The organism is Xanthomarina sp., assembly GCF_035306705.1.
Classification (GTDB): Bacteria; Bacteroidota; Bacteroidia; order Flavobacteriales; family Flavobacteriaceae; genus Xanthomarina.
Genome location: NZ_DATGNO010000074.1, coordinates 1 through 57,671 on the forward strand (window position 1 = coordinate 1; position 57,671 = coordinate 57,671).

A 57,671-nucleotide genomic window follows, 5' to 3' on the forward strand; every position below is an offset into this window, starting at 1 on the left:
TTTTTTTCATATTTTTCACTTTTAATTAGTCATAAGGTTCTGTTAAATTAATTATAATTTTCAAGAATAATTATCAGCCTGACTTATATTCGATTAACCGTTGATAATCACCGATGTAATATGAATTATTCAAAATATATAAATTATTTACTCCTTATAATTGGCTCTATGGTAGCTGTTTATGCGCAAGCTGGAGAAGAACAGGATGTGGTTGTTTTAATTCTGGGAATTGTTATTTTAATGTTCGGTTTGTTTCGGATATCCAGTAGCATTCCAAGTAAAAGCGATAAAAATCGGGAGTCACAAATAAACCAAGAAGACGATGTTTAAGATAGGAGATAAAGTGTCGGTTTTAGATGAAAACCTCACAGGATTCGTTATTAAAATTGATGGAGATACCATTACCATGGAAGATGAAAATGGTTTTGACATGGAGTTCCATAAAAAAGAACTGGTCCAAATTAAAAATGAAGCTGTTTTAAAATCGAAATCCTTTATGGATGTGTCCTTAGACGAGATTTTAAGTGAAAAAGAAACGAGTAAAAGAAAGCCCACGATAAAAAAGAAGGTCAAAGAACGTTTCCAGCCAACTATGGAAGTGGATCTTCACATTCACCAACTAACCAATAAAACCAACATGAGCAATCACGACATGCTCACCTTGCAATTGGATACGGCTAGAAGGCAATTGGACTTTGCCATAAGACAACGCATCCAAAAGGTGGTGTTTATCCATGGTGTAGGCCAAGGGGTTTTAAAAACCGAATTGGAATATATGTTTGGGAGATATGACAATGTAAAATGCTATGACGCCAATTTCCAGAAATACGGTTTGGGCGCCACAGAAGTCTATATTTATCAAAATGTTGCGGCCGACTAAAACTCTGGCGTAACTGTTCTGGTGCTTGTTGTTTTAGGGTTTTGCAAGAACCCGAAATCGAATCGGTCTTGATTAAGCGTTGGAAACGCAATATTTTCAACAACAATTTTAACTTTAAAGGTCTGTTTAATCGTATGGATTCTATACGCTGTGGCAGGAACCGTTGTTGCAACAGCTGGATTTAAGTAATCTGGAATGTTTTGATCTGTATAGTCGTTCGCCGGATTTTGGTCCTGACTTATGTTTTCTTCATTGATGGTTAAAACCCCGTCATTATCATCGTCTGGATCTAGGTAATTTGGTATGCCATCGCCATCCGTGTCTTTTGGGTTGGTTAAAGGATCGCCATCGTCATCGGTATTGTCGTAATCAAGAAGTTCTGTTTTGGTCAATACATTGTCTCCATCGTCGTCTTCATCCAAAAAATTAGGAATCCCATCACCATCGGTATCATCATCAAATAAATTTCCATTGCCATTAATATCTTCCATTTCAGCAGGAATTCCATCATCATCATCTTCAAAATAAATGGTCGTAATGGTGTAAGTTCCGTCATAACTTGATAAATCTTGTATTATTTGCAAATTGGAAGGAGGCACATCGTTACAAAATAAATTACTTGTTAAGGTGCCATAACTTCTATAGTTAAATAGATTGGTGGTACCGTTAACAGTTCCAGTAAGTATGGGGTTGACAAGTTCTACCAAATAAGAACCAGGTGCCGTAGGAACTACTTTTAAAATGTCGTTCAGGGTTAGGGGAGGCGAGCTTATTTGCAACGAAATGGATTCGGCCGGACTTTCCTTCACATTAAAAAACACCAATTCGCCACAAGCTTCAAACGTGTCGTCGAAATCTAATTCTACCAAGATGACATCGCCATCGTCGCAAGCGGATAAAACCAATAAGAAGGATAAAAGTACCAGTAAGTTTTTCATAATATATATATTATCGTACAAAAATAAAAGAATTGTTAAATATACAACGTGCCTTCTTGGAAATAATTATAAATGCCGTATTTTTGCACCTTGCAATTTTGAAGCGAAATCATGTCGGAATTTCACGATGAAACCTCCAAGATCACTCTTTATTCCATTGGAAAACGGGTTGTTTTGGACGCAACATGTGACCATCTAATAATAAATTTAAGCAAATGACCCCTGTATATTTTGATAGCGCTGCTACCACCCAAGTTAGAAAAGAAGTAATTACTGTTATGCAAGATGTTTTAGAACATCACTATGGAAACCCATCTTCCATTCATGCTTTTGGAAGAGCTTCCAAGTCGATTATTGAAACCGCACGAAAAACCATTGCTAAAGAGCTGAATGCTTTTCCGCAGGAAATTATATTTACTTCTGGAGGTACCGAAGCCGATAATATGATTTTACGCTGTGCCGTTAGAGATGCCGATATTACTACCATTATTACATCGCCTATCGAGCACCATGCCGTGTTACATACGGTTGAAGAGCTACGAAACGAATATGATGTAACCGTAGAATATGTGAAACTTCAGGCTTGTGGCACACCAGATTATGAAGATTTAGAACGTTTGTTAACTGCCAACGACGAAAGAAAATTGGTGAGCTTAATGCATGTTAATAATGAAGTGGGGAACCTATTGGATGTTTATAAAGTTTCTGCCCTTTGCAAAGAAAACAATGCCTTGTTTCATAGTGATACCGTACAGTCTATCGGACATTATACATGGGATGTAAAAGATATTCCTATCGATTTTATGACGGCAGCTGCCCATAAATTCCATGGCCCAAAAGGGATTGGTTTTGCTTATATAAGAAAGAACAATACCTTAAAACCTTTTATTTTTGGAGGTGCGCAAGAACGCGGGTTTAGAGCTGGAACAGAACCTGTTCACAACATAAAAGGTTTGGAAACTGCTTTTGTGATGGCTTACGAAAATTTAGACGAAGAACGCGCTCATGTAGAAGGCTTAAAAAATTATTTTAAAGCTGAAATTAAAAAAGCCATTCCAACTGTCGCTTTTAATGGCAATTGCTCCGATAATTCCAAAAGCACCTATACCTTATTGAATGTGCGCTTGCCTATGTCGTCAGAAAAAGCCTTGACCCTACAATTTCAATTGGATTTAAAAGGCATTGCTTGCTCAAAAGGAAGTGCTTGCCAAAGTGGAAGTGGAAAGGGATCTCATGTTCTAGAGCATATTTTATGCGAAGAAGACCAACAAAAACCATCTGTTAGATTTTCGTTTTGTAAATACAATACCAAGAAAGAGATTGATTATGTGATTGGGGTTTTGAAGGATTTGGTTTAATTGATTGACGATTGTTGATTTATGATTTAAAAATTTACTTATAAAAAAACCTTCAGGCTTTTAAATTCCTGAAGGCTTTTTATTGCAACACAATTAACACTTATGCTGCTTCTGCTTTTGTAATAAGTCTGCTTTTAATTTTTGCTTCCCATTTTTCAAGTAACGCCATTTCGTTGCTCATTTGAAAATTAACATCTATGTTATAAAACTCTAAAATGTCTTTTGCTTTTGATTTATAAGTAATTAACAAGTCAATTTTATCTGTTTCAGTTTTAAACGTGGTTTTGTTTTTAACCGATCTGTGGGTTTTGGCTATTTCGCAGGATGCCACCTGACTTAAATCGACAATGGTTATTTGGTGTTCTGCATCAATTATTTTAGAATAAATAAGTTTATTTGCAGCTTCGTCGATAGCAATGGAATAGTAGGTTCCCCAGAATTCGGCTTCCGTAATTTTTAAATGGTGTTTTAAGGCTTCCTCTTTAAAACCTTTCATGGCTTTCTTCTTCTGTTTTTTTTGTGAGGTTTGTATTAAAATAAGAGGTAGTAAAATAATGACAATAATGGCAATGCCAATGTAGATGCTATATGCTTCCATGAGTTTATTTTTTATTTGTTATAAGTGAAAATGATCTTGAATTTTTTCAAGATGAAATGAAACAGCTACTAATCGCTTGGATTATTAGTTGTATGACTTAATAAAAAATAAACTATTATGAAAAGGTATGAAAGGGGTAGAGTAGTGCATCCAAATCCAAACCTGGCTGAATGTTTTTACTTTCGTAAATATATTGATTGTCTTTTGTTACAATAAAGGGCTCTACATATCTAAAAAGCTTAAACTGCGCTTTTAAATCGGTTGTTTGAAAATTAAGAACAAGTTGGTTTGATGTGTTTCCAAGAGGTTCTAAGTCGGGAAAGATAGATAATTCCGGAGCTTTAAATTCGGATATATAACTTGAAACATGATGGTTTTTATCTGTTTTTGAAACAGCATCAATTAAATAATTCTGTACAGAAATACTTAAGCTTAAGGTATAAGCAAACAAAAGGCTAAACGCCATGATATTTCTAATCCATGTTTTCACTGGTACAAATGTATAACTGTTTGAGATTTGAAAACAAAAAAATATGTTAAATTGTTTCTTGTTGGATTATAAAAGCAGGTAGGTGTGGTTTTGTTTGTGGTAATTTCAGGATATGTGTTCTATATATCGTCTCCTTAACTAAAAACACGCATAGCTTCGTACACCTTATTTTATAAAATTATATTTATTTGGAATTCTATATATGCCCAATTAACGAATTGTTTTTTAGAAACGAACAGATCGTTTTATTCAATAGAACATGGATTATTTGTTCTTGTTTATGCTTGTAAATTTTACGAGAATTTTTATGGGTCTATAAAACCAAATTCTAATTGAAAACGGACAATTACTAACCCAATACCCTCAGATACTAATTGACTGCAGTTAAGTATGTTGAAAACTCTTACATTTGCCTGATTTATGAAAAATCAGTTTAAAATAAATTATTATGAAAAAACATTTAAAAGTAACTAGACTTTTTGCCTCAACGGTGTTGTTGGCTTTTATATTTTTAATGTCTTGCTCCAAAGACGATAGCCCAGATCCTATTGCTGAAATGGATACTTTGCTAATAACGGCGTCCAGCACGTCTATTGAAGAAGGAGAAGCCGTACAATTTGCTGTAACAGTTAACAATGTTACGGTTAGTGATGCTGTTATTTATGTGGAAGGCGCAACCATTGCCAACTACGAGCATGCCTTTGTCCAAGCAGGTACCTATAGAGTGATGGCTAAAAAAGAAGGCTATCAGGATAGTGCAGAGGTTACTATTACTGTCATCGAAGAACAGATAGACATTTATGTGGCAGGTTACGAAACTATCAATGGAAAACAAGTAGCCACTTATTGGAAAAATGGAGTGCCTCAACCTCTTAGTGATGGTACATCTAATTCAGAATCTACTGCTTTAGTGGTTCACAACTCTGATGTTTATGTTTTAGTAGAAGATGGTTACGCTCTTAAATACTGGAAAAATGATCAAGAAAATATCATTTATAATCAGCTAGGTACCTATGGCAATGCGAGAGATATGATGGTTACCGAAAATGGCGATGTCTATATAGCAGGAAGTCGTCCTGTTGGTGGGGCTGCTGTTGCAACCTATTGGAAAAATGGTGTCGCCACATCACTAATCCATGATAATTATTCGTATGCTACAGGAATTGCTATAAGCGGTAACGATGTGTATGTATCAGGATTTAGTACGGAAACAAACACAGGGAGCTCAAAACCTATTGCTTTGTATTGGAAAAACGGAGTGCCTGTTACATTGACTGATGGTAGTTTGTATGGTTATGCAACCAAGTTAGCTGTTGTGGGTAACGATGTGCACGTGGTTGGATATGAACATGATGAAGTTGGAAACTGGTCTGCAAGATATTGGAAAAATGGTGTTGTTATACCTTTGCCAAATGGCGTTGATGCGTCCGATATTTTTATGGTTGGAGATGATGCGTATGTTGTAGGGAGAGCAGGTCAAACAGTGAAATATTGGAAAAATGGCGTACATGTAGAAGTAGGACCAGGACATTTTGTATATGGTATTACTGTATTTAATAACAATGTGTATACTGCAGGTAGTTTTGGAACTGAAGATAGCAATAATCAACGTGCCGTTTATTGGAAAAACTCTACAATGACCATACTTTCTGATGACACAGCAAGTGCAAGTGCTCATGCTATTGTGGTTGTTGGGCGTTAAGAATAAGAAGTTTATATAAAAAAGTCTCAGTGGATTTAGTCCTAACAAATTAAAATCCATTAGTTACTTTCAATGATTAAAAAAAGCAGGAGCGCTACGTTGTAGTTTGCTCCTGCTTTATTTATGTGGATAGCGCCATTAAATATTAGGTTCTTTTTTAACCAGATTTCATTAGTTAAAACTTCATGGTAGTTCGCACATTGAACACTCGTGGCGTTAAGTAATTTGGAATGGCATATTGTCTTTTGCTATACACATCTCTTACCCAAGTATTTGTTATGGAGTTTTGAGAATCGAAAATATTGAAAATCTCCAATCCAATCGATAAATATTTAAAAGGTTTTCTCCAACCTTGGTTGGTTTCATTTAAATCTACAATCACATATTGTAAACCTATATCGGCACGTTTGTAATCTGGCAAACGGTTTTGGTACACATAAGGATCGGCATAACTAGGCGAGCCTCCTGGAAGACCTGTATTGTAAACCAGATTTAAATACATTTTCATTTTTGGCAAATTAGGTACATAGTCTTGAAAAAGCGCAGCAAATTTTAAACGTTGGTCCGTTGGTCTCGCAATATAGCCTCTGTCGTCTATGTTCTCTTGGGTTTTTAAATAACCAAAACTAAACCAAGATTCTGTTCCTGGCACAAATTCACCATTCAATCTTAAATCCAAACCGTAGGCATAAGCTGTGGCATTGTTGTTGGCTGCGTAGCGAATTCGCACATTTTCTAAGGTGTACGGATTCACATCAGTTAGATTTTTGTAGTAGGCTTCGGTGGTTAATTTAAAAGGTCTTTCCCACATTTTAAAGCTGTATTCGTTTCCTATAACCACCTGAAAGGATTTTTGTGCTTTCACATCTGGATTTACCGTTCCCGAAGAATCGCGTAATTCTCTATAAAAGGGAGGTTGGTAATAAATACCTCCTCCAATTCTAAATAGCATGTCTTTTTTCCAATCTGGTTTGATGGCAAATTGTGCTCTTGGACTAACAACTGTTTGGGTGGTTTTTTCAATGCCCTCGCCGCTTACCGTCCAGTTATGTACTCTAGCGCCTGCATTAAACCAAACTTCATGATCGCCAAGCGTGGTTCTTTTGCTCCATTGCAAGTAAGCTTGAAGTCTTTGGATGGTTGTATGGTTTTTGGCTCGAACATTTTGAAAGGCAACCAAAGGTCCTTCATAAGGCGTATACGGTTGGTTGTTAAAACCGCCTAAATACGGTGGGTTGATTGAAAACCCTGCCGAGTCGATTACTTCCCATTCCACCAAACGATCTCTAATATCTTCATTGGTATATTTTACAGACCATTCAAAGTCGTTGTCGTTTAAAGTATATTTTCCACTGTGCTCTATGTTTGTAATAAGCGCATCCAAATCGTTTCTTCCATGGTCCAATTGGCCTCCAATGCCTTCGCTATATTCCACTTCACCTAGATCTTCATCTCCAATATTGGTGTTTACTTCGCCCAATCTATATTGCGCTAAAATGTCGAAATACTCTTCTTCGGTGGTGTGGTAGGTTGAAGCTATTAAATTAAGCGTGACTTGATCGTTTAACAAATACGTTCCTTTTAAAGCCCCAAAAAGGGTTTGATATTGATCTTTTTCCTGGCCTTCATAAAAAACCAATAAGGCCAACGGATTTTCTATAGTTCCAAAATTGGTTTGTCTGGTTTTAGGCTGATAGCTGTATTTATTTAAAGAGGCATTTCCTAAGAAACTTAAACTAAACTTATCTGAAAAATTATAATTTATTTGCGACTGAATGTCTAAAAAGGTCGGATTGTAGTTGGTCTCGGTTTCTTGAGCATCTACAAGTAAACTGTTGTCTCTATAACGAATGCCTACAATTCCTGAAAGTTTAGAATCTTTACTTACGGCTTCTACGGCCAAGCTTCCACCGAGCAAACTTAAATCGGCACTTACGCCAAAACCAAGTGGTTTTCTGTAAGTAATATCTAAAACGGATGCTAGTTTATCGCCAAACTTCGCTTGAAAGCCCCCAGCTGAAAAATCCACATTTTGAACCATATCCGGATTTACAAAACTCAATCCTTCCTGTTGTCCAGAACGAATTAAAAAAGGTCTGTAAATTTCAATCCCATTTACATAGACTAGGTTTTCGTCGTAATTACCACCTCGAACAGAATATTGGGTACTCAATTCGTTGTTACTGCTTACACCCGGAAGGGTTTTTAATAGGTTTTCCACGCCAGCATTCGCTCCAGGGATTTGTCTGATAGCTTCTGGATCCAGCGTAATAATTCCTTCTACTGCTTTTCGTTGTTTACTTGAAATAACTACGGTTGAAATTTGTTCTATGGATTCCTTCATAACGGGATGGAACTCGTACTCCTCGCCATTTTTTAAATTAAAAGTCACCACAATATCTTTAAAAGCAAGATGCGAGAAAGACACGGTAACCTCTTGATCGGAAGGGATTTTTAAAATAAAAAAACCATTGTCGTTGGTAGTTGTTCCTTTATTTTCGGCCTTAATATTTACATTTGCAATCGGGTTATTGGCATCGTCCAAGACCACACCTTTAAGCGTTCCACTTTGCGAAAAACCTAAATAGGGCATCGAAAAAAGGACGAGAATGGAGAGATAAAATTTAATGTTCAAAGGGTTAAATATTTATTTTCTATAAAATGTAGTTTCAAATGTAGAATTATTTCCAACATTATCCGTAACAATTACTTTTAAATTATTTTTTGTGTCGTTAATAACATCATCGTTAAAATCGTGGGTCAAGGTTTTTGTTTTGTACTCGTACTCCATAAGAATCCACTTGCCATTAACAGTTGCTCGATAACTTGAAATACCCGATCCCACGTCGTCAATTTTCAATTTTAAAAAATGGTATTTGCTTAGCCACTGCCCATCTTTAAAGTTAATAGGTCGAATGGTTGGATTTGTAATATCTGTTACCAGCGCGTAAGTTCCTAAAGTGTTGGTTAGCGAATAAAGGAGCCCTTTTTCTCTAATCGTATTGGAATACACGGGATATTTTCTATAGCCTACCAATCTTGCAATATAAAGTTTTTCGGCATCGGCAGCATTAAAATTACTAATATCGTAGCTTATTTTAAAGTGTTTTTTCACAGGAACAGAATCGTCATGAAGTTTGATGGTATCATTCGAGATAGAGAAATCCATATAGAAATCTTCGTAAAAAGTATCTTGATAAAATTCTACCGAAACATTTTTATGCAATAGCTCATTGGCTTTATCGGCATAGATATAATAAGATGAAACAAAAGAATCTTTTTGCTTAAATTGCGCTTCTTTTTTGCCCGTAATGTTTATGGTAAGCCAAGCGGTATTGTTCATAAAGTCTTTTACAGCCACTTTATAAACAGAAGCGGTACTATCTTCCACATTTATAATTCCACGGTTATCAACGTTTTGATACAAGCTTAACGGGTTATTAGAGTCGATAAATAATTTTTGCAGTCGCTCTTTTTTCGAAATATAATGTGCGTAATCTATAAATCGGTTCAGATGTCTGCTTTCATCAAAAGAAAAACGCTTAAAATCGATATCTATTTTCTGATTGCCATTAAAAAAAGACTGAATGTTATAAACACCATTCGTGTTATAGGCTAAATCTTGTCTGTCGTTAGCTTCAATTGCAAAACCAATATTACCGTAAGCTTGCATGTTTTCAACGGTATAATCGCCATTTGGAAGTGGAATTAAACGTAACTTCTGTTTTTCGTTCGATTTATTTACATGGGAATTTGGATCCATCGGATATGCATAAACCTCCTTGATTACTGGCAAAGTGGTATCTTTGATATCAATACCAAAAAGTAGGGGATTGATAGGTCTTTCGGTGTTGTCCCTAATTTCAAAATGAAGGTGTGGGCCTCCAGAACCTCCGGTATTTCCACTATATGCAACCAATTCGCCTTTTTCGACAATTAAATCCTCGGTTTTAGGAAATAGTTCAATTTCGAAGCTTTCCTGTTCATATTGCAGTTTTTTAATGACAGTTTCAATTTCGGGTGAAAACTTGCTTAAATGTGCATACACCGTTGTATACCCATTTGGGTGGGTAATGTATAGCGCTTTTCCGTAGCCAAAATGAGAGATTTTTATTCTACTTACATAGCCACTAGCTGCAGCATAGACCTTTAAACCTTCACGTTGTTGGGTTTTTATGTCTAAACCGGAATGAAAGTGATTGGGACGCAATTCGGCAAAGGTACCGGACAGGACCAAGCTAACATCCAAAGGACTTCCAAAGTAATCTTTAGGATAATAATCTTGTGCAAAAACACTGGCGCCTATAAAAAGGAAAAAAGCAAAAGTAATTCTCATAAAATCTATAATTGGCGCTAAATTATCACTTTGATTTATATCTACAAAACATATATGACGCTCTTAATTTGTAATAATATCAAGCAATTACAATATTTTATAAATTTTATGTAAAAACAATTGTAATTTATACGAAGGTATCTTAACTTTGTCTGATAAGTATTGCATATTGTACATGAGTAAAATTGAAGAAATTGTTGATGCTCTTGAAGTTAAAGTAAGTAAAGTTTTACAGCAATTGGAAACTGTAAAACAAACGAACTTGAAACTGGAAAAAGAGTTGCAGATTTCTAGACAAGAGTTTCTTGACCAACAACAAGTTATCGTTTCTTGGGAAGAAAAATACGAGGCGCTCAAATTTGCAAATGCGATGCTTGGTAGTGACGAAAACAAAAGAGAAACAAAGCTTAAAATAAACACATTAATTAGAGAAATTGATCATTGTATTGCGCAACTATCCGATTGATGTAAAGAAAATTTTCCATGTCAGATCAACTTAAAATAAAGTTATCTATAGCAAATAGGGTATATCCGTTAACCATCTTGCCCAACCAAGAAGAAGGATTGCGTAAGGCTGCTAAAAACATTGAAGCAATGATTAATCAATTTGAGCAAAGTTATTCTGTGAGAGATAAACAAGATGTTTTGGCCATGTGTGCATTACAATTTGCATCTCAAGTAGAACAAAAATCGATAGATAAAGATAGTGTCAGTGAACACGTTGAAGACAAGCTTAACGCCTTAAACAATTTGTTACAAGTACATTTAAACTCTTAACGTTCTTTAAAATAAATAAGGTTACTGCCTACATTAGTTATTATTTGGAAAACTCAACATTAATTCTTTAAAAAGGGTGAGTTTAAACTGTAAAAGCGAGCTGCTAACGCCAATTTATTTTGGTTGTTAAAGCAGATTTTTGATCAGTTTGTTAGCCCTAAACTTGTTATAAGGAGTTTATTACAAAACAAACTAGTGTAGGCTTTTTTTTTATATAAATAAACTAACATGGAAATTTCAATTATATCAATAATAGGGGGCATACTGCTTGGAATTATAATCGGCTTTATTGTCGCCAAAGTTTTGGAGCGAAACAATGCTTCTAAGCTTATAAAAAATGCTAAAAAATCGGCGGGTGCTATTCTAAAGGAAGCTAATAGCGAAGGTGAAAGCATTAAAAAAGACAAAATCCTTCAAGCCAAAGAAAAATTTATCGAATTAAAATCGGAGCATGAGAAAGTTATCTTGTCTCGAGATAAAAAAATGGCAGATGCCGAAAAACGCATCAGGGATAAAGAGTCTCAGCTATCTAGCGAACTTTCTAAGAATACCAAACAAAATCAACAATTAGACGAAAAGATTAAAGATTATGATTTTAGAGTGGACGTTCTTGAAAAAAGACAAGATGAAATAGATAAACTTCGTAAAAGCCAAATCGAACAACTTGAGGTTATCTCTAGTTTATCGGCCGAAGAAGCTAAAGCACAACTGGTAGAATCTTTAAAAGGAGAGGCTAAAAGCGATGCTATGGCTTATATTCAGAGCACACTCGAGGAAGCAAAACTTACAGCACAACAAGATGCTAAAAAAATTATCATCAATACCATTCAACGTATAGGAACCGAGGAAGCAGTAGACAACTGTGTGTCTGTTTTTAATATTGAATCCGATGACGTGAAAGGGCGAATTATTGGACGTGAAGGAAGAAACATCCGTGCCATAGAAGCTGCTACAGGAGTAGAGATTATTGTGGATGACACCCCTGAAGCGATTATCTTATCTTGTTTCGACTCTGTAAGACGTGAGATTGCTAGGTTGTCTTTACACAAATTGGTAACAGATGGTAGAATACATCCTGCTAGAATTGAAGAAGTTGTTCAAAAAACAACCAAACAAATAGAACAGGAAATTATAGAAGTTGGTAAGCGAACCGTCATCGACTTAGGAATCCATAATTTACACCCAGAACTTGTTAAGGTAGTAGGAAGAATGAAATATCGTTCATCATACGGACAAAACCTGCTACAACACTCCAGAGAAGTTGCAAAACTTTGTGGAATTATGGCAGCGGAATTAGGTTTAAACCCAAAAATGGCAAAACGTGCCGGACTGTTACACGATATTGGAAAAGTGCCAGATGCTGAAGCAGATATGGAAACCCCACACGCTATTCTTGGAATGCAATGGGCTGAAAAGTATGGTGAAAAAGAAGATGTTTGCAATGCCATTGGCGCGCATCACGACGAAATAGAAATGACCTCGCTTTTAGCGCCTATAGTTCAGGTTTGTGATGCTATTTCTGGAGCTCGTCCTGGAGCTAGACGTCAGGTATTGGATAGTTATATTCAACGTTTAAAAGACCTGGAGGATATTGCTTTTGGTTTTGGCGGTGTTAAAAAAGCCTATGCCATTCAAGCAGGTAGAGAATTACGTGTTATTGTTGAAAGTGAAAAAGTTTCCGATCAAAACGCGGCGGATTTATCTTTTAATATTTCACAAAAAATACAAACGGATATGACTTATCCTGGGCAAGTTAAGGTAACTGTTATTAGAGAAACGAGAGCGGTTAATATTGCAAAGTAAATACTAGTTGCCTTACGGCACAAATTAATATATAGATTGGAAGGAAACGTCAGAAATGGCGTTTTTTTGTTTTTATGACTTGCTGAAAAACAGATAAGAGAAAAAAGATAATAGACTAGCTTATTTTGATAATTTCAAACAATTAACCCATGTTAAATATCACAAATACGCGTTTAGCAAAAGAAGAAATAGTCCGTCATTGCTACTTTGTTATGCCTTTTAAAAAAGTTTCTAATAGATTGCTGGGACGTTTTATTAGCTACGGCTACAATGCATTGGTATTGCTTTAATTCTTCTAAATAATTAAAGCCGAAGAGTTCTTGATTGTAAATATGTTTTCCTATTTTCTTTGGGTTGTTGCAAATCCAGATAAAATCCACTTGTCTTTCAATCAGTGATTTTGCAACGGATTTTCCTTTAAAACCAGCTCCCCAAACAACTAATGGTCGAGAAGGATCGCGATCCAATTCCAAAAAATATCTCAGTTTTATTTTCAAAAAATAGTTTTCTGCATAATGTTCGTGGGTTCTGGAAGTTCTGCTGCTATAATCTCGCCAGAGATGCAATACGTGATCACACGGTATCACTTTTAAGTGATGTTTGTAGAATCTGAAGGCTAAATCGTAGTCTTCGGGATAATCCTTCGGATTAAAAGCCTCACAAACCAATAAATCGTCTTTATGAACCATCCAACAAGGAGAAGGAATGACACATTCTTTATAAATTTCAGAATAATTACTACCTGTTTGTGTAAGCGTATTTAACCAAGCTTCGTAGCTTTTATACCCATCACCGATGCCTTCTTCACTAAAATAGGATACCAAACCGGTTGCTAGATGGTTTTTTCCGTGTTGTAATAAATTATTCAGAAGAATTTCTAATTTTTGTGAAGTCATCACATCATCACTATCCATTCTGGTTATATAGGTACCAGTACTTTTTTTTAAGGCAAATTGTAGTGCAGGAAGAATACCTTCCCCAGGATTTTTAAACAATTTGATGCGTTTGTCTTGTTCTGCAAAGTCGGTTACAAGTTGGTAGCTTTTATCGGTAGAACCATCGTCTATTATAAGTAATTCCCAATGGCTATAAGTCTGATTTTGAATAGACTCTAGGCATTCCGCTAAAAATTCAGTCGTATTTTTAAAAGGCGTTAGGATGCTTATTAATGGGTTTTGCATGACACGAAGATAGTTTTTTAACTTGAGACACTTAAAACTTTATACACTTCAAGTACTTATAACTTTTGGCACTTTAAGTACTTAAAACTTTAGACACTTCAAGTACCTATAACTTTAGGCACTGCCAATTCATGTTATTTTAACAAAAACTTAAGCCAAATAAGTGTAACAGATTGTATTTTTGAACGTCATATCTGACAATTATTAAAAAAACCATTCAAATGAAGAAATTATTAACCATTTTTAGCATCAGTTTTTTACTTGTTGCCTGTGGACCATCCACAAAAACGTCTGCAGATTTAGCTGTAAGTACGCCAATTGTAACGACTATTGATTTAACAAAAGTAATTAACGATCAAGTTCCTGTAACCATTAATCCTGGAAGATTTACCGAAGAAACCGTTATTTACAGATTGCCAAGAGTTGTTCAAGGCACCTATTCTGTAAGCGATTTCGGAAAGTATATTGAAGATATAAAAGCTATCGATTACAACGGAAATGAGCTTACAATAAATAAAATTGACACCAACTCTTGGACTATTAGCAATGCAAAGGCTTTGGACTATATTACCTATATGGTTAACGATACTTTCGACGTGGAAGAAACTGGTGGTATCGGTGGAGACACACCTTTTTCTCCTGCAGGAACCAATATTGAACCAGATAATTACTTATTGAATTTACATGGATTTATTGGGTATTTCGATTCCTTGAAAAATAACCAATATACTTTGGATGTTACGGCACCTGCAGATTTTGTTCGTGTTTCTTCCTTACAGGATGTTGCTGAAAAAACAAGTGAAGATGGTACTTCTGTGACCACAAGTTATTTTGCTCAAAGATATTTTGATATTACCGATAACCCGATGATGTATGGAAACTTGGATGTGGAAGAGTTTCAAGTGGGTGACATAAAAATAGTTTTAAGTGTATATTCTCCTAATCAGGTGCACACAGCTAAAGCTTTAAGTGAAACCATGAAAACTATGATGGAAGCACAAAAAACATATTTGGGAGACATCAATAGCACGCCTCGTTATGATATATATCTGTATTTATCTCGTGGAGATGACGAGTCGCCAAAAGGATTTGGAGCTTTAGAACATCATACTTCTACAACGGTTGTGATGCCAGAAGCCATTCCTTTTGAAGCTTTGGCAGAAAGTATGATCGATGTGGTTTCGCATGAGTTTTTTCATATAGTAACACCATTAAGTGTACATTCTGAAGATGTGCATTATTTCGATTATAACAAACCAACCTTCTCTAAGCATTTATGGATGTATGAAGGGGTGACCGAGTATTTTGCTACCTTATTCCAAGTGGATCAGAATTTAATTTCTGAAGAGCAGTTTTATGCCAAAATCATGGAGAAAATCCAAACGGCATCAGGAATGAATGATGCCATGAGTTTCACCATCATGAGTGAAAATGTTTTGGACGAACCTTATGCCAGTCAGTATTACAACGTCTATCAAAAAGGAGCCTTAATTGGTATGTGTATCGATATTTTAATGCGTGAAGAAAGTAACGGAAACCGTGGAATTCTTTCTTTAATGAAACAACTTTCTCAAAAATATGGTGAAAATAAACCTTTTAAAGACGATGAGCTTTTTGGTGAAATTACCGAAATGACCTATCCTTCTATAGATGCATTTTTACAAACACATGTGGCAGGCGATTTACCAATTAACTATAAAGAGTTTTTTGCGAAAGTGGGCCTTGAAATGGGAGAGAGTAGGGTAGAAACCAATCTGCTACAAAACAGTGGTGCTTTAATTTTTGGAGCCAATCAAGCCGATGGAAGTATTTATTTTAACAGCTTGGTAAGTGATAATAGTTTTTGGCATGACAATGGGGTAGAACCTAACGATGTGATTAGATCTATTAATGGGGAAGAAGTTAATTTAATGACTGCTAATTCTATTTTCCAACAAGTATTTATGTGGGAGCCAGGAAAAGAAATTGAATTAAAATTAGAGAGAGATGGTAAAGAAGTTGTTATTAACGCCACTGTTGCAAAATCTTATACTCTAGGAAAAACTTTAGTTGAAAACCCGAATGCTACTGAAGCTCAAAAAGCTTTGCGCAAAGCTTGGTTAAAAGGATAAAAATTTAAGAATTGATATAAAAAAAACCTGACGATTTGTTTCATCAGGTTTTTTTATGTTTAATACTTTGCGGCCTTTCCTTTAGACTCGGAGTCCTTAATAAATTGTCTGATATCCTCTGTAGCAGCTTTTAAATCGTCTTTTCTTAAATACATCATGTGGCCACTTCTATAGGCCTTAAAAGAAAAGCGATCTTTCATAATGCCACTCGGATCCAGTTGTCCAACCGTGTATTTTGCAGCAAAATAAGTGGTTGCCCCATCGTAATAACCAGATTGGACCAAAACTTTTAAGTACGGATTTTGAGCCATGGCCTGACGTAAACCATCTCTCGTGTTATCATTTTCTCTATCCCAAGGATGGACATCGCCAAACATGTTGTATTTGATGTCTGTTTTAAATTTCAGTTCTTCACGGATGTAGTAATTAATGGCTGGCGTAAACGAGTGTAACCAAGATGTTAATTCCGCACTGTAATCTGGAGTATTTCCAGCGGTCATTTTATCGATTCCTAAATAACGGGAATCCAATCTCCCAATCGTATAGCCTTTATCTCGCAACAACTCTTTCCAAAAGAAACTGGTTGGCACATTTAAATTATGATCCAAAATGGCTTTTTTGTCCAATCCTGAATACAAACTCATTTTTTCAGCTACCTGATTTTTTTCTTCAGCAGAAATAAAACCACCTTTTGCAATGGCAGGCATTAAATTATTAATGGCATAAGTTTCTACTTCAGGTAAAATATCCAATAAATCCTTTTGTTGTAAAGAGGCCGGTAAAGCTTTTTGATGCCAGGCGGCCGCTGTAAAATAAGGTAAATTTAATGCGGAGTAAATAGGTTGATTGGTTGAATAAATTTTATAATCGGCAGGAGACACCAAAATAACGCCATTTAAATACATCCATTGGCTGTTTTGCAATTCTCTAGATAAACCCATAACTCTTGGGCCTCCATAACTTTCACCAATTAAGTATTTTGGCGATTCCCAACGGTTATTTCTAGTTACAAACGTATTCATCCATTCGGCTAAATATGTGATATCTGCATTAATCCCGAAAAATATTTTTCTATCTGGCAATTTTCCTTCTTTATCTGCAACCATTCTGGAATACCCTGTGTTTACAGGATCGATAAAAACAATATCTGCCACATCCAAGATGGAGTGTGGATTGTCTTTAACACCATAAGGTTGTACGGGATACCCTTCGTCATCAATATTCAAAATTACAGGTCCCGTGTAAGCTATGTGCATCCAAGCAGAAGCCGAACCTGGTCCGCCATTAAAAGAAAAAATGATGGGACGTTTTTCTTTTTCACTATTGCTTTTTTTATAATAGGTATAAAATAAAGTAGCAATAGGTTCCCCTTTATTATTCCAAACAGGTTGGGTTCCAGCTGTTGCCTGATAAGATAAGTTTTGCCCATTAATTGTTATGGCATGATTGGTAACAACCATGGTGTCCACTGGAATTTTTAGGACTTGCGAAAACAGCAAGCTTGTAGAAATTGTGGCTAAAAGTAAAAAGAGATTTCTCATAAGTTATAAAATATTTTTATAAGGTATAATTTAAAAACCTTAAAGATAATTGGTTTTATTTAAAGCCATTTTTTAAAACTGTTAAAATCCTTCAAAAACACCTAGACCAAACAACGCAAAATCATATTTTACGGGATCTTTTGGGTCTAATTTTCGTAAGGCAGTATCTAATTCCAAAAGCGCTTTGGCATCGTTTTGTTTTCTGGTTAAGATACCAAGTTTTCGAGCTACATTTCCAGAATGCACATCTAATGGACAGGATAAATACGAAGGTGATATACTTTTCCAAATCCCAAAATCCACTCCAGTTTGGTCATTTCTAACCATCCACCTTAAATACATATTGATTCTTTTTGCCGCCGAATTTTTTAACGGATCGCTCACATGTTTTTGGGTTCTTGGTAGGTGTTCAATTTCGAAAAACACCCTTTTAAACTGATGAATGGCCCCTTGTAAAGAATTATGGTTGTTTATATTAGAGAAAACAGCTTCCAAACCCTGATGGTTTTTATAGATATGTTGTAATGCCTTAATAAAAGTGATGAAATCGGTACCATTAAAAGTTCTATGAACAAATGGGAGCAAAGCTTCCAAGTCTTGCTCTTGATGATTTAAAACAAAATCGTATGGAGCATGTTCTAATAAGTCCATCATTTTATTGGCATTGTTGATAATGCTTTTTCTATTTCCCCAAGCAATTGTTGCTGTAAGGAATCCAGCAATTTCTATGTCTTCTTTTTTACTGAAAAGATGTGGAATTTGAATGGGATCGCTTGTTATAAAATCTGGCCGATTGTATTGGATCACTTTAGCGTCTAAAAATTCCTTTAATTCTGTTTTGTTCAATGTTTTTGCTATTTGAATCCCTAAAAATATGGATCTATTTTTAAAAATAGGAGGTTTCCCATTCGAATTATTCATTTAAAAAAAACTAACTTCGTTTATCTTATTTTCAATTCAAAAAACAACTCATGTCTGCTGATTATTCACATATAAAAATTCGTCCAGAACAAGCTCAAGAAATTGCAAAAAGCCTTTATAATCTTGAGGGAGAAATAAAAATTTTACCCGGAGAACTGGATTTCAACTTTAGGATTAAAACGAAGTCGGAAAGCTATATTCTAAAAATAAGCAGACCCAATGAGGATTTAGAATATTTAGAATTTCAAAAGGACATTCTTCAATATCTATCTGAAAGCGATTTGATGGCTCCCAAAATTTTTCCGGATATTCATGGAAAATACATCAGCTCAATTAATGATGCTCAAGGAAATAAAAGGTTTGTTAGATTGCTATCATGGATAGACGGCAGACTGTGGGCTTCGGTAAATCCTATAAAAGACGATTTGCTTTATAGTTTAGGCACAGAAGCTGGAAAAATAACCAATGCTTTGGAAGGTTTTGAGCATAAAAAAATCCATAGAGAATTTGATTGGGATATAGCCCAAGCCGAATGGACGTTTAAACATTTGGAGTTGTTTTCTGCTGAAAACCAAATCTGTGTCTCTTATTTTCAAAAGCAGTTTGAAACGTTTCAAAACGCCTATGGAAACCTTAGAAAAACAGTCGTTCATAATGATGCCAACGATAACAACATTCTTGTTTCAACCCACTTAATAGATCCAGAAGTTACAGCCATTATCGATTATGGCGATGCTATTTATACGCAATCCATCAACGATTTGGCCGTTGCCATGGCGTATGCTATTATGGATAAACCAGATTTATTGGCGGCTGCTTTGCCAATTGTTTCTGGCTATCACAACCAATATTCCTTGCAGGAAGAGGAGCTTCAATTCTTGTATAATTTGGTTGCCATGCGCTTGGTTATTAGCGTCACTAAATCTGCTTTAAACAAACAAAAAGAACCAGATAACAGCTATTTACTGATTAGTGAGAAGCCGGCTTTAGATGTTTTGAAAAGATGGAAAGATCTTGATGAGAACTTGGTTCATTACAGTTTCAGGTCCGCTTGTGGTTTCAGCGCTCATCCCAATGAAAAGGATTTTTTAAGATGGACAAAAACGCAAGAAACATCTTTAAATACAATCTTTCCAACGCTTGATTTCAATAGCATTCACAGCATAGATATGAGTATTGCCAGTAAGTGGTTGGGGACTGAAAATGAATACAACGATTTAGAACTGACAAGTTTTAAAATAAATAGATTACAAGCCGAAAAACCTAAAGTTCTGCTGGCTGGTGGCTATTTGGAAGTGCGCCCATTTTACAGCACAAAGGCTTATCAAAAAGAAGGTAACTCAGGACCAGAATACCGAACCACACATTTAGGAGTTGATTTCTGGGTTAAAGCAAACACAGCCATTCACGCACCTTTTCAAGGGGAAGTTTTTAGTATGTATAACAATGGAAACAATAAGGATTATGGCCCTACTTTAATTTTAAAACATGAAACAGACTCTGGAATTCCGTTTTATACCTTGTATGGGCATTTATCTGAAAGTAGTTTCAAGCTTGTTAAAAAAGGACAGAAAATAAATAAGAACGATTTGATTGCTTATGTTGGAGATGTCAATGAAAATGGCGATTGGGCATCACATTTGCACTTTCAAATTATGTTGGATATGTTGAACTATACACATGACTTTCCAGGGGTTGCTTTCCCAAATAATTTATCTGTTTGGAGCAGTTTATGTCCAAACCCAAACCTGTTGTTTAAAGATGAAGGTTTAGATTCGCATCAAAAGAATTCTAAGAAGGATCTTCTAGATTTCAGAAAGGAACATCTTGGAAAAAGTTTAAGTTTATCCTATAAAAAACCACTTAAAATGGAACGTGGTTCAGGTGTGTATTTAATAGACGATACAGGTAGAAAATATCTGGATACCGTAAATAATGTGGCTCATGTGGGGCACGAACATCCTCGAGTAGTAAAAGCAGGTCAAGAGCAAATGGCTGTTTTAAATACCAACTCCCGTTATTTACATGAAAACATCAATGCCTTTGCCAAGGAGTTATTAGAAACTTTTCCTAAAGAGTTATCGGTTGTTCACTTTGTAAACTCAGGCAGTGAAGCCAACGAATTAGCCTTGCGGATGACGAAAGCTTCTACCCAAGCCAAAGACATGATTGCGGTTGAAATAGGCTATCATGGAAACACCAATGCCTGTATTGATATCAGCTCCTATAAATTTGATGGAAAGGGAGGCCAAGGAGCGCCAGAACACACCCATATTGTTCCGCTTCCTGATACCTTTAGAGGTTTGTATCAAGGGGAACATACGGCGGAAAAGTATGCTAAACATATAGAAGAACAAATTGAAAATATTCATGCAAAAGGTAGACAAGTAGCCGGTTTTATTTGTGAAAGCATCATTAGTTGCGGCGGACAAGTAGAACTTCCTGAAAACTATTTAAAACTGGCTTACCAAGCCGTTAGAAATGCTGGAGGCCTTTGCATTGCAGACGAAGTACAAACGGGTTGTGGACGGATTGGTCATGCCTTTTGGGGATTTCGGTTGCACGATGTTATTCCAGATATTGTTACCATTGGAAAACCTATTGGAAATGGGCATCCACTGGCCGCAGTAGTTTGTACGCAAGAAGTTGCCAATGCCTTTGCCAATGGGATGGAATATTTTAACACGTTTGGAGGTAATCCGGTTTCTTGTGCTATTGGAAAAGAGGTTTTACAAGTGATAAAAGATGAAAAACTTCAGGAAAACGCACTAAAAGTAGGAATGTATTTAAAAGACGAATTGATAAAACTACAAAAGGAATTTCCAATACTTAGGGATGTTCGCGGACAAGGTTTGTTTTTAGGTTTTGAACTGACAGATGAAAGCAAAGCACCTTTAGCTGAAAAAGCAGCTTATTTAGCGAATAGAATGAAGGATTTTGGAATTTTAATGAGTACCGATGGCAAAGATAACAATGCCTTAAAAATAAAGCCACCTATGGTTTTCTCTATAGAAAACGCCAATGAATTATTAGAGAGATTAAAACAAATATTTCAGGAAGATTTTATGAAGTTTTAAAGACATACTTTAAGTTTTTAATAGATAATCTTCCCGTCGACCATGGTGAGTTTTCTGTCAGCCATATCAGCTAATTCTTGGTTATGCGTAACAATCACAAAGGTTTGTCCGAATTCATTACGAAGTTTAAAAAATAATTGATGCAGGTTTTCAGCAGATTCACTGTCTAAATTTCCTGAAGGTTCATCGGCAAAAATAAGTTCTGGATTATTTATTAAAGCTCTCGCTACGGCTACACGTTGTTGCTCACCACCAGACAATTCGTTTGGTTTGTGGTGATATCTATCTGATAAACCTAAAAAATCCAGTAATTCTTTCGCACGTTTTTCAGCCTCCGATTTTTTAGTTCTTTTAATATATGCGGGAATACAAACATTTTCTAATGCAGTAAACTCCGGTAAAAGCTGATGAAATTGAAAAATAAATCCAATATGCTCATTTCTAAATTTAGCCAAAGCTTTATCGTTTAATGAACTAATACTAGTGCCATTAATAATAAATTCGCTTTTTTCTTTAGACGAAGGCTTATCCAAAGTACCAAGAATTTGGAGCAAGGTGGTTTTTCCGGCACCCGAAGCACCAACTACCGAAACTATTTCACCTTTTTTAATATCTAAATCCACACCTTTTAAAACGTGTAAATCGTTAAAGTACTTATGGATGTTTTTTGCTTGAATCATATAAAACCTATAGAAGTGGTGAATTTAATACAATAAGACCTGATGTACAATTATCAGCTGTGTTTCTTGGTAAATATATTTTTCATTTGGTTGTAATCGATGTAATAAACCAGTCTTATTGAGAAATTATGGTCTATAGGCTGTTTAAACAGATGGTTCACACTATTAAAATAACTATCTCTGGATGCATTGGAAAAATCGAACAAACTGTTTCTGTATAAAGCTGTTAACGTACTGCCAGGAGCAAATTGCCAAGAGTAACCAAAATCCAGATTCCACGTATTGAAATTAACATCTGGGTTGTTTATATCATCTAAAGTATAGCCATTTTCTGTACTTAGACGTCCATTAGCTTCCAAGGTGTATAATTGGTTGTTGTAGGTAACTACGCTCCAATAATTTCTAAAGGATAAGGACAGGGCATGAAACACGTTAAAATTGTAATTTCCTGTAATGGTATTTACAAGCGTATTTTGGTCTCGTTGCCCAAAAATAATATCACTTCCTAAGTTTTGAATAAATCCTCTGTCTCCTTTAGCTTGGATATAATCTGCTCGATAAATCAAGGTAAATCTGTCGTTAAATCTGATTCTAGGACTAATTCCTAATTCAACATTAAAAACATCACGATCTGTTTCAAATAAGGTTTCAAAACCAAGTTCCGCATCTAATGCAAAGGTTTTGTTGTAGTTTGATGAAATCCATCCGCTGGAACTTAAGAAGTTTTCGTAAATAAAATAACGACCTTCTGTTCTTGCTTCGTAATAATCGTATTGTTTGCCTATTTCATAATTTATTCTCCCACCATAACTAAGTAAATTTTTATTTTCTAAAGTGATTCTACTTCCAACGTTGTTTCCGGTATAGGTACTTGGATTATATAGCATGCTGTAGTTGTACCAAAATCCATAATAGAGGTTTATTAAGTTGCCAACAGGTTCAAATATTTGATAGGAAAAATCGGCGCTAAAATTGCTATAGTTGTTTTTAAAATTAATTCCGAAATCGTTTATATCATAATTTTTATCGGCGAGTTCATGACCAAAACTATATTGATAATTTCCACTTATTTTACCAATTTCAAATTGGGTGTTAAAACCACTTTCGTTATCATTTTCTAAATTTAGGAAACTGTGTTTTACGGCAGCGCCAACGCCAAGGGTGTTTTTTTTGTTTGCATAATCCAATAATAAAGCGGTTACGTTGGCATCTCTAAAATGCCCGTTTCTAGTTACGTTGGTATTAATTAAACTTACAGAGGAGTTGCCGTTAAACTGCTGATCTACAACAAAAATATTGTAGTTTGCTAAGGGTTCGACCAATTCTTTTCTGGAATTATTGGTTATTGTGTCTTTAATTGTGGCATAGGTTTTTTGTGTAATGGCATTAAACACTCCAATTCCTAAGCCGTCCTTTGTTCTTCCAGAAACTTTAAAGGCGTTTAGCATTTTCACTTTATCCGGATAGCTGTCGAGAATTTCATCTGGGCCCAAAGTAACATCTCCGGTTGGTGCATTTCCAACACGTCTGGAATAAAACAAATCACCTTTGGTGAATAAATCGACGCCTTCGGTAAAGAATTGGCGTTGTTCCGAAAATTGTTGTTCAAAAGGAGTTAAATTTAGTTGCACATCGTCAAAACCTACTTGGCTAAAGTCGGGAATTAAGGTGGCGTCTAAGGTGAAGTTTTCTGTAATTCCATATTTCAAATCCATTCCAACATGGTATTCGTCTGTAATATTGCCGTCTCCTTCCTTACTAATTACGGTTGAAGCATATGGATACAGCATAAGTCGGGTAGGAGGTTGGATGTCTTTTATTCCCAGAACTTGTCCATGATATAAACTAATGCTTCCTACTTCGGGATTTATAGGATTCCATGTGTATTGCGATTTATCTGATCGGAATTGTCTATGAAATTGCAAGCCCCAAATATGTTCTTTTTTGTTGGAAAAGCGCAAGGCGGAATAAGGGATTTTCATTTCGACAATCCATCCGTCATCAACAATTTTTACAGCACTTTCCCAAACGGCATTCCATCCAAAATCTTCTCCGATATTTGGTGAGCTTATCGCGTCTGCTTGGTTTCCTGTTGGGAAAACAAAAAACTCTGTATCGTTTTGTGAATCGTTGTTAGGATTTAAAACTATTGCAAAAAAATCGTTGAGTCCAAAATTATCACGACTTTGAAATTGTTTTGTTATTTCCTCTGGATTATCGTAAAGATAAGCCCCAAAATAAATGGCATCATCATCGTAAGTAACTCTCACTTGAGTTTTTTGATAAGGCTTTTCTTGTACTCCTACATCTGGTCTAAATTGGATGAAATCTTCAGCTAATTCAGCATTTTCCCATATTAAATCGTCTAGAATGCCATCAATTTTTGGTGCGATATCCGCTCGTTTTATATGAATGGATTTTTTATCTTGAGCAAAGAAAGAACTAGAAAATAAAATAAAAACAATTAAAAATAAAGACAGCTTCATTACAATAATATAATTGGTTGATGACTTAAAGAGTACAAATTTTGGAAATTGTTACATCTTAACCTAACAAATCTAATCTTGTACATTTTAAAAGATATAAAGTAAAAGTTAAAAATATCTTAAAACAGCTAATTTACTAATATGCCAAGCTACTAAATGGTTCTAAACATAAATTTTGTCATAAACTTTAATTTTGGAATGTTTTTTGGTAAGATGTTAGTAATTAATACTATATATGACTGTAGAAAATCGTTCTAAAATTAAAAAACTCCTATTGGGAATCCTGTTTGATTTAATGGGGTATATCTCTTATGTATTTCCACCCTTCGATTTTGTTTGGGCACCTTTATCGGCATATTTAATGACCAGATTGTATCCTGGTAGAAAAGGAAAAATAGCAGCCGTTATTTCATTTGTTGAAGAGGCCTTACCTATGATAGATATTATTCCCACGTTTACACTAATGTGGTTGTACACCTTTGTATTTTCTAGGAAAAAAGCAAGTGTTCCAGTAAATGCAAAATAATATAAACTTAAAAACGCTCTCAAAATAATAACTATTTTAAGAGCGTTTTAATTGGGCTTTTTTTTTAAATCTCTTACAAGCTATAAGAAAGTGAGACACTAATATTTCTTCCTATATTATAAATACCTTCATCCTTTAATCGAGATAAGTGGTTGATATAGGTTTTATTTGTCAGGTTCGTTCCAGAAACAGCAATATTCAAGTTGTTTTTAAACAGACTTACATTTCCACCAATACCAGCGCTTAATAAATTATAACCTGGGGTATTTGTTTCGAAGTCATTGCTGTGGTTTTGTGCAAAAGTCGATTGTAGTTTAACAAAACTATAGAGTTTATCCACCCATTTGGTATTAAATTCCACTCGAAGCGTATTGCTCAAACTGTTTGCAGGAATCATTGGCAAATAGCTATCGTTATCTTGTTTTCCGGTAACCGATTCAAAACTACTCTCTACATGCAACCAATCTAAAGGATGTGGATGAAAATGAAATCCAATTTCACCACCATATAATTTGGCATCTTCTTGCACATAATTATAAACAGGCGTTCCATCGATAAAGGTGCCTTCTGGCTGAAGAAAAATATAATCGTTTACTAAGTTATAGAATCCATTTACATAAAACTCCACATGGTCACTTTTAAATTCAAATGACAAATCGGTTTGGAAATTTTGTTCACTCGTCAGATTTTCATCTCCAATTTCAAATCTATTTGTGCCTTCATGTGTTCCGTAAGACGTTAATTCCGCCAAATTTGGTGCTCTAAAACCAGAAGCCAAGTTTAATCTAGCCGTAATAACTTCAAATAATTTGGTTTTAACACCTAAGGCGCCATTAAAACTATTGAAGTTTTTAGTGAACCCGTTTACCACCTCTATTTGTCTGGTGTCGAAACGCGCACCAACTTGTACATCTGCCTTATTAAAATGAATGTGAGCCATCCCAAAAAGACCAAAGTCGTTTGTGGTGGCATCAGGGATTAATATCTCTTCACCATAATTACCGTTTGTTTGGTGCATTCCTTGGGTACCAACAATAGTTTCAAATTTCCCATAAACCGGTAATTGATATTTTATATCGTAATTAAAGGTTTTTAGTTTCATTTGAAGGGCTGCTTCCAATCCGTCATGTTCATCTTCGTGGTCATGATCGTCGTGATCGTCATGATCGTGTGGTTCTTCAAATTCATTTCTATCGTTATAAATATATCCTAAATTGATGTCTAAACTGGAATTTTCAAAATAGATGTTAGACTTGGAGCTAAACACGTGATTGGTGATGTCCTGATAAGCCAACTCCGGATTTTTGCTGGTAGTTTGCTCACCAATTTCATCAGGAATTCCTAATTTAGAATGGTTCATATTGTACCTGAATTCTGTTTTAAATTGCTTGTCCTGAAATCCGATGCCTGCCTTAAAATCTTGTTCTTCAAAACGGGAATTGGTTACTCTATAATCGGCTGTTTTATAATCTGAATGTTCGCTCATGCTTCCTCTAACAAGAAACTTCAGTTTTTCGGCAGATTCTTTATAGCCTACATTTGCCGAGTAACCCAAGGTATTTCCAAAATAAGTGCCTTCAAAGTCGGCTGCATTTGAGTTTTGTGGAGCAAATCTCTCTGGGTTTATATATAAAACGCCACCAAGTGCATCGCTACCATAGAGTAGGGAAGCAGGACCTTTTATAACTTCCACACTTTCCACTCCCGAATTATTTAGACCCAACCCATGTTCATCACCAAACTGCTGATTTTCCAGCCTGACACCTTGAGTATAAACCAAAACACGATTGGAACTAAGCCCACGAATAACGGGTTTTCCAATTCCAATTCCTGTGCTAATACTTTCTACTCCAGCAATATTTGTTAATCCGTCAGCTAGGGTTAGAGCGCCTTTCGCTTTGAGGTCTGAAATTTTTGCTTGCTCGACTTTCATCACATTTTCACTTTGTAATTTATGAAAAGGGGTAGAAATAATTATTTCGCTCATTTCTATAGCTGAAGGATTTAAAGCTATTTCAAGTTTTCGATTTAATGGAATCGAAATAGTTTTGGAATAGGACTCATAACCCATAAATGAACAAACTATTTTATAATTTCCAGAAGGTAAATTGTTTAATATAAAATAACCAGATTCGTTGGTAGTCGTTCCTTTTTCCAACTGTGGAAAATAGATGTTGGCAAAAGCAATAGGCTTGTTTGTATGATGTTCGACTAGGGTTCCTTCAACAGTATTTTGCGCAAACATAGTTGGCGTAAACCATAGAAGAAACAAGTATGTTATTTGTTTCATGTGTTTTAATTATAATAGTTAAAAAGAGTGATGACCGAAGTAGTTTCAGCATCAAAAAATTAGTTTAAAAAATTAACTATTATAAGAAGGTGGTCCACGGAGGGAGAAATGAAGGGCTTGAAATTCACTAATAAAAAAATACTGTGAATTTATTACTTGATGATTTTCTTGTTTTAAAAGAAGTTTATAAGCATTTTCTTCAAGGGTAAATGCGGTGTTTATTTGAAATTTATGAAACTCGCAATCCACATCCAAAGTGTGTAAATGCGTTTGAGGCTCGCCTATACAAACTTCGTGCTTATGATGGCTATGACCAAAAGTATGTGATAATTTAACAACAGAAGGGGTTAGAACCAACACTATCAAAAGTATTGAAAGTCCTTTAAAAATAATATGTTGTTTGATGTGTTGCACTAATCTAAAAAGCGTTTTAGGCCAAACCTACGGAGCATTTTCTTTTCAAATTCCCAAAAGAATTTAAATTGACCAAAAAGCCAACCGGTGGTTACCAATAGTATTTGATAAAAGATAAGTCCAATGATAATGTATAAAATCCAATAGACGGTAATATTTAAGTTTTCTTTAGTAATTCCCAAAAGTTTAATAATGGGCCTGCCAACAAATAAGGAAGAGGTTCCGGTAATGGCAAAAACAATAAAAATACGAATCAGTTCCCATTTATATTCCACAACCCATCTATCTTCCAGTTTTTTGAATAGGAATAAAATGAACTTGAGTAAAGCAAAAAACAAAACAGCTGTAACTCCAATTTTAACAAGCAAATGATATTCTTTTAAAAGGGCATCTGCCAATTTAAAGGAACTATAAACCAAAGCTAAAATCCCAAGTACAGGAAAGAGAAGTTGCCAATTTTTTTGTATTTCCCAGTTTTTTTTGAAGGTCTCCATTAGGGGGGTATTTAAAACTGCAAAGATACTCTAAATTCTAGGAATAAAACTAGTTAATTGTTGCTTATAGGTTAATTGAAAGTAGATGAAATAGTTGTACAATTTGTAGTTTACTTCGTAGCCATAATTGACCGTTGGATCGTAATAAATTCTAGATTCGTACAAACCGGAAGGATACTCCAAAGGATGCATGGCTCTGTCATTCCAAGCATCGACATAACGTAAATTTCTAGTTTCCATAAAGTCTTGTTCGTAATACCCTCTAGGTCTCGCTTTGGTTTCTAACCAAAAATTAAACCCAGGTTCTATAATGATCAGTTCGTATTCTAAATCGTTGTTAGCAATAGAGACAGTGTCGTTTTTAGTTAATTGTACCTCTTCTTGCTTAGAAGATGCATCTGTAGACTGAGAGGATTTACAACTGTATAAAAAACCAGTAATTAAAAAGATATATAGAAAGGATTTCATGGCGTTTTGTTTCATTTAAAGATACAAAAATCATGCCTTGGTTCGTTGATTTTGTATGGTTTTAACAAAAAAAGCCAAACCTAAGTTTGACTTTTTAATATTTTGGTTTGAACTTCTTATTTTCCAAAAAGTCCTCCTAGCAAACCTCCCAGGCCACCTTTCTTTTTACTTCCTCCTAAAATCATTCCAGCCACATCGTCTATAATACTTCCGTCGCCATCCGCATCTAAGATAGACTCTAAAAAGCTTTGTTCGTTTTTAGAAGAACTACCACTTAATAAACCGCCTAACATACCTTCTAAACCTGAAGGGCTACTCACACTTTTTTCTTTAGTTTGTTTGGCTAGCATTCCCATTAATAGGGGGGCAGCCACTTTTAAAATATTGGCAACAGATTCTGCATCCACTCCTGCACGTGCGCCAATTGCATTTTCAACATGCTGTTGTTTTCCACCTAAAACATGACCTAAAATCTTACTTCCGTCGGTTAATACATCGGCATTAACACCTCCAGAAAAAAGACCACCTAAATTATCAAGAATATTGCCTTCTTGTTTGCTGTTTAAAGCGCTTAAAAGGCCTTCGGCACCTTGAGGTGTTGCAGCGTTGCGTTTCATAGCTTGCATTAATACGGGTAGTGCCATGGTTAAAACCTGACTTGTTTTGTCTTCCGATTGTTTGGTTTGCCCAGCCACTCCATTAATGATGGTTTTACCCATATCGCTATTTAATAAATCTAAAATTCCTGCCATTTATTTATATTTTTTTATTGAAGTTGTTAAAGTACAAAAAAGCCTGTAAAAAATAAAATTTATAGGCTTTTAAAATGTTGTTTGTTAGCAGACTTAGGCTTTTTCTGTTTTTAAAAGACTTATAATTTGTTCGGCTAATTCAACGCCTATTCTTTCTTGGGCTTCGTTGGTGGAAGCGCCAATATGCGGGGTTAATGAAATTCTACCATTCATTAATACTTGGATAGCCGGAGTTGGCTCTTCTTCAAAAGTATCTAGACCTGCAAAAGCTACTTTTCCACTTTCCAAAGCGTCTACTAAAGCCACTTCATTAATAACACCTCCACGTGCGGCATTGATAATTCCAACACCATTTTTCATCATGGCGAAATGTCTTTCTTCAATAACATATTCGTCTTGGATAGGAACATGTAAGGTGATGAAATCCGCGCTTTTTAAGATGTCTTCCATAGACTCGGTTTTAATTTCAACATTGATAAACTGTCCGTTGTAAAACTCCACCTTAATATCAGCCTTTCCAACAAACTTATCGCTGGCAATTACGCGCATTCCAATTCCTAAGGCAATCTTGGCAACCTCTCTTCCTATACGTCCAAAACCAATAATACCCAGCGTTTTACCTCTTAATTCTACACCTTTAGCATAGTTCTTTTTTAAGGATTTAAATTGAGTATCGCCATCTAAAGGCATGCATCTGTTACTATCGTGTAAAAAACGAACCCCTCCAAATAAATGGGCAAAAACCAATTCGGCAACCGAATGTGAAGAAGCTGTTGGAGTGTTTATAACGTGAATATTTTTACTTCTGGCATAATCCACATCTATATTGTCCATTCCAACGCCTCCACGTCCAATAACTTTTAAACTAGGGCAGGCATCTATTAAATCTTTGCGCACTTGAGTGGCGCTTCGTACCAGCAAAACATCTATGTCGTTTTTATTGATATAGTTTATTAACTGTTCCTGTGCTACTGTGGTTGTGATAACCTCAAAATTATCTTTTTCTAAGGCTTCTATACCACTTTTTGAAATTCCGTCGTTTGCTAGTATTTTCATTCTTAAATTATAACTTATATTAATTTTATTTTTGAGGATGTAAGACTGATCACTACGCTTTAGTCTCCAATTCGCTCATAACTTCCACCAAAGCTTTCACGCTATCCAAAGGCATTGCGTTGTACATGGATGCTCTATAGCCTCCAATACTTCTATGTCCGTTAACGCCACTAATACCTGCTTCTTTAAGCATGGCCTCGAAAGTTTCCTTTAAATTATCATTAACTAAAGTAAAAGTTGCGTTCATGTAAGAGCGGTCTTCTTTTGCAGCATAGCCTTTAAATAGGGGATTTAAATCAATTTCAGAGTACATTACGCGCGCTTTCATTTCGTTTTGTTTTTCTACAGCTTTAATTCCTCCTAGATTTTTCAACCATTCTAAAGTCAACATAGAGGTATAAACGGCAAAAACAGGAGGCGTGTTATACATGCTGCCTTTTTCTATATGCAATTTATAATCCATCATGGATGGAATTTTTCTCGAAACCTTCCCTAAAATATCTTCTTTAACCACTACTAAAGTTGTACCTGCAGCTCCCAAGTTTTTTTGGGCGCCGGCATAAATCAAATCAAATTGGGTATAGTCCAAATTACGTGATAAAATATCGCTACTCATATCGCATACCATTGGGATGTCGCACTTTGGAAAGGATTTCATTTGTGTACCATAAATGGTATTGTTGGAAGTACAGTGAAAATAATCGTATTCTGAAGGAATCTCATAACCTTTAGGAATGTAGTTGTATTTAGCGCTTTTAGAGGAAGCCACTTCAAATACATCATCATAAATACGTGCTTCTTTGATGGCTTTATCGCTCCAGGTACCCGCGTTTAAATATCCAGCTCTTTTTTCTAATAAATTAAGGGCTACCATCAAAAATTGGGTACTTGCACCTCCTTGTAAAAACAGGGCTTTATAACCTTTCCCTTCTAGACCTAAAAGTTCTAAAGCTAAAGATCTGGCCTTTTCCATAACATCAACAAAAGCTTTGCTTCTATGTGAAATTTCCAGAATGGATAAGCCTTCGTTATTGAAATCCATAACGGCTTCCGAAGCTTTTAATAAGACTTCTTGAGGAAGAATAGATGGTCCTGCACTAAAATTATGTTTTTTCATAAGTGTTTTCCAAGCAATTGGAACGGGTATTTAGTTAAACATCTATTTCCTTGTTACTTTTTATAAAGATAAGGAGATAGATAAAAAAGTCTTAAATTTTAACGGCAAAGGTGCTAAATTCTTAAAGAAATTGAAATGTATTTTAAATTAATTATCAACTAAATTTTCAACAAAAAGTTTAATGTGTCAACCCCATCTGCAAAATCCCAAAGTTTTGGGTTTTGAGTATCTCCAAATGCTATATCCTTGTTAGACAGATTGTTTGAGACAACACATTGTATGTTTTCAGAATTTTTTTCTAAGGTATTTCTCAAGGTTTCCAAAGAATCAAAATGTTCATAAAATACCGTAGCAATCGGTGAGGCATAGCTAGCATCTTCTTTGATCATTAAAAACCCATTTTCCAACATATCAAATTCACTCATTAAATATACGGCTTTATTATAGTCGTAATTATTGGCGTATTTGGCTTCGTTTATTATGGGATGCCACGCATACATGGCTTTAAAAAAACCTTCAAAATTATAGTCTTTTGGTACAAATAACTTAGACACGTTTCTACAGCCCAAACCGTAATATCTGAAAATATCGTGAGAAAGTTGTGTTAATTGTTCTTCGGTTTCCTTTCCGGTTAAAATGGCTACAGAATTTCTGTTTTTCCTAATAATAGAAGGTCTATCCTTAAAATAATATTCAAAATATCTGGCAGTATTGTCGCTTCCCGTGGCAATAACAGCATCAAAATTCTCTAATTTTCCTTCAGTAAAAGTTATTCTTCCTTTAAAACTTGGAGCGATATATTCTAAATATTTAGCCAAAAAAGGCAAGAGATGTTTGTCGTTAGACGATTGTTTCACCACAACTTCATGTCCAGAAAGCAAAACACAAAAGAAGTCGTGAAAACCAACCAAGGGAATGTTCCCAGCCATAATAATGGCTACTTTTTTAGGTTCTATAGAACGGAACTGATAGTTTTTGGTAAATTGTTTGATATTGCTTTCAACCAAAGCTTTAGACCAATTACTTAAAGAAAAAAGAATGTTCTCGTCCGTAAACCAACCGTTGTGTTCTTTAGCTAGTTTTATTTGATGTTTAAAGCCATCAAAAAACAGGTCGTTATGTAGAATATCTTCCTTTTTAACGATGCCTTTTGTTGAAAACTGACTTAAAAAATCGCCTAATTTTACAAAGGCTTGGATTCTTTCTTCTAAATTCATTATAAGGTTTGGTTATGAATTGTTTTGGCTTTATTTTTGCAGCAGCAAATTTACATAAAGCAAATGAGCAATAAAAGGTTTTAAATCTGATTGTAAATTTTATTTCCTCAAGAATATAACAAGACCTTTTTATAACTTAAATCGTAGAGATTAAAAAATATAGATTGTTATGGCAATAATAATAACAGATGAATGTATAAACTGTGGCGCTTGCGAACCAGAATGTCCAAACAATGCCATTTATGAAGGTGCAGATGATTGGAGATATAAAGATGGTACCAGTTTAAATGGTAAAGTGGTACTGCCAAATGGGAAAGAAGTAGATGCAGACGAAACCCAGGAACCAATTAGTGACGAGATTTACTACATAGTTCCTGATAAATGTACCGAATGTATAGGCTTTCACGATGAACCGCAGTGTGCTGCCGTTTGTCCAGTGGACTGCTGTGTTCCAGACGACTCGCATGTGGAAACAAAAGAGGAGCTTTTAGGAAAGCAACGTTTTATGCATCCGGATGCTTAATTAAGAATGAATAATTTTAAATAAACAATAAACCCCAAGTGAATGCTTGGGGTTTATTGTTTTAAGGTTTTTAGTGAATTTATAGAGAAAGCCGTTTTTTTATTTACTGCACATCTATTTTAGTTAGTATTTCTCATGAAAATACTCATTGGCACGAATTTCTTTTTTTTGTTTACTGAGTGCTTCTTGAGCACGAAGTTCCACGCGTCTTATTTTTCCAGAAATTGTTTTAGGCAGTGTTTCGGTAAACTCGATAATTCTTGGAATCTTATATCGCGACAGGTGTTCTTCAGAATAAGCGAATAATTCTTTTGCCAATGCCTCCGAAGCTTTTGCGCCACTAGCTAAAACCACAAAAGCCTTTACGGCATTACTTCGTAAGTCGTGCGGACTAGCTACTACAGCAGTTTCCAACACTTTTGGATGCTCTAGAAGGATGCTTTCCACTTCAAACGGACCAACCCTAAAGTCGGAAGCTTTTATAACATCATCATCACGTCCAACAAACCAAAAATAGCCTTCTTCGTCTTTATAGGCTTTGTCTCCTGTATAATATAAACCATGTTTAAAAACCAAATCATTGCGTTTTCTATCAATTAAATAGGTTTTAAAAACGCCGGTTACCCTATTGATGTCGTGTTTTAAACAAATATTTCCTTCTTCTGAAGTTTCAACTTCTTGGCCATCATCATCTGCAATCACCACATCATACATAAATGTGGGTTTGCCCATAGAGCCAAATTTCACTTTCTTGCCTGGTAAGTTACCCACCAAAGCAGTAGCTTCTGTCTGCCCATAACCATCGCGAATAAGAATGCCTGTAGCTTTTTTCCAAACTTCAATAATTTCGGGGTTCAAGGGTTCTCCGGCAGCCACACATTCGCGTAGAGAAAAATTATAAGAGGCCAAATCTTCCTGAATTAACATACGAAGTGAAGTAGGTGGCGAGCAAAAGGTATTCACCTTAAAATCTTGAAGGGTTTGTAATTGCTCTTTGGCTACAAATCGATCGATATGATAACCCAGAATGGTGGCTCCCACATTCCAAGGGCCAAAAAAACTACTCCAGGAAAATTTTGCCCAACCTGGTTGTGATATGTTATAATGTATGTCGCCACGCTGCAGGCCAATCCAAGAGCTCGTTGTTAAATGTCCAGTTGGATATCCAAAATGGGTGTGTACTACCACTTTGGGCATGCCTGTAGTGCCAGAGGTGAAAAAGTAAAACAAATCGTCATCAGAACGTGTTTTGGCACCTTCAGACTCTGTGGATTCCAAAAGAATTTGATTTAGAGAAACCCAGCCTTCTCTATGGCCTTCCGTAATAATTTTAAGATTGATGTTTTGACCGATATTTTTTTCGGCCGCATCGATTTTCTCAGCATTTTCAGGGTCGGCTACAGCTACTTGAGGCAAAACCGAATCAAAACGAAACTCCAAATCGCGAACTTCCAAACTCGTAGCTGCCGGAATGATTACAATTCCAGCTTTGATGCAGGCTAAATAACTATACCAGTTAGGAGCCAAAAGCGGTAATTGTATAAACATTTTATCGCCTTGTCCAATCCCATGTTTTCGCATTAAATTCAAAAACTGATTGCTACGTGCTGAGATTTCGGCAAAAGTAAAATCTTCCCGTTGTTCTTTGTACTTCCATATCAAAGCTTTGTCGTTGGGGTGTTGTTTGACATTTAGAGGTTCAAAAACATCAGTAACCCAATTAAAATACTCTGGTTTTACAGGTTTTAAAAGGTGTAAACCATCAAAATCATTTTCTTTTATAGCTTGAGCTACGCGTTGGTATAATTCTAAAATCTTCATGTTTGTTTACTTTGGATTTCTAAAATTATACATATAAATTATATATGCCAAGCTAGAAGGTTAAAAAAGCGGACAGATTGTTGGAAAGAAGAAATACAGCGGATAAAACTTGACTTAAAATGAGATTCGAAGTGAAATAGATGGAAAATAGAAATATTTAGGACATGTAAAATTCCAATCCAACCAAAAGTGAATCGCACAAAGACCTTATCAATTTTTTGGCTATATATAAATTAATTAAAAAGGTAAACTAATGGATTCCGGATCGATAAATTCTTTGGTATAGGGGTTTTCAAGAAAGCTAAGTGTCGGTTTTTGACGTTGAAAGATCTCATCTTTTTCAATCCCGTAAACCTGCCAATAATTTGCGAGCAATTGGGCAAATATATCCTCGTCCCAAAACCCGAAAACGGGTGGCTTATCATCTGTTTTAATTTCTATGGTCATGCCATGGTTTTGGCTTTCAATTTTATATTCTGGTTTGTACTGTAATATGTAATCTGAATAATGAAACCTAGCGTACAATTCTTCAAACTGAACGGGATGTAACACATGACCTTCCATTTTATCGAGTATCTCCTTTTGTTTTTCTCCAATTACGCCATTATCTTGTAAACAGGCTATAAAACCAAAGCCATTGACTCCAAACTGGAACATTAAATTTATAGCATCGTCTCGATAACTAAAAATATCGGCAGAATATTTAAGAGGAAATACAGCAATGCTCCAAGGTTTCTTTCCAACAAAAGAAATTGGTTCTATAATGGATTGTAACATGAAGTGGAAGTGACCAAAACGCTCCTTTAAAGGGGCCGAAAGTTCAAATTCCTCACCTCGTTTTAGTAATCTATCTCTTTCATAAAGCATTTCGTAGTATAAGAGTCCATAGACCATTCTACCTGTCCATTGAAAAAGTAATTCTTGATCGAGTGACGCCATACCTTCAAAACCATCTTTATATGCCGCTTGAATTTTCAAATCCAGCTCATTAAATGCTTTTTTTACCTCAGGAGAACATGGTAATTTAAGATCTGCATAATGATAGGACTTGGCTTTATCCATCATCTCAACTTTTTCATCGCCAAATTTAAAGTGTTTCATTAGCCATTCTGGGAAAACGCTCATGGTTTCGGTGGTTAAGCCTCCAGAAAGGAAGCAAAAATGTTCGTCAAAAATCAAATCCTTAAACGGATTAAAAAGTAGTTGGGTCATAAAGATTACGTTTTTTCGATTTTTTTTACAAATATAGCCATAAACAATGGTTTGCTTTGCCCACTTTCTATAGAAATTGTTTTAGGATGGGCCTGTTTTGTTATAAACTAAATCACAGGGCATTTTGTAACAGATATTGGAAGTTTGCGTCAGATAGATTCATCAATCAATCAAAAAATGAAAATTATTTATCTTCTAGTATTCATTGCGTTCTTTTGTTTCCATGTAAACGCACAAAGCAATCCTTTTCAACCAGATCAAATAAACGACGGTTGGCAAACTGAAAATCCATTTGAAAACAATTCAAACCTCCAAGAAATGGATAGTCTTATTAAAATTGGTGGTTTCAAACAAATTTCCAGTGTGGTTATCGCTCATCGGGGAAAAGTTGTTTTTGAAAATTACTACAATGGCAATCAACCAGACACCAAACACAACACCCGCTCGGCAACAAAAACCATTACAGGAACCCTTATTGGTTGCCTCATTCAAGATGGTTCTTTAAAATCGGTAGACGAAAAAGCTTCTAAATATTCTAAAGCTACAGCTGTTTTATACCCAGATACTAGAAAAAACAGCGTGACTATTGAAGATTTGCTCACGATGTCTTCCCTTTTGGAATGCGATGATTGGGACCAAAACTCTCGTGGAAACGAAGAGAAAATGTACCTTATTGAAGATTGGGTTCAGTTTTATTGGGACTTGCCCATAAAAGGCTTTCCGGAATGGAAACCCAAACCACAAGACTCAAAATATGGTAGAAGCTTTAGCTATTGCACGGCAGGCGTGGTGGTTTTGGGCGATGTTATTAATACCCTTTCTGGTTCTTTGGAAAATTATGCCGACAAAGCTCTTTTCTCTAAACTGGGAATCATCGATTACCATTGGCAGAAGACGCCCAAAGGGTTGCCAATGACGGGTGGGGGATTGGGTTTAAAAACCAGGGATTTGTTAAAAATAGGGCAGCTGTACTTAAACCAAGGTCAATGGAATAATCAGCAAATTATCTCATCCGATTTCGTTTTAAAATCGATGAAACCTCAAGCAGAAGTAGGTATGTTCGATTATGAATACGGATACTTATGGTGGCTCTCCGAGTTTGGCAAGCCAGATGAAAAAGTAAAAGCCAACTTTATGACTGGAACTGGAGGCAATAAAGTGGCTGTTTTTCCAGACTTGGATTTAGTGGTTGTTTTAACCAGCACGTATTTTAATGGAGGAATGGAATCTCACAATCAAACAACCAATTTGTTGAATGACTATATAGTTCCCGAAATTAAGAAACTAAAATAATACAACGTTCTTAAGGATTTATAACATTAGTTATTTTATAGCTGTCGCCCAAGTATTTTGCTAAGATTGAGAAATTTTAATCTTTAAAAGCGCAGTTTTTAAAAAGCATATTAAATTAGGACGAAATAACTTCAAAAGAGGCAGAAATGAGTAATCGGTTGAGCTGACTGAGTAAATACTCTTTATGAGTTAGTATTTGGTTAATATATAAGTTTTATAGAGGGGTGGAGGGAAACATGCTGTTTATCCTATATAAATTTTTTGCATAAAATCTTATTAATAATTGTCCCTCTTCTTGTTGACATCTAGTTAGTTGTTAGTCAATTATTTAGTTTAATTTTATTGTTTTTAAAAGTCATAAATACAAATTTTAAACCTCCAAATAGTTTGGGTCATCGACCAATATTTGTAAAATTATCTTATGTTTATCCGAGAAATAAAGGGTTTGTTTAGCTCTTAAAATTAAAAAAAAAGTAACACATATGAGAAATTTTATTGTTTTAATCATTGGATTTGTATTTATGTCCTGTAATCCGAAATTTTATACTCCAAATACTCAAAACGTTCCTCTAATTTCAGAAAAAGGAGAAACAGATCTAACAATTTCAGGAAATGGAAACCAAGTTGAATTTCAAGGAGCTTATGGAATTACGAATCATTTTGCTGTAAAATTAAATGGGGGATTATTTATTCCTACAGATGGCACTAATGGCAATGGAGGTTCGGGTAAGTTTGCCGAAGTAGCTGGAGGATATTTCAAACCTATAGGTGATAATTGGGTTTTTGAAGCGTATGGACTTATTGGTTATGGTAGTTTTGAGAATCACCTCCCATCTACTATACAGGCTAATCCAGCTACCGAAGGAGATATTTCCGCCAATATTATAAGGCTAGGAATTCAACCAAATTTCGGCTATAAAACAAAACATTTTTCAGCTGCGGTTTCTTCACGATTTGTGAACCTTTCGTTTAACAATATAAAAGGTGATTTGATTTATGCAGGAACCGACCAAACCGCCTACTTAAAAGATAATTCCTCTAATTTTTTAGTGGAACCCGCTCTAACCCTAAAAGCTGGATTTGAAAAAATTAAGCTACAAATGCAATATGGATATAGTTATAATTTATCTAATAGTGCTTTCAGACAAGATAACGTGTTCGTGACAATTGGACTTAACTATAAATTTAATTTGTAATGATTCCATAATTTGAATCCAATAATTATAAACTAATTTACCTCAAGTAGAAGCTGGTTTAAAAACCGGCATGCTTGAGGTTCTTTGTTTGGTTTTGCTTGTTTAAATTATATAGGAGTTATTATTATTATTATTATTATTGACAGACTTATTTTAAAAATACCTTAAAAAATAGTATCTAATTAAGGTCCATGTTTTACTGGTTTGAAAAATATTACATTTGCAGGGTTTATATAAATAAGTAGATTATACAGGATATATAAAATATTGAGGTTAATTAATAGAATGAATGAAACAGAGCTTAACATACTATATAACTTTAGGAATAATTAAGCTAAAAGGTTTAAAACAAGACTTTAATAAAGACCCAATAAATTTCAATAAAATTAGAAAAGATGATGTGCATCAGCCCAAGCGAGCGTTTTTCAGGAAGAAACACCATAGAGTTTTTCAAGTTTTAGACTCCTTAATTACGGAAGTAAGTGTAAATGAAAATTCGAAGAATCTACTGATGTTTATTCACGGAGGCGCTTTTATTTCTGGTCCCGCCAAACATCATTGGGATGCTGTTAAAAATATTGCTCAAAACACAAAGTGTCAGGTTTGGATGTGCAATTACCCTAAAGCACCCGAAAATAAGATTGTAAAAATATCTGAGAATATAGATGCCATATACCAAGTTGCACTCAAGAATTACAAGACGAATCAAATTTTTTTAATGGGAGATTCAGTAGGAGGAACTTTAGTAACAAGTTTAATTCAACGTCTTATTATAAAACAAATAAAGTTGCCACGTAAAATAATTCTTGTTTCTCCTGTTATGGATGCAAGTATGTCTAATCTTGAGATTTTAGATTTAGAAAAAAGAGACCCGATGTTATCTAAAAAAGGCGTGTTAAGTGCAAAAAAAATGTGTGCAGAGAATATGGATTTGACCAATGAAATGATTTCACCGTTATATGGGAGTTTTAAAAATTTTCCGCCAACAGTTTTATTTCTTGCAGAAAATGATATTACTTATCCGGACCAGAGGCTGGCAGTCAAAAAACTAATTGAAGCTAAAATTAATCTTGAAATAATTGAAGGAAAAAATATGCCACATATTTGGCCTTTACTACCAATAATGAAAGAAGCTAAAACATCCATGAATGAAATAATTAGAATTATAAATAGCTAAGTATTTTGTATGGAAAATGTTAGAGCCAATTCTAAGCTCATCATCAAATGAGTGTAAAATAATTTAGAAGTGAAAAAGATGGAAAGTAAAGCAGCAAATTGGACTATTTGCAAAGAATGTTATGGTAGTGGTAAAAAAAGACAGCGTCTCCGTAAGAAAGAGCGACTTCGTTACCAGTTAGCACTCGATCAATTTAAAAAAGACAACAAAAAAGCATCGGCTCCCATTCGCCCTAAAGGTCATCTGTATTCTTGCTTAAACTGTAGCGGATCTGGGCTCATTTCTTCAGCCAGTCATCCGATACCAGATATAAAAAACTATCCGCATATTGCTATTATTGGTGGCGGAATAGGTGGTGTGGCTTTAGCTGTGGCCTGTTTGCACCGTGGAATTCCTTTTACTCTTTATGAGCGCGATAATGGTTTTGATGTTCGTTCACAAGGTTATGGTCTTACTTTACAACAAGCGAGTAAAGCCATTGAAGGGTTGGGGATTTTTTCTTTAGCAAAAGGAGTTGTTTCCAAAAAACATGTGGTTCATAATACAGATGGAAAAGTAATTGGCGAATGGGGCATGAAAAAATGGTTGGATACAGATACAAAAAAAACTCCCAAACGTACAAATGTGCATATTGCAAGGCAGTCTTTACGTTTAGCTTTGCTTGAACAACTTGGCGGACATGATGCCGTGCATTGGGGACATCAGTTAATAGACTTTAAAAACTGTGAGAATGACGCGGTGGATTTAAGCTTTCAGGCAGACGGAGAAGTAAAGCATGTTAAGGCAGATCTTGTGGTTGGTGCCGATGGAATTCGCAGTTCTGTGCGCAAGTTGCTAATTGGCGAGGAAGCAACCCCTTTACATTACTTAGATTGTATGGTAATTTTGGGTGTGTGTCCATTAAAAGCTATCGAAGGTCTTGATAGTCCTTTACTAGATTCGGCCACGGTATTTCAAACGGCTAATGGCAATGAGCGGATTTATATTATGCCTTTTGAGACCGACTCCGTCATGTGGCAATTGAGTTTTCCCATGTCTGAAATTGAGGCAAAGAACTTGAGTGTTTTAGGCCCTCAGGCACTTAAGGAAGAAGCGTGTCGTAGAACGCATTGGCACGATCCAATTCCTCAAATTTTAGCAGCAACTTTACAAACTCAAGTTTCAGGCTATCCGGTGTACGATCGAGAAATACTTCCTCCAGAATTGTTAGATAAAGGAGGTTCAGTAACTCTTATTGGAGATGCAGCACACCCTATGAGTCCGTTTAAAGGTCAAGGAGCCAACCAGGCACTGTTGGATGCGTTGGCACTGGCCAGAAGCATTTCAAGAGAATGTCATCCCTTATCAAAATGGAAAGAAGTTGGATTGAGAGAAAGTGTTTTAAAAGCGTTTGAATTGGAAATGTTAAAACGTAGTGCTTCCAAAGTGAAAGATTCGGCAGCCGCTGCACAATTTTTACATTCTGAAATTGTCCTTGAGGAGGCGAATGCACCTAGAGGGCGGTGTTTAAAGGAAAAAGAAGCATAAGAATCGGAATCGTTACAAAATTTCATGAAAATAATAATCACAATTTTATTAGAATCTAGATTCTATTGAGTTGGGAAAAAAAATAGGTTCGTGGAACATGTACACTAGAGATACCGGTAAATTTAATAATAAAATTAATAATGAATTTTAGAAAAGCGACAAAAAAAGATCTTTCATCCATTGTTGAAATGATGGCTGACGATATGCTCGGGAAAAAAAGAGAAAACTTCCAAAACCCATTACCAATAGAATATCTAAACGCGTTTAATAAAATAGATTCTGACGAAAATCAAGAATTAATTGTTGTCGAAAATGAAAATTTTGAAATTATTGGAACTTTACAATTATCATTTATTCAGTATCTAAATTATTGTGGCGGAATTAGAGCTCAAATAGAATCTGTAATAATTAGAAAAGATAAAAGAGGTCTCGGAATTGGAAAAAAAATGTTTGAATGGGCTATAATTAGAGCGAAAGAGAAGAATGCCCATATGTTGCAGTTAACCTCTGATAAAAAAAGACCAAGAGCAATTAAATTTTATGAAGAATTAGGGTTTAAAGCAACTCATGAAGGAATGAAAATGCACTTCGATTAAAAAAACCTACTGCCAAATACCTATTATAAAACATAGCTCATTTTAATGAAACAATTTCAGTAACAACTAGCAACAAACCTCATAATATGAATAAAATATTAACCCTATTCTGCCTATTCATAATTTCATTTTCAGATGCATATAGTCAACAAACATCCAGTAATAAAGCTTCCAAAACAAAAACAAGTATTTTATTTATAGGCAACAGCCTGACCTATACTAATAACTTGCCAGAACTCGTAAAGAAAACAGCCAAGCAGCAAGGAATTAAAATAGATTATAAAATGATTGCATTTCCTGATTATTCCATATTAGATCATTGGAATGAAGGCGAAATCCAAAAATTGATTGCAACTAAAAATTATGATTTTGTTATTATTCAACAAGGACCTTCTTCTCAAATTAATGGCAGGGATATGCTTTTTGAATATGGAAAAAAGTATAGTAGCATCTGTAAAGTAAATAACGCTAAACTTTGTTACTTTACGGTTTGGCCGTCATTAAACTACTACCAGTCTTTTGATAATGTTATAAAAAATTATAAAGATGCCGCACTATTCAATAACGCCATTTTGCTTCCAGTAGGACACGTATGGAAAGATTATTTTGAAAGTACAGGCAATTTTCAATATTATGGCTCCGATGGGTTTCATCCATCATTAGAAGGTAGTAAAATAGCAGCAAAAACAATCGTTGAGTATTTATTTAAATAATAAAAAAATGTATAAAATTTCAATTCTAAAAAAAATCAGGTTAGTAATTTTCTTAATTTTTATTTCAAATGTATTAGTAGCCCAAAATCAATCAGAGGTAGTACAATTTGATAAAACACTCAATCAATTTGTCAATGTGCGTGATTTTTGTCTTTCAAAAGATGGAAATGAAGCGTTTTTCACCATTCAAAGTCCGAACCAAGAAATTTCGCAACTAGCATACATTAAAAAGAAGAATAATGAATGGTCTCAGCCAGAATTGTTACCCTTCAATGATAAGTATATGTATTTAGAACCTTTTTTGTCGTATGATAATAACCGATTGTTTTTTGCTTCCGATAGGCCCTTAAATGATACCACAATTGAAAAAAAGGACTTTGATATTTGGTATGTGGATAGAAATAATAAGAACGATAAATGGTCTGAGCCAAAGAATATGGGGAAGCCAGTAAATTCAGAATTGGACGAGTTTTACCCTTCCGTTAGTAAAAACAACAACCTATATTTTACGATGGTATCTCCCGATGGCTTTGGAAAAGATGATATTTATTTTTGTAAATGGGAAGGTGACAAATATTCAAATCCCATTTTATTAGATGAAAATATCAACGGTGCAGGGTATGAGTTTAATGCTTTTATCTCAGAGAATGAAGACTTTATAATCTATTCAAAATACAACGAAGAAGATGGTCAAGGAAGTGGCGATTTATACATTTCAAAAAAAGACGCCAACGGACATTGGAAAAAAGCAACAAACTTAGGCGTTCCAATAAATACAAAATATATGGAATATTGCCCGTTTTATGATGAGCAAAACCACATATTGTATTTTACAAGCAAGCGAAATAATATGAAGCCAAGAAAATTCACTACCATGTCCGATTTAACAACATATATTCATCAAAGTGATAATGGTTTGAGTAAAATTTATATGACGGCAATAAAAATAGAATAAACATTAAGTTTAACACCAAGAAAACTAGTTTCTTAACACGTTTAAACACTGTTTAATCAATCTGTTGCCATAATTTAAGGATTTAGATAAACAAAAAACAAGAGATTATTTAATGGGTATCTAAATCCTATAGCTTTTAAATTAAAAAGGGGCTTTACAAATTTCAGAAAGATCCTTATTTATTTCAAAAACTTTGCCTTGAATATTTGAATATCCAAAACTCTCAAGCCTTTTGGTGTGCATTTTTAGATAATTTTCCGCATGCTCTCGCGTATCAAATAGATAAATACCTCCAGCAACATTTTCTTTCTGATCTTCAGTCCAAAATTTCCAAATACATCCAGGCTCTTGCATGATGCTTTTAGCAAGCTCTGTCATTTGATTTGCCATATCTTTTCCCCATAGGTCTTTATGTGGAAATTCTACATACATAATTACTGCCATAAAATTTATTTTTTAAAATGATAAGGCAAAGATATAGGAACATGTTGAACTGAACTATGAGGATAATCAGGGAAACTGTATCGTAGATATAAAACTTAGGCAAAATCAAGATGATATTGACGTAGAATTATCCCAAAGTAATATACTGAACCATCAATCTAAAAAAGCTCTATTTGATTTTTCTTCCTATTTTCGCTCAAAATTTTAATCAAAACGAACTAACACGATTTAGTACATACTACCAGATACTAGAAATTAAAAAACATTTAAAACAAAATCAATGAATAAACTAATTACAATTTTAGCCAATAACCAATTAAATTATATCAATCTGTTAAGAATATCCATATTTATAGTAATGGCCTGGATTGGTGGACTCAAAGTCTTTCAATATGAAGCTGACGGCATTGTGCCATTTGTAGCAAATAGTCCGTTAATGGCTTTCTTTTATAACAAGGAAGCACCAGAATACAAGGATTTTAAAAATCCAGAAGGAAAAACGGTTCAAAAAAATATAGATTGGCATAAAGAAAATAGAACCTACATTTTCGCCTATGGTTTGGGAACTGTTATATTGATTATTGGCTTATTGACCATTCTTGGTATTTGGTATGCTAAAATCGGACTTATAGGCGGACTGTTAACCTTCGGTATGTCGTTAGTCACCCTTACTTTTTTAATTACAACACCAGAAGTGTATGTGCCAAATCTTGGAGGAGATTTTCCCACACCACAGTTTGGATTTCCATATTTATCAGGTGCCGGTAGATTGGTATTAAAAGATGTTATAATGATGGCTGCAGGACTAATTTGTGCATCAGACGCCGCTAGGCGACTTTTAGGCCAAGCTAAATAAGAGCCTCTATATTTCAGGTACCTGTTTGTTTAAACCCATATCATGAAAAAAACTTGAATTTTTTTAAGCCCTTTTTTAAGGGCTTTTTTGTAGGGTTAATTAGTCGTTTTCCATTGGAGTGAAAGGGTAAACTAGAGGAAACACCAAAAAACACATTCTATTGAAGGATTTCTGTATCTGCAATTTTTAAAAACATTTTAACATTAAATGTCCTCTCTTTTTTGGAATAGGATTATATTTATGGTTAAAAAAAAAAGATATTAATCATCTGAAAAAAGAACCTTATGGAAATGACTAAATATTCTAAAACGTATCGAATAATGCATTGGGCCATTGCTATAACGTTTGTACTTTTATTAATTACAATCTTTTTAAGATTAACCTGGATGAACAAGTACAATGTGGCAGCTATTATTCAAAATTACTTGATAGATACTGGTCAAGTCCTTACGGAAGATCAGCTCATTGTTTTAGCAAAAAAGATAAGACAACCTATGTGGGATTGGCATATTTATTTTGGATACCTATTGACCGGATTATTCAGTTTGCGTTTGATGCTTCCTTTTTTTGGAAAAATGAAACTTCAAAACCCCCTTGTTAAAAATCTTTCCATGAAGGAGAAGTTTCAAAAATGGACCTATATAGTTTTTTATATCTGCGTTATGGTGTCGTTAACAACTGGACTTATAATAGAATTGGGACCCAAAGAACTTAAAAAACCTATGGAAAGCATCCATGTACTTGGAATCTATTATTTAGTTGGATTTATTGCCCTTCATATATCCGGCGTATTAATTGCAGAATTTACAGATCAAAAAGGAATTGTTTCGAGGATAGTAAGCGGCTCGAAAAAGGAAAATTAAAAACACGGCTGTACAACAAGACCAGTTTTTACACAACATATTGAAATTTAAAAACCCAACTTTAATAAAGGTTTAAAATACTTTTTACATAGCGGGTTTATTTATAGATAATATTAAAATGGTTTTAATTGGCTCGATATTCTTACTATATTTGAGAATATGGCTATAATTAGATATAATATAGCGAGTTATTTACCAGCTATCGCAACCTTACAAACACTAAACAAACACTACTATGAGACAAATTATTTTCATGTTATTCACCTTTGGACTTTTTTCCTGCAATCAACAAACAGACAACACAAAAATATTGCAAAACCGTATAGATAGTTTGGAAATAAAACTAGCAGACACTTACAAGCCTGGCTTCGGAGATTTTATGAGTAGCATACAAGCACATCATCTAAAGCTCTGGTTTGCCGGGAAAAATGAAAACTGGAAACTGGCAGATTTTGAAGTGCACGAGCTTATGGAAGCCGTTGAGGACATTCAGAAATATCAAGCAGGACGAAAGGAAAGCGAAATGATAGGAATAATAATTCCTCCCTTAGATAGTATTAGCAAGGCCATTAAGCAGAGAAATTCCGTTTTATTCGAAAGTAGTTACACCTTGCTTACAAATACGTGCAACCAATGTCATAGCGAGGTAGATTTTGAATTTAATGTAGTAAAAATACCAGATAGTTCTCCTTTCAGTAATCAGGAATTTAAACCAATAAATTAAAAACGAATCTTTTTCTAATAGTTATTAATTTATAAAAACTGAAATATAAAACAAATAAAAAATGAATAAAGTTAAAATCGTACTATGGGCATTTATAGGATTGACCATGTCTTGCTCAAATAGTACTGAAGAAATAAATGAAACAACTGTAACTATTTCAGATATAACAATAACTATAAACGAAAACCCTACTAACAACCAATTACTTGGAACTGTTGAAGCAACAACCAACCAAGGAAATTTAACGTTTTCAATTACGGAACAATCACCCAATGATGCTTTAGTAATTAATCCTTCAACAGGAGAAATAAGAGTTTTGGATCAGACACTTTTTGATTTTGACACCAATCCAATTATTATTGGGGTTATTAAGGCAGAAAATGGAGAAGTTTTTGATACAGCTAACATAACAATCAACCTCAATGACTCTAATGAAATAACTGCTTTTGATTTTAACGCAACCCTTGAAGCTATGCCGTTAGTCAATCAGTCTCTAGGGATAGTAGAGGCCACCACAAGTCATGGGAGTTTAACGTTTTCAATTATAGAACAAACCCCAAATAACACATTAAAAATAGACCAACTAACAGGAGAATTAAAAGCACAATATGTTACAGGTTTTATTGGAAATCCTATAATTGTTGCTACGGCCAGAATCCAAAATGAAGTTACTTTTAAAAATATAAATATTCGTATTACTTTGGTGTCTCCTTGCAATACCAATACATCTCCAGTGTTAAACGCATATTATCCAATGAACTCCAATGTTATGGATGAAAGTGGTTTTAATAATCATGGAACTGTTTTTGGAGCCGTATTAACAACTAATAGATTTTCAGAGTCTGAATCGGCATATTCTTTTGACGGAATAGACGATAGCATCCAAATTGAAGACAACAACCAGTTATTTTTAAATAATGAATTTACCATTTCGGCGTGGATATATCCAGAAGAAATAAAAACGCAAGAAATCCTTAGAAAAGGGAGCCATGTAAATGGTAATTCTTCTTGGCCATTTGGATTGGCTTTGAGTAATTCAAACGATATTATTTTTTCCATAACCGCCGGTGGAGTGCTTTATCAGGCAAGAAAACAAGGATATCAAACCAATAACTGGTATCTTATAACAGGTGTACTTAAAAACCAAAAAATGTATTTATATGTTAATGAGGACCTTGTGGCCATTAAGGCAATTGAAGGAGATATTTTTAACGACAACTTACCACTTGTAATTGGGACGAGATTAAATATGCCATCTAACACATTTAAAGGAAAAATTGACGATGTTAGAATATATAGTTCCGCCCTTTGTCAGTTAGATATTGCAGAGTTATTTAATAATTAAATTGGTACCCATAAAAAACAAAAGTAAAAACGACGCTTCCCTTCATCAGTTTTAAAAAAAATCCTGTAAAACAAGGAGGAGAGTTATAAAAACAACAGCATCCCACACAAATTCGCAGCGCAAAAACATTTCCACACTTCCTCATTCAAACTTTTCAAGGAATTAACTACCTTTGCAGCTTGAAAAAATAAATTCAATTTAAAGAGATTTCTGCCTTTGCAGGAATTACGTATAATTAAAACAGCCCAATAGCTCTCTTTCCCTAGGAAAGGAGTAGGGATAGGAAATATGAAAGCAGGCATCGTAGGATTACCAAACGTCGGAAAATCGACCCTTTTTAATTGTTTATCTAATGCCAAAGCGCAAAGTGCCAACTTTCCGTTTTGTACCATAGAGCCTAATATCGGGATCGTAAACGTTCCTGATCCTAGATTGGAAAAACTGGAAGAACTTGTACAGCCTGTACGCGTGCAACCAGCAACCGTAGAGATTGTAGATATTGCAGGTTTGGTAAAAGGCGCGAGTAAAGGCGAAGGACTGGGAAATCAGTTCTTGGCAAATATTCGTGAAACAGATGCCATTCTTCACGTGTTGCGTTGTTTTGATAACGACAATATTGTCCATGTAGATGGAAAAATAGATCCCATTCGCGATAAAGAAACCATCGATATGGAGTTGCAGTTAAAAGACTTGGAAACAGTCGATAAAAAACTGGAGAAAGTAAAACGTGCAGCTAAAACAGGAAATAAAGAGGCCCAAAAAGAAGAAGCTGTTTTATTAAAAATCAAAACGAGTTTAGAGGCTGGAATTTCTGTAAGAGCTTTAGAGTTTTCGGAAGAAGATTATGAAGATTTTGTAAAACCAAGCCAGTTAATTACAGACAAACCGGTAATGTATGTATGTAATGTGGACGAAGGAGCCGCTGTTTCTGGAAACGCCTATGTAGATTTAGTAAGAGAAGCCGTAAAAGACGAAAATGCTGAGGTATTGGTATTGGCAGTTGGTACAGAAGCAGATATTAACGAATTGGACGATTATGAAGAACGTCAGATGTTTTTATCAGATATCGGTCTGGACGAACCAGGATCCTCAAAATTAATCCGTTCGGCTTATAAGTTGTTAAACTTGCAAACCTATTTCACGGCTGGAGTTAAAGAAGTCCGTGCTTGGACAGTAGATGTTGGAGCTACGGCACCACAAGCTGCAGGAGTTATTCACACCGATTTTGAAAAAGGTTTTATTAGAGCTGAAGTCATTGCTTACGAGGATTTTGCTACGCTTGGTAGTGAAGCCAAAGTAAAAGAAGCTGGAAAAATGCGCGTGGAAGGAAAGAACTACATTGTTAAAGATGGCGATGTCATGCATTTCTTGTTTAATGTGTAACAAGTTGATTAACTGTTTAATTTAAAGTTGTATGCAGTAACGTTATTTATCAAGAATTAGAGGCAGATATCTCCTAGGATAAACGTGGAGGTGATGACCAATGGCGCTCCTTTGCAACAGAACTTTGTAACTAATTAAATATGTTGTAACTTGCTTTATTCTAGAGCATATACAAGACCCCAATTAACTAAAAAATCAAGTGTAAATTCCTAAGTTATCCTAGGTTCACCCGTAGATACTTAATGGTTAGTCCATATCAACCCTATGGATACGCCATATACACCTTAATAATAGTCGCTGTCAACCAGTATAAGCGGATTAAAAGCCAATGTTCTCAACAACAAGGGCTTTTTATTGTTAATTACTTTGTAGCTCTGGTATTTTATATTTTAACACGAAACCTTATATTAGCAACGTACCAAAATGTTGCGCCAAATTATGTCTGAACAATCCAATTATACCGAAGATAACATCCGCTCCCTAGACTGGAAAGAACACATTAGAATGCGTCCTGGAATGTATATTGGGAAACTAGGCGATGGATCATCTCCAGACGATGGTATTTACATACTTTTAAAAGAGGTATTGGACAACTCCATAGACGAGTATGTTATGGGAGCTGGAAAAACCATCGATGTATCCATTCAAGGCAATAAAGTAATTGTTCGCGATTATGGACGGGGTATTCCCTTGGGTAAAGTGGTAGACGTGGTTTCTAAAATGAATACCGGTGGAAAATACGACTCCAAAGCGTTCAAAAAGTCGGTGGGCTTAAATGGGGTTGGTACTAAGGCTGTAAACGCCTTGTCCTCCTTTTTTAGAGTAGAATCCACTCGAGATAATAAATCGGCTTCGGCTGAATTTGAACAGGGAAATCTTACCAACCAAGATCTATTGGATGATACTTCCAGAAGAAAAGGAACAAAGGTCTCTTTTATTCCGGACGATGTCATCTTCAAAAATTATAAGTACAGAAGCGAGTATGTGGTTAAAATGCTTAAAAACTATGTATATCTAAACACTGGGTTGACCATTATTTTTAATGGTGAAAAATATTATAGTGAAAATGGTTTAAAAGATCTTTTATCCGAAAACATTAAGGATACAGACAGATTATACCCCATTATCCATTTAAAGGGCGAAGATATTGAAGTAGCTATTACACATAGTAAAACCCAATATAGTGAAGAATATCATTCCTTCGTAAACGGACAGAACACCACACAAGGAGGGACGCATTTAGCTGCTTTTAGGGAAGCTTTAGTAAAAACCATTAGAGAGTTTTATGGAAAAAACTATGAGGCTTCAGACGTTAGAAAATCGATAGTTTCGGCTGTTTCCATTAAAGTGATGGAGCCTATTTTTGAAAGTCAGACCAAAACAAAACTGGGTTCTACAGATATGGGAGGGAAGCTGCCAACGGTTAGAACCTTTATTAACGATTTCCTAAAAACACATTTAGATAATTATTTACATAAAAATCCGGAGGCTGCCGAAAAGATTCAACGTAAAATCCTTCAAGCAGAACGCGAACGTAAAGAACTTTCTGGAATTAGAAAGTTAGCTAAAGACCGAGCGAAAAAATCAAATCTTCACAATAAAAAGTTGCGGGATTGTCGTGTGCATTTTGGCGATATCAAAAATGAAAAATATTTAGAAAGCACTCTGTTTATTACGGAGGGAGATTCGGCTTCCGGAAGTATTACCAAATCTAGGGATGTGAATACCCAAGCCGTTTTTAGCTTAAAAGGTAAACCCCTAAACTCCTATGGTTTAAGCAAGAAAATTGTTTATGAAAACGAAGAATTCAACCTCCTTCAAGCCGCTTTAAATATCGAGGAATCTTTAGAGGATCTGCGATATAACAACGTAGTAATAGCTACAGATGCCGATGTGGATGGCATGCATATTAGACTGTTATTGATTACTTTCTTCTTACAATTCTTTCCGGAAATTATTAAAGAAGGACATTTATATATTTTGCAAACGCCTTTATTTAGGGTGAGAAATAAAAAGGAAACCATTTATTGTTATTCCGAAGAAGAGCGTCGCAATGCTATTGAAAAACTAAAACCTAAACCAGAAATCACCCGATTTAAAGGTTTGGGTGAGATTTCTCCAGACGAGTTTGTGCATTTTATTGGTGAAAATATTCGTCTAGATCCTGTGATGTTGGATAAGGACATGTCTATTGAAGAATTGCTTTCTTTCTATATGGGTAAAAATACGCCAGACAGACAGGAATTTATTATAGACAACTTAAAAGTAGAGTTGGATTTAGTTGAGGAAAAAATATGAGAACCAATAATTCTAAAGTAAGAAATGTTATTATTTCCGTCTATTTTGTGCTGATTGTTTTGGCTGTACTATTGGCAATTATCTTTAGAGTATTTAACGAATTGACCCCAAACCCACTCATAACTATTTTTGTACTAGTGTTTGGTTTTGGTGCGCTGTTCTTTATCGTTCATTTTATTTCAAAATACTTTGAATACGATAGCGACGGCTTAAAAGTGGTAGTTACCAATAAAGGGTTATTGCTCTCAGACCATTTTAATTACAGAGAACATTCGGTAGAATTTCACAAAGACAAACTTATAGGCTTTAAATTCAATAATTACTTAGTGTATAAGGAGTTGGTGCTGTTTATTAAAAGTTCGAACGGACATACCAAAAAAGAACGTTTTAATGTGACTTTGGTTTCTAGAAAAAAAAGAAAATATATTAGACAATCATTAAGTAAAATGATAAAGGAAAACAGAAAATCTAAGGATTAATGAGCGAAGAGAACAACAATTTGTTAAATGATCAAGAGGAAAATCAAGAAACCATTACCAAGGTTTCTGGCATGTTTAAAGACTGGTTTTTAGATTATGCATCTTATGTAATCTTAGAACGCGCCGTACCTGCCATAGAAGATGGCTTTAAGCCCGTACAACGTCGTATCATGCATTCCATGAAGGATTTGGATGATGGGCGTTATAATAAAGTGGCCAATATTGTTGGACATACCATGCAGTATCACCCACATGGAGATGCTAGTATTGCAGATGCCATGGTGCAAATTGGACAAAAAGATTTATTGATAGATACCCAAGGAAACTGGGGAAACATCCTTACAGGAGATAGCGCTGCAGCTTCCCGTTATATAGAAGCACGTTTGTCTAAATTTGCTTTAGATGTTGTTTATAATCCAAAAATAACCGAATGGCAGGCGTCTTACGATGGAAGAAGAAAGGAACCTGTAAACCTTCCGGTAATGTTTCCGTTGCTTTTGGCGCAAGGAGGGGAAGGAATTGCCGTAGGACTTTCAACAAAAATATTACCTCATAACTTTATTGAACTGATTGATGCTTCGATAAAACATTTAAAAGGGAAAGGCTTTACTATTTATCCAGATTTTCCTACAGCAGGAATAGCCGATATTACCAATTATAACGATGGTTTACGTGGTGGAAAAGTTCGTGTTAGAGCCAAAATTTCCCAATGGGATAAAAACACGTTGGCTATTACCGAAATTCCTTTTGGATCCAATACCTCGTCTTTAATAGAAACCATTTTAAAGGCCAACGAAAAAGGGAAGATCAAAATCAAAAAAATAGAAGATAATACAGCTGCAAAAGTTGAAATCTTAGTGCATTTGCCTCCAGGAATTTCTCCAGATAAAACCATTGATGCTTTATATGCGTTTACGGGTTGCGAGACGTCCATTTCACCATTAGGTTGTGTTATTGAAGACAATAAACCTTTGTTTGTAGGTGTATCCGAAATGCTGCGTCATTCTACAGATAATACGGTAAAACTCCTAAAAAGTGAATTGGAAATTCAGTTGGGCGAATTTGAAGAACAATGGCATTTTGCTTCTTTGGAACGTATTTTTATTGAAAATAGAATCTATCGCGATATTGAAGAAGAAGAAACTTGGGAAGGCGTTATTCAAGCTATTGATACTGGATTAAAACCTCATACTACTCATTTAAAACGCGCTGTTTTAGAAGAGGATATTGTTAGGTTAACAGAAATTCGAATCAAACGTATTTCTAAATTCGATATCGATAAAGCCCAACAAAAAATAGATGCGCTTGAAGATGAAATAGCGAAAGTAAAACACCATTTGGCAAACTTGATTGATTATGCCATTGCTTTTTTTGAAAGACTTAAAAAGGACTACGGAAAAGGAAGAGAAAGACAAACGGAAATCAGACTTTTTGAAGATGTAGATGCTGCCAAAGTGGTTATTAGAAACACCAAACTTTATGTAAATAGAGCTGAAGGTTTTATTGGAACCTCTCTTAAAAAAGATGAATATGTTTGCGATTGTAGCGACATAGACGATATTATTGTGTTTACCAAAGAAGGGAAAATGATGGTGAGCAAAGTGGATGCAAAAATCTTTGTAGGTAAAGATATCATCCATGTGGCCGTCTTCAAGAAAAAGGATAAACGCACCATTTATAACTTGATTTATAGAGATGGGAGCAAAGGCCCATCATACGTAAAGCGTTTTTCCGTAACTTCTACAACCAGAGATAGAGAATACGATTTAACCAATGGCACCAAAGGTTCCATGCTTTGGTATTTTTCAGCAAATCCAAATGGCGAAGCCGAAATGGTAACCATTAATTTGCGACAAGTAGGAAGCATTAAAAAACTGAAATGGGATTTAGATTTTGCCGAGGTTTTAATTAAAGGTCGCGCATCTAAAGGAAATGTGGTAACTAAACATGCCATTAAAAAAGTTGAGTTAAAGGAAAAAGGAGTATCCACCTTAAAACCTCGTAAAATATGGTTCGACGACACGGTGCAACGTTTAAATGTAGACGAGCGCGGTGAATTGGTTGGAGAATTTAGAGGGGAAGACCGTATTTTAATTATTACCCAATCGGGTAACGTGAGAACTATTATTCCAGAAATCACAACGCATTTTGAGGACGATATGATAGTCATGGAAAAATGGATTCCTAAAAAACCTATTTCTGCTATTTATTTCGATGGGGAAAAAGAACGTTATTATGTGAAGCGTTTTGTAGTTGAAAACGAAGCTAGGGAAGAAAGTTTTATTTCCGATCACCCGAATTCGAAACTTGAAATTGTTTCAACAGATTGGCGTCCAATAGCAGATGTGGAGTTTACTAAAGAGCGAGGCAAGGACCGAAAAGAAAATATGCAAGTAAATTTTGAAGAATTTATTTCGGTAAAAGGAATTACAGCTCTTGGCAACCAGTTAACTCGAGATAAAATCAATTTGGTAAGCTTATTGGACTCCTTGCCTTATGAAGCTCCTGAAGAAATAGCAGCTGAAGATATTGAGGTGGTTGATGAAGAAAATGTATCACATTTAGATAGCGAGCCCTCTGAAGATAATGATAGCAATTTGGATGGCGAAGGACAGATAACATTGTTCTAATAAATCATGAACTCTAGTCATACTTATTTATTTTCTATGGAGGTAAATGTTTCGTAATTGGTTGGTTATATGTGACTTATTTAAAAAAAAGGATTGATAAAATAATTTAGTTTTGTAAATTTAGATATTAATCAATCCTTTTTTTATGAAAAACACCATACTTAAAACGTTGTTTTCCTTTGCATTTTTATTGATTTTAACGTCGGTGAATGCACAAACAACTAGAGAATCCCAAATCCCTACTGCAGTAAGAGACGTATTACACAAGCTACAATCTGTTGATAATTTGGCTTTAAGGGAACCAGCTGGTTTACTTAACGATGTAGAGAAACAAATTCTGAAAGAGTATTATCAACCTTCAAAACTGTCTAATAACACATTCCGGGCCACTGGAGATGTTTACGCTTTAGATGTTAGAAATGATGGAATTTATGGAAGTTTTCCATTAACTGGACCTTTTAATATCAATCAAGTTGCCTTAATCCCAAATGATATTTATGCTTCCGATTTTGATGTGACAGGTACTTTGTATGCATTGGAAACCACCAATGCCAATTTACTGTCAATAGATCCAGACACAGGTTCTCTAACAGTTGTAGCCCCTCTTACAGGAGCAGCTGCGGGAGTTTCTTATTCCGGATTGTCATGGAATCCAGTGAACTCTACCATGTATGCGCTTACTACGGATGGAGCTACATCTACCTTGTTCACCTTAAATCTAAGCACAGGTGTTTTAACTACTATTGGAAATACAGGTACCCCTTTGGCTATTTGGATCGCTATTGATAATGCGGGTATTATATATATGGCGGATATTTCTACCGATAATTTATATACCCTAAGCCCAACCACAGGTGCTGCTACCTTAGTTGGACCTTTGGGTGTGGATATATCCTTTGCCCAAGAAGCAGATGTAGATCCAGTAACCAATACCTTATATATGGCTGGTTATATTGGAGGAGGTGTGAATAATATTTACACCTTAGATGTCACTACGGGAACAGCAACAGCCATTGGGACCGTAAATAGCAATGCTGCCGAATTGGGAATGTTTGTCATTGATGGCCCTATTGTTATTGATAATAATTTTATTTGCGACGATGCTATAACCATTGGATTAGGTGTTATTAATTCCAATGGACCTTCCAATAGTGCTGGAGGCGCATCCAATGTGTGCCTAGCAGGCGCCACAAATGCCGAATGGTATGCTTATACGGCAACGCATTCAGGGAGTCTGACCATTACTTCCGACTTGACTTCCAATACAGGAATAGATACCAGAGTGTCTGTTTATAACAACAATTGTACAAGCTTAGCTTGTATGGCTTCCGATGATAATTCTGGAGCAAATAACACATCGACGCTAGTTGTTCCTGTAGTAAGTGGAACCACGTATTTAATAGAATGGGACGATGCTAATAATGCCAATGCCTTCGATTTTGAATTATCTCTAGATATTTCATGTCCAGATCCTACAAATTTTATGGTTGGAACGGTCACGTATGATTCGGCGACTTTTAGCTGGAATGCTGTAACTGGAGCAACAAATGGCTATGTGTTAAATGTCTTCACTTCGGGTTCCGATCCTGATGTAGATTCACCTGTTTATACTGAAAATATTCCTTCGGGAACATTGACGGCGACAGCTAGTCCATTGGCTCCTCAAACCATTTACGATGCGTATATAAGTGCAGATTGCGATGATGATGGGATGTCTAATGCCATTAAGAAGAGTTTCGAAACAGAGGTAGCACCTCCAGTTTGTGGTGGAACCTATGCAGATGCTGGTGGTGCTTCAGGACCTTACTTGCCAAATGAAAATACCGTAACAACTATTACACCTGATGTTTCTGGAGATGTGGTAACGGTAACTTTTACCTACGTAGATATTGAAAGTTCGACTGGTAGTGGAAACCAAGGAGGATGTTGGGATTTTTTAACAGTTTATAACGGACCAAATACAACTTCTCCTGTTTTGGCCCAAACACTTTGTAGTGAAGAAAGTGGAGGAGGAACCATACCTTCGGTGCCAGGTAGTGTCCTTTCAGTTGGTATGTCTTTTACCTCTACAGATGTTTCAGGAGCTTTAACCTTTGTATTTACGTCAGATGATATTGTTCAAAAAACGGGATGGTTAGCAGATGTTACTTGCGGTCCGCCACCAACTTGTGTGACTCCTGGGGCATTCACAAATACAATTAATACAGATACCACTGCAACTTACACTTGGGGCCCAATTGCAAATGCTAGTAATGGGTATGTATTTAGTGTGTTCAATAATGGAGACGATCCTGGAACAGGAACTCCTGTATATACTGAAAATGTCGCTTTTGGAACAAATACGGCTACGGCAACGGGTTTATTATCCGACACTATTTATAACGCATATATTATTGCAGATTGTGATGCCGATGGGATGTCGT

48 protein-coding genes and 1 other RNA gene (1 of these 49 running past the window's edge) are annotated in these 57,671 nt (G+C 35.3%); 28 read left to right on the forward strand and 21 right to left on the reverse strand.

Annotated elements, in window-relative coordinates:
- Positions 1 to 120: 120 nt before the first annotated feature.
- Positions 121 to 330 carry a hypothetical protein gene (locus tag VKY47_RS06080; RefSeq protein ID WP_324311239.1) on the forward strand — a complete coding sequence of 70 codons (210 nt, stop codon included), beginning with the start codon at positions 121 to 123 and terminating at the stop codon, positions 328 to 330.
- Positions 323 to 880, forward strand: a complete 558-nt coding sequence (locus tag VKY47_RS06085) for a Smr/MutS family protein (RefSeq protein WP_324311241.1) — start codon at positions 323 to 325, stop codon at positions 878 to 880. Before VKY47_RS06080 ends, VKY47_RS06085 begins: the two co-directional genes overlap by 8 nt.
- Here the strand turns inward: VKY47_RS06085 and VKY47_RS06090 are convergent.
- Positions 877 to 1,818 (reverse strand): hypothetical protein, encoded by a 942-nt coding sequence (locus tag VKY47_RS06090; RefSeq protein ID WP_324311243.1) that lies wholly within the window; start codon positions 1,816 to 1,818, stop codon positions 877 to 879. The genes VKY47_RS06085 and VKY47_RS06090 overlap by 4 nt on opposite strands.
- A 215-nt stretch (positions 1,819 to 2,033) precedes the next feature.
- On the opposite strand from VKY47_RS06090, the gene VKY47_RS06095 reads away from it, so the two are divergent.
- Positions 2,034 to 3,176, forward strand: coding sequence for a cysteine desulfurase family protein (locus VKY47_RS06095; RefSeq protein ID WP_324311245.1), 1,143 nt, complete (start codon positions 2,034 to 2,036; stop codon positions 3,174 to 3,176).
- Positions 3,177 to 3,276: 100 nt separating this feature from the next.
- Here VKY47_RS06095 and VKY47_RS06100 read toward each other — a convergent pair whose 3' ends face one another.
- Both VKY47_RS06100 and VKY47_RS06105 read right to left on the reverse strand, forming a co-directional pair.
- Positions 3,277 to 3,774 carry a hypothetical protein gene (locus tag VKY47_RS06100; protein ID WP_324311247.1) on the reverse strand — a complete coding sequence of 166 codons (498 nt, stop codon included), beginning with the start codon at positions 3,772 to 3,774 and terminating at the stop codon, positions 3,277 to 3,279.
- 115 nt (positions 3,775 to 3,889) lie between these two features.
- Positions 3,890 to 4,240 carry a hypothetical protein gene (locus tag VKY47_RS06105; protein WP_324311249.1) on the reverse strand — a complete coding sequence of 117 codons (351 nt, stop codon included), beginning with the start codon at positions 4,238 to 4,240 and terminating at the stop codon, positions 3,890 to 3,892.
- 472 nt (positions 4,241 to 4,712) lie between these two features.
- On the opposite strand from VKY47_RS06105, the gene VKY47_RS06110 reads away from it, so the two are divergent.
- On the forward strand, positions 4,713 to 5,966 hold the full coding sequence (locus VKY47_RS06110) for a hypothetical protein (protein WP_324311250.1): 1,254 nt from the start codon (positions 4,713 to 4,715) through the stop codon (positions 5,964 to 5,966).
- 175 nt (positions 5,967 to 6,141) lie between these two features.
- Here VKY47_RS06110 and VKY47_RS06115 read toward each other — a convergent pair whose 3' ends face one another.
- Together VKY47_RS06115 and VKY47_RS06120 are read right to left on the reverse strand one after the other, a co-directional pair.
- Positions 6,142 to 8,559 (reverse strand): TonB-dependent receptor, encoded by a 2,418-nt coding sequence (locus tag VKY47_RS06115; RefSeq protein ID WP_324311369.1) that lies wholly within the window; start codon positions 8,557 to 8,559, stop codon positions 6,142 to 6,144.
- 54 nt (positions 8,560 to 8,613) lie between these two features.
- The gene (locus tag VKY47_RS06120; RefSeq protein ID WP_324311251.1) at positions 8,614 to 10,302 is read right to left on the reverse strand and encodes a M23 family metallopeptidase; all 1,689 of its coding nucleotides are present in this window, start codon (positions 10,300 to 10,302) and stop codon (positions 8,614 to 8,616) included.
- 175 nt (positions 10,303 to 10,477) lie between these two features.
- On the opposite strand from VKY47_RS06120, the gene VKY47_RS06125 reads away from it, so the two are divergent.
- The 4 genes from VKY47_RS06125 (at position 10,478) to rny (ending at position 12,882) form a co-directional block, all read left to right on the forward strand.
- Entirely contained in the window at positions 10,478 to 10,768 is a 291-nt protein-coding gene (locus tag VKY47_RS06125; protein WP_324311253.1) for a hypothetical protein, read from the forward strand.
- Positions 10,769 to 10,785: 17 nt separating this feature from the next.
- Positions 10,786 to 11,079, forward strand: coding sequence for a cell division protein ZapA (locus VKY47_RS06130; protein ID WP_324311255.1), 294 nt, complete (start codon positions 10,786 to 10,788; stop codon positions 11,077 to 11,079).
- A gap of 51 nt (positions 11,080 to 11,130) precedes the next feature.
- A non-coding RNA gene (gene ssrS, locus VKY47_RS06135) (6S RNA) lies at positions 11,131 to 11,258 on the forward strand.
- A 49-nt stretch (positions 11,259 to 11,307) separates the two neighbouring features.
- Entirely contained in the window at positions 11,308 to 12,882 is a 1,575-nt protein-coding gene (rny, locus tag VKY47_RS06140) for a ribonuclease Y (protein ID WP_324311257.1), read from the forward strand.
- A gap of 173 nt (positions 12,883 to 13,055) precedes the next feature.
- Here the strand turns inward: rny and VKY47_RS06145 are convergent, their stop codons facing one another.
- Positions 13,056 to 14,063, reverse strand: a complete 1,008-nt coding sequence (locus VKY47_RS06145) for a glycosyltransferase family 2 protein (protein ID WP_324311259.1) — start codon at positions 14,061 to 14,063, stop codon at positions 13,056 to 13,058.
- A gap of 221 nt (positions 14,064 to 14,284) precedes the next feature.
- Here VKY47_RS06145 and VKY47_RS06150 point away from each other — a divergent pair, with 221 nt between their 5' ends.
- Positions 14,285 to 16,174, forward strand: a complete 1,890-nt coding sequence (locus VKY47_RS06150) for a M61 family metallopeptidase (RefSeq protein ID WP_324311261.1) — start codon at positions 14,285 to 14,287, stop codon at positions 16,172 to 16,174.
- 59 nt (positions 16,175 to 16,233) lie between these two features.
- Here the strand turns inward: VKY47_RS06150 and VKY47_RS06155 are convergent, their stop codons facing one another.
- Together VKY47_RS06155 and VKY47_RS06160 are read right to left on the reverse strand one after the other, a co-directional pair.
- Complete coding sequence (locus tag VKY47_RS06155) at positions 16,234 to 17,715, reverse strand: S10 family peptidase (RefSeq protein WP_324311262.1); 1,482 nt, start codon at positions 17,713 to 17,715, stop codon at positions 16,234 to 16,236.
- 81 nt (positions 17,716 to 17,796) lie between these two features.
- Complete coding sequence (locus tag VKY47_RS06160) at positions 17,797 to 18,561, reverse strand: TIGR02757 family protein (protein WP_324311371.1); 765 nt, start codon at positions 18,559 to 18,561, stop codon at positions 17,797 to 17,799.
- 125 nt (positions 18,562 to 18,686) lie between these two features.
- Between VKY47_RS06160 and VKY47_RS06165 the strand changes: the two genes are divergently transcribed.
- On the forward strand, positions 18,687 to 21,713 hold the full coding sequence (locus tag VKY47_RS06165; protein ID WP_324311264.1) for an aminotransferase class III-fold pyridoxal phosphate-dependent enzyme: 3,027 nt from the start codon (positions 18,687 to 18,689) through the stop codon (positions 21,711 to 21,713).
- Between the two features lie 17 nt (positions 21,714 to 21,730).
- Here VKY47_RS06165 and VKY47_RS06170 read toward each other — a convergent pair whose 3' ends face one another.
- Positions 21,731 to 22,393, reverse strand: coding sequence for an ABC transporter ATP-binding protein (locus VKY47_RS06170; RefSeq protein ID WP_324311266.1), 663 nt, complete (start codon positions 22,391 to 22,393; stop codon positions 21,731 to 21,733).
- Positions 22,394 to 22,446: 53 nt separating this feature from the next.
- The gene (locus tag VKY47_RS06175) at positions 22,447 to 24,879 is read right to left on the reverse strand and encodes a DUF5916 domain-containing protein (RefSeq protein ID WP_324311268.1); all 2,433 of its coding nucleotides are present in this window, start codon (positions 24,877 to 24,879) and stop codon (positions 22,447 to 22,449) included.
- A 235-nt stretch (positions 24,880 to 25,114) separates the two neighbouring features.
- On the opposite strand from VKY47_RS06175, the gene VKY47_RS06180 reads away from it, so the two are divergent.
- Positions 25,115 to 25,405, forward strand: coding sequence for a hypothetical protein (locus tag VKY47_RS06180; protein ID WP_324311270.1), 291 nt, complete (start codon positions 25,115 to 25,117; stop codon positions 25,403 to 25,405).
- 73 nt (positions 25,406 to 25,478) lie between these two features.
- On the opposite strand, the gene VKY47_RS06185 is transcribed toward VKY47_RS06180, so the two are convergent.
- The 8 genes from VKY47_RS06185 to VKY47_RS06220 all read right to left on the reverse strand — a co-directional run bounded on the left by VKY47_RS06185 (position 25,479) and on the right by VKY47_RS06220 (position 33,213).
- Positions 25,479 to 27,695 (reverse strand): TonB-dependent receptor, encoded by a 2,217-nt coding sequence (locus VKY47_RS06185; protein ID WP_324311272.1) that lies wholly within the window; start codon positions 27,693 to 27,695, stop codon positions 25,479 to 25,481.
- 72 nt (positions 27,696 to 27,767) lie between these two features.
- Complete coding sequence (locus tag VKY47_RS06190) at positions 27,768 to 28,109, reverse strand: hypothetical protein (RefSeq protein ID WP_324311273.1); 342 nt, start codon at positions 28,107 to 28,109, stop codon at positions 27,768 to 27,770.
- Entirely contained in the window at positions 28,109 to 28,603 is a 495-nt protein-coding gene (locus VKY47_RS06195; RefSeq protein ID WP_324311275.1) for a DUF6787 family protein, read from the reverse strand. The genes VKY47_RS06190 and VKY47_RS06195 overlap by 1 nt, the downstream gene beginning before the upstream one ends.
- Positions 28,604 to 28,633: 30 nt before the next feature.
- Positions 28,634 to 29,071: a DUF6146 family protein gene (locus VKY47_RS06200; RefSeq protein ID WP_324311277.1), complete on the reverse strand. Its 438-nt coding sequence runs from the start codon at positions 29,069 to 29,071 to the stop codon at positions 28,634 to 28,636.
- Between the two features lie 116 nt (positions 29,072 to 29,187).
- Positions 29,188 to 29,823 (reverse strand): DUF937 domain-containing protein, encoded by a 636-nt coding sequence (locus VKY47_RS06205; RefSeq protein WP_324311279.1) that lies wholly within the window; start codon positions 29,821 to 29,823, stop codon positions 29,188 to 29,190.
- 93 nt (positions 29,824 to 29,916) lie between these two features.
- Positions 29,917 to 30,879 carry a D-2-hydroxyacid dehydrogenase gene (locus VKY47_RS06210; protein WP_324311281.1) on the reverse strand — a complete coding sequence of 321 codons (963 nt, stop codon included), beginning with the start codon at positions 30,877 to 30,879 and terminating at the stop codon, positions 29,917 to 29,919.
- Between the two features lie 52 nt (positions 30,880 to 30,931).
- Positions 30,932 to 31,996 (reverse strand): 3-phosphoserine/phosphohydroxythreonine transaminase, encoded by a 1,065-nt coding sequence (gene serC, locus VKY47_RS06215; RefSeq protein ID WP_324311282.1) that lies wholly within the window; start codon positions 31,994 to 31,996, stop codon positions 30,932 to 30,934.
- A gap of 158 nt (positions 31,997 to 32,154) precedes the next feature.
- Positions 32,155 to 33,213 (reverse strand): acyl-CoA reductase, encoded by a 1,059-nt coding sequence (locus VKY47_RS06220; protein ID WP_324311283.1) that lies wholly within the window; start codon positions 33,211 to 33,213, stop codon positions 32,155 to 32,157.
- Between the two features lie 169 nt (positions 33,214 to 33,382).
- Here VKY47_RS06220 and VKY47_RS06225 point away from each other — a divergent pair, with 169 nt between their 5' ends.
- A complete protein-coding gene (locus tag VKY47_RS06225) occupies positions 33,383 to 33,736 on the forward strand; it encodes a 4Fe-4S dicluster domain-containing protein (protein ID WP_324311285.1) in 354 nt (117 codons plus the stop codon).
- Positions 33,737 to 33,859: 123 nt separating this feature from the next.
- On the opposite strand, the gene VKY47_RS06230 is transcribed toward VKY47_RS06225, so the two are convergent.
- On the reverse strand, positions 33,860 to 35,557 hold the full coding sequence (locus VKY47_RS06230) for an AMP-binding protein (RefSeq protein WP_324311287.1): 1,698 nt from the start codon (positions 35,555 to 35,557) through the stop codon (positions 33,860 to 33,862).
- A 237-nt stretch (positions 35,558 to 35,794) separates the two neighbouring features.
- Entirely contained in the window at positions 35,795 to 36,769 is a 975-nt protein-coding gene (locus VKY47_RS06235) for a hypothetical protein (RefSeq protein ID WP_324311289.1), read from the reverse strand.
- 177 nt (positions 36,770 to 36,946) lie between these two features.
- Between VKY47_RS06235 and VKY47_RS06240 the strand changes: the two genes are divergently transcribed.
- The 7 genes from VKY47_RS06240 (at position 36,947) to VKY47_RS06270 (ending at position 44,226) form a co-directional block, all read left to right on the forward strand.
- Positions 36,947 to 38,062 (forward strand): serine hydrolase domain-containing protein, encoded by a 1,116-nt coding sequence (locus VKY47_RS06240; protein WP_324311290.1) that lies wholly within the window; start codon positions 36,947 to 36,949, stop codon positions 38,060 to 38,062.
- 482 nt (positions 38,063 to 38,544) lie between these two features.
- Positions 38,545 to 39,258 (forward strand): hypothetical protein, encoded by a 714-nt coding sequence (locus VKY47_RS06245; RefSeq protein WP_324311291.1) that lies wholly within the window; start codon positions 38,545 to 38,547, stop codon positions 39,256 to 39,258.
- A 289-nt stretch (positions 39,259 to 39,547) separates the two neighbouring features.
- Positions 39,548 to 40,435, forward strand: coding sequence for an alpha/beta hydrolase (locus VKY47_RS06250; protein WP_324311292.1), 888 nt, complete (start codon positions 39,548 to 39,550; stop codon positions 40,433 to 40,435).
- 78 nt (positions 40,436 to 40,513) lie between these two features.
- A complete protein-coding gene (locus tag VKY47_RS06255; RefSeq protein WP_324311293.1) occupies positions 40,514 to 41,962 on the forward strand; it encodes an FAD-dependent oxidoreductase in 1,449 nt (482 codons plus the stop codon).
- Between the two features lie 140 nt (positions 41,963 to 42,102).
- On the forward strand, positions 42,103 to 42,558 hold the full coding sequence (locus tag VKY47_RS06260) for a GNAT family N-acetyltransferase (protein WP_324311295.1): 456 nt from the start codon (positions 42,103 to 42,105) through the stop codon (positions 42,556 to 42,558).
- Positions 42,559 to 42,644: 86 nt separating this feature from the next.
- Positions 42,645 to 43,271, forward strand: a complete 627-nt coding sequence (locus tag VKY47_RS06265; RefSeq protein WP_324311297.1) for an SGNH/GDSL hydrolase family protein — start codon at positions 42,645 to 42,647, stop codon at positions 43,269 to 43,271.
- A 7-nt stretch (positions 43,272 to 43,278) separates the two neighbouring features.
- The gene (locus VKY47_RS06270) at positions 43,279 to 44,226 is read left to right on the forward strand and encodes a TolB-like translocation protein (protein WP_324311299.1); all 948 of its coding nucleotides are present in this window, start codon (positions 43,279 to 43,281) and stop codon (positions 44,224 to 44,226) included.
- A 141-nt stretch (positions 44,227 to 44,367) separates the two neighbouring features.
- Here the strand turns inward: VKY47_RS06270 and VKY47_RS06275 are convergent, their stop codons facing one another.
- On the reverse strand, positions 44,368 to 44,670 hold the full coding sequence (locus VKY47_RS06275; RefSeq protein WP_324311301.1) for a monooxygenase: 303 nt from the start codon (positions 44,668 to 44,670) through the stop codon (positions 44,368 to 44,370).
- Between the two features lie 280 nt (positions 44,671 to 44,950).
- Here VKY47_RS06275 and VKY47_RS06280 point away from each other — a divergent pair, with 280 nt between their 5' ends.
- From VKY47_RS06280 to VKY47_RS06320, 9 genes are all read left to right on the forward strand, one after another.
- Positions 44,951 to 45,526, forward strand: a complete 576-nt coding sequence (locus tag VKY47_RS06280; RefSeq protein ID WP_324311303.1) for a DUF417 family protein — start codon at positions 44,951 to 44,953, stop codon at positions 45,524 to 45,526.
- Positions 45,527 to 45,810: 284 nt separating this feature from the next.
- Positions 45,811 to 46,389, forward strand: a complete 579-nt coding sequence (locus VKY47_RS06285; protein WP_324311305.1) for a cytochrome b/b6 domain-containing protein — start codon at positions 45,811 to 45,813, stop codon at positions 46,387 to 46,389.
- A gap of 235 nt (positions 46,390 to 46,624) precedes the next feature.
- Positions 46,625 to 47,113 carry a hypothetical protein gene (locus VKY47_RS06290; RefSeq protein ID WP_324311307.1) on the forward strand — a complete coding sequence of 163 codons (489 nt, stop codon included), beginning with the start codon at positions 46,625 to 46,627 and terminating at the stop codon, positions 47,111 to 47,113.
- Positions 47,114 to 47,174: 61 nt separating this feature from the next.
- Complete coding sequence (locus tag VKY47_RS06295) at positions 47,175 to 48,458, forward strand: LamG-like jellyroll fold domain-containing protein (protein WP_324311310.1); 1,284 nt, start codon at positions 47,175 to 47,177, stop codon at positions 48,456 to 48,458.
- Between the two features lie 288 nt (positions 48,459 to 48,746).
- On the forward strand, positions 48,747 to 49,841 hold the full coding sequence (ychF, locus tag VKY47_RS06300) for a redox-regulated ATPase YchF (RefSeq protein WP_324311311.1): 1,095 nt from the start codon (positions 48,747 to 48,749) through the stop codon (positions 49,839 to 49,841).
- Positions 49,842 to 50,279: 438 nt separating this feature from the next.
- Positions 50,280 to 52,139, forward strand: a complete 1,860-nt coding sequence (locus tag VKY47_RS06305) for a DNA topoisomerase IV subunit B (RefSeq protein WP_324311313.1) — start codon at positions 50,280 to 50,282, stop codon at positions 52,137 to 52,139.
- Entirely contained in the window at positions 52,136 to 52,618 is a 483-nt protein-coding gene (locus VKY47_RS06310; protein ID WP_324311314.1) for a hypothetical protein, read from the forward strand. The genes VKY47_RS06305 and VKY47_RS06310 overlap by 4 nt, the downstream gene beginning before the upstream one ends.
- On the forward strand, positions 52,618 to 55,248 hold the full coding sequence (locus VKY47_RS06315; RefSeq protein WP_324311316.1) for a DNA gyrase/topoisomerase IV subunit A: 2,631 nt from the start codon (positions 52,618 to 52,620) through the stop codon (positions 55,246 to 55,248). The genes VKY47_RS06310 and VKY47_RS06315 overlap by 1 nt, the downstream gene beginning before the upstream one ends.
- Positions 55,249 to 55,393: 145 nt before the next feature.
- On the forward strand, positions 55,394 to 57,671 hold the 5' portion of the coding sequence (locus tag VKY47_RS06320) for a DUF4394 domain-containing protein (RefSeq protein WP_324311318.1). 692 nt of this gene lie beyond the right edge of the window; 2,278 of the gene's 2,970 nt are visible here — the first part of the coding sequence; it begins with the start codon at positions 55,394 to 55,396; the stop codon falls past the right edge of the window.

Coding starts and splice junctions, on each gene's coding strand:
- VKY47_RS06265 (WP_324311297.1), top strand. CDS start 42,645: ATGAATAAAATATTAACCCTATTCTGCCTATTCATAATTTCATTTTCA.
- VKY47_RS06245 (WP_324311291.1), top strand. CDS start 38,545: ATGAGAAATTTTATTGTTTTAATCATTGGATTTGTATTTATGTCCTGT.
- VKY47_RS06290 (WP_324311307.1), top strand. CDS start 46,625: ATGAGACAAATTATTTTCATGTTATTCACCTTTGGACTTTTTTCCTGC.
- VKY47_RS06090 (WP_324311243.1), bottom strand. CDS start 1,818: ATGAAAAACTTACTGGTACTTTTATCCTTCTTATTGGTTTTATCCGCT.
- VKY47_RS06150 (WP_324311261.1), top strand. CDS start 14,285: ATGAAGAAATTATTAACCATTTTTAGCATCAGTTTTTTACTTGTTGCC.
- VKY47_RS06165 (WP_324311264.1), top strand. CDS start 18,687: ATGTCTGCTGATTATTCACATATAAAAATTCGTCCAGAACAAGCTCAA.
- VKY47_RS06170 (WP_324311266.1), bottom strand. CDS start 22,393: ATGATTCAAGCAAAAAACATCCATAAGTACTTTAACGATTTACACGTT.
- VKY47_RS06080 (WP_324311239.1), top strand. CDS start 121: ATGAATTATTCAAAATATATAAATTATTTACTCCTTATAATTGGCTCT.
- VKY47_RS06305 (WP_324311313.1), top strand. CDS start 50,280: ATGTCTGAACAATCCAATTATACCGAAGATAACATCCGCTCCCTAGAC.
- VKY47_RS06085 (WP_324311241.1), top strand. CDS start 323: ATGTTTAAGATAGGAGATAAAGTGTCGGTTTTAGATGAAAACCTCACA.
- VKY47_RS06280 (WP_324311303.1), top strand. CDS start 44,951: ATGAATAAACTAATTACAATTTTAGCCAATAACCAATTAAATTATATC.
- VKY47_RS06180 (WP_324311270.1), top strand. CDS start 25,115: ATGACTGTAGAAAATCGTTCTAAAATTAAAAAACTCCTATTGGGAATC.
- rny (WP_324311257.1), top strand. CDS start 11,308: ATGGAAATTTCAATTATATCAATAATAGGGGGCATACTGCTTGGAATT.
- VKY47_RS06235 (WP_324311289.1), bottom strand. CDS start 36,769: ATGACCCAACTACTTTTTAATCCGTTTAAGGATTTGATTTTTGACGAA.
- VKY47_RS06255 (WP_324311293.1), top strand. CDS start 40,514: ATGGAAAGTAAAGCAGCAAATTGGACTATTTGCAAAGAATGTTATGGT.
- VKY47_RS06275 (WP_324311301.1), bottom strand. CDS start 44,670: ATGGCAGTAATTATGTATGTAGAATTTCCACATAAAGACCTATGGGGA.
- VKY47_RS06230 (WP_324311287.1), bottom strand. CDS start 35,557: ATGAAGATTTTAGAATTATACCAACGCGTAGCTCAAGCTATAAAAGAA.
- VKY47_RS06250 (WP_324311292.1), top strand. CDS start 39,548: ATGAAACAGAGCTTAACATACTATATAACTTTAGGAATAATTAAGCTA.
- VKY47_RS06095 (WP_324311245.1), top strand. CDS start 2,034: ATGACCCCTGTATATTTTGATAGCGCTGCTACCACCCAAGTTAGAAAA.
- VKY47_RS06315 (WP_324311316.1), top strand. CDS start 52,618: ATGAGCGAAGAGAACAACAATTTGTTAAATGATCAAGAGGAAAATCAA.
- VKY47_RS06240 (WP_324311290.1), top strand. CDS start 36,947: ATGAAAATTATTTATCTTCTAGTATTCATTGCGTTCTTTTGTTTCCAT.
- VKY47_RS06110 (WP_324311250.1), top strand. CDS start 4,713: ATGAAAAAACATTTAAAAGTAACTAGACTTTTTGCCTCAACGGTGTTG.
- VKY47_RS06155 (WP_324311262.1), bottom strand. CDS start 17,715: ATGAGAAATCTCTTTTTACTTTTAGCCACAATTTCTACAAGCTTGCTG.
- VKY47_RS06200 (WP_324311277.1), bottom strand. CDS start 29,071: ATGAAATCCTTTCTATATATCTTTTTAATTACTGGTTTTTTATACAGT.
- VKY47_RS06260 (WP_324311295.1), top strand. CDS start 42,103: ATGAATTTTAGAAAAGCGACAAAAAAAGATCTTTCATCCATTGTTGAA.
- VKY47_RS06270 (WP_324311299.1), top strand. CDS start 43,279: ATGTATAAAATTTCAATTCTAAAAAAAATCAGGTTAGTAATTTTCTTA.
- VKY47_RS06115 (WP_324311369.1), bottom strand. CDS start 8,559: ATGCCCTATTTAGGTTTTTCGCAAAGTGGAACGCTTAAAGGTGTGGTC.
- VKY47_RS06145 (WP_324311259.1), bottom strand. CDS start 14,063: ATGCAAAACCCATTAATAAGCATCCTAACGCCTTTTAAAAATACGACT.
- VKY47_RS06225 (WP_324311285.1), top strand. CDS start 33,383: ATGGCAATAATAATAACAGATGAATGTATAAACTGTGGCGCTTGCGAA.
- VKY47_RS06205 (WP_324311279.1), bottom strand. CDS start 29,823: ATGGCAGGAATTTTAGATTTATTAAATAGCGATATGGGTAAAACCATC.
- VKY47_RS06210 (WP_324311281.1), bottom strand. CDS start 30,879: ATGAAAATACTAGCAAACGACGGAATTTCAAAAAGTGGTATAGAAGCC.
- ychF (WP_324311311.1), top strand. CDS start 48,747: ATGAAAGCAGGCATCGTAGGATTACCAAACGTCGGAAAATCGACCCTT.
- VKY47_RS06195 (WP_324311275.1), bottom strand. CDS start 28,603: ATGGAGACCTTCAAAAAAAACTGGGAAATACAAAAAAATTGGCAACTT.
- VKY47_RS06105 (WP_324311249.1), bottom strand. CDS start 4,240: ATGGCGTTTAGCCTTTTGTTTGCTTATACCTTAAGCTTAAGTATTTCT.
- VKY47_RS06100 (WP_324311247.1), bottom strand. CDS start 3,774: ATGGAAGCATATAGCATCTACATTGGCATTGCCATTATTGTCATTATT.
- serC (WP_324311282.1), bottom strand. CDS start 31,996: ATGAAAAAACATAATTTTAGTGCAGGACCATCTATTCTTCCTCAAGAA.
- VKY47_RS06220 (WP_324311283.1), bottom strand. CDS start 33,213: ATGAATTTAGAAGAAAGAATCCAAGCCTTTGTAAAATTAGGCGATTTT.
- VKY47_RS06295 (WP_324311310.1), top strand. CDS start 47,175: ATGAATAAAGTTAAAATCGTACTATGGGCATTTATAGGATTGACCATG.
- VKY47_RS06175 (WP_324311268.1), bottom strand. CDS start 24,879: ATGAAGCTGTCTTTATTTTTAATTGTTTTTATTTTATTTTCTAGTTCT.
- VKY47_RS06285 (WP_324311305.1), top strand. CDS start 45,811: ATGGAAATGACTAAATATTCTAAAACGTATCGAATAATGCATTGGGCC.
- VKY47_RS06125 (WP_324311253.1), top strand. CDS start 10,478: ATGAGTAAAATTGAAGAAATTGTTGATGCTCTTGAAGTTAAAGTAAGT.
- VKY47_RS06120 (WP_324311251.1), bottom strand. CDS start 10,302: ATGAGAATTACTTTTGCTTTTTTCCTTTTTATAGGCGCCAGTGTTTTT.
- VKY47_RS06185 (WP_324311272.1), bottom strand. CDS start 27,695: ATGAAACAAATAACATACTTGTTTCTTCTATGGTTTACGCCAACTATG.
- VKY47_RS06310 (WP_324311314.1), top strand. CDS start 52,136: ATGAGAACCAATAATTCTAAAGTAAGAAATGTTATTATTTCCGTCTAT.
- VKY47_RS06130 (WP_324311255.1), top strand. CDS start 10,786: ATGTCAGATCAACTTAAAATAAAGTTATCTATAGCAAATAGGGTATAT.